Origin of the sequence: Yoonia sp. (assembly GCF_030731595.1) — a bacterium.
Classification (GTDB): Bacteria; Pseudomonadota; Alphaproteobacteria; order Rhodobacterales; family Rhodobacteraceae; genus Yoonia.
Map to the genome: position 1 here is coordinate 1 of NZ_JANQTS010000078.1, position 42425 is coordinate 42425.

The window sequence follows — 42425 nt, forward strand, 5'->3', positions numbered from 1 at the left end:
TGATCTTGAAATACCCGCCACCGGCCAGCTTCTTGAACTTCACCAGCGCAAAGTCAGGCTCGATCCCTGTGGTATCGCAATCCATGACCAGACCGATCGTGCCCGTTGGCGCGATGACGGACACTTGGGCGTTGCGATAGCCGTGCTTTTCACCAAGGGCCAGTGCTTCGTCCCAAGTAGAAACAGCCAAAGCGACCAACCGCTGGTCAGGACAGTTGGCATGGTCAAGAGGGACAGGCTTGACGTCCAGTTTGTCATAGCCGGTCTTCTTGCCCAATGCGGCCTGACGGTGGTTCTTGATCACACGCAGCATGTGCTTGCTGTTTTTCTTGTAGCCCGGGAAGGCCCCCAGTTCGCCCGCCATTTCGGCAGAGGTGGCGTAGGAGACACCGGTCATGATCGCGGTCAGGGCAGCGCCCATCGCGCGGCCTTCGTCGCTGTCGTAACCCAGACCCATGTTCATCAGCAGACCGCCAATATTGGCATAGCCAAGGCCCAGCGTGCGGAAGTCATAAGACCGTTGCGCGATTTCCTTGGACGGAAACTGTGCCATCATCACCGAAATTTCCAAGGTGATCGTCCAGAGACGGGTGGCATGCATATAGTCTTCGACCTGGAATTCACCGTTCTGGTAGAAGGTCAGCAGGTTCATCGATGCAAGGTTGCAGGCCGTATCATCAAGGAACATGTATTCGGAACAAGGGTTTGACCCACGGATGGCTCCGTCTTCGGGACAGGTGTGCCATGCGTTCACGGTGTCATGATACTGGATGCCCGGATCGGCACAGGCCCAAGCGGCATGCCCGACCTGCTCCCACAGATCGCGCGCCTTGATGATCTTGGCGACTTCGCCGTTGCGGCGGTTGATCAGTTTCCAGTCGGCGTCTTCTTCGACCGCCTTCAGGAAGGCATCGGTCACGCGGATCGAGTTGTTGGAGTTCTGGCCGGAGACGCTGGAATAGGCCTCGGAATCCCAATCGGTGTCGTAGGTCGGGAATTCGATGCTCGTATAGCCCTGTTTTGCATAGTCCAGCACACGCTTGATGTAAGTCTCTGGAATAGCAGAGCGTTTCGCGTCCTTGACGGCCGCGGCCAGCGTTTCGTTGGTCTTTGGGTCATAGGCAGAAGCCTCTGCCCCATCCCATGACTTGATCGCCGCAAAGATCGCATTCAGATAGCGCGAATGCATCTTGGAACCGGCGACGATAGACGCCACCTTTTGTTCCTCGATGACCTTCCAGTTGATGAATTCCTGAATATCGGGGTGGTCGGCATCGACGATAACCATCTTTGCCGCGCGGCGTGTCGTGCCGCCCGATTTGATCGCGCCTGCCGCGCGGTCACCGATTTTCAGGAAACCCATCAGGCCGGATGATTTACCGCCACCCGACAGCGCCTCGCCTTCGCCGCGCAAAGACGAGAAGTTGGTGCCGGTGCCAGAGCCGTACTTGAAAAGACGCGCTTCGCGGACCCAGAGGTCCATGATCCCGCCGTCATTGACCAGATCGTCCGCAACAGACTGGATAAAGCAGGCGTGCGGCTGGGGGTGTTCGTAGGATGAGGCCGATTTTGTCAGCTCACCTGTCTTGTAATCCACATAATAATGGCCTTGGGCCGGACCGTCGATGCCATAAGCCCAGTGCAGGCCGGTGTTGAACCACTGCGGGCTGTTTGGTGCCGCACGCTGGGTTGCCAGCATATAGCGCATTTCGTCAAAATAGGTGCGCGCGTCTTCTTCGGTTGTGAAATAGCCGCCCTTCCAACCCCAATAGGCCCAGGCGCCAGCCAGTCGGTCGAACACTTGCTTGGCGGATGTCTCACCGCCGAAGGTCGCGCCTTTTGCCGGCTCGGAGCGCCACAGGAACGCGGGCACGCCTTTCTCTTTTACTTTTTTCACTTCGGAAGGCACGCCTGCCTTGCGAAAATATTTCTGTGCGATCACGTCGGATGCGACCTGGCTCCATCCGGCAGGAATCTCGCAATCATCCAGCTTGAAAACAATGGTGCCATCCGGGTTACGGATTTCAGATGTCGTCGTCTTGAAGTCGAGCTCTGCGTAAGCGTCCTTGCCGGATTTCGTGAAATTACGATCAATTTTCATTGGATCTGCCCCATTTTTCTGCGCCGTCGTTGCGGCTTATTGTCAACCCCGCCGCTCAAGCGACGCAAACTACGTTTGGAACAAATCTTTTGATGGCGAATGCTTCCCGTACCGATCAAAGATCGGATTAAACAAAACGGTGCCTGTTTTGATGCACCCGCCGATAGAACTGTCCCCGAGCCGACACCACATCTTGTGCTGCGGTTGTCAGCCCGCACAACCTGACGCAACTAGCCCTAGTGGGTCAACGGATTTTTAACACAAAATGCAGATAAAATGAGTTGACGTGTCTTGATTGAAATGGGCGGCAAAGGGACCACCGATTCACCCACAGGCTTGTCCACATTTTGATCGCCGCGCCAATTCAACAGAAAGCGTTAGAGTCAGCAGGTTTAGGGCAAAAGCTTCAGGCAACCTGTGAACAAGGTTAATGGCTTTCGCCTGATTCTTAACCTTGATTAACGTAAGATGAATGACAAATTTGCCACCCGCAATCGGGCCACCAGACGTGTGTCTGATGGGGCGCTCGTCAAGAATGTTGTGAAGTGGTCGGGGCGGAGAGATTCGAACTCCCGACCCTCTGTTCCCAAAACAGATGCGCTACCAGGCTGCGCTACGCCCCGAACCATGGCGGTGTCTTTAGCCCCACCAAACTGATTTGAAAAGCCCTAACCGTCACTCTTTTCGACACAAGGCAAAATAGCATCCGCGCCAAAGCTGGGGTGTTGCATCACATCCCCCGCCGCGATGCCCAAACGGGCGGATAGTCCACCGTTGATCTCAAGGACCATTTGCACGCCATCGCCACCGGGTATCGGTGTCAGATCGCCGGGAACCGCATTCTCATGGATGCGCAGGATTTCACCCGTTGGGCTGGCGAACAGCATATCAAGCGGGATCAATGTATTCTTCATCCAGAAGCTGACAGTTTGCGGACGTTCGTAGACGAAAAGCATACCCGTCAAAGTCGGCATGGCCTCGACAAACATCAAACCGCGGGCACGTTCCGCAGCATCATCGGCAACATCGACAGTAAAGTTGGCCTGACCAAAATCACCGGTGATGGTCACTTTATCGTCGGCGCAAACGGCCCAGAGCGGCTGGGCGAACAAGGCCGCGCAGACCGAGAACACAAGCGCTCTCACTTTGCGGCGGCCTCCCAGCCGATGACCTCTATCGCCATGCGCCCGCGTTCGCCATCAACCATACGCAGCCCCACGGCTTCGCCCGATTGCAAATCAGAAAGACCCGAGCGGCGCAAAACCTCGACATGAATGAACACGTCATCATTGTTGCCAAAGACGTTGGCAAAACCAAAGCCCTTTGCCTTGTCGAACCACTTGACCCGCGCGGGTTCAATCGGTTTGCTTGCAATATCTTCGGGCGTAAATTCTACCATGTCCCGCAAAGGCAAAGTTTCGCTCGTTTCTGGCGGCTTGATGGATAACACTTCGATCGCCTGAAGACCGCGCTGCGTATCCTGCACGATAATCTTGATCGCCGATCCGTCCACGACAGACCCTTGTCCGTAATTACGTAAAACATTTGCATGCAATAAAATATCGGGCCCACCATCATCCGCGATGACAAAGCCAAAACCTTTTGTGGGGTCGAACCACTTTACCTGTCCATTCACCTGCCGTTGTGCGCCGGTGTCCTGCGTGTTCATCTATTCTTCCCTTCGGGCAACAGCCTCGTCCAAGCTGTAACCCCCTTTTTTTCGTTGTCTTTCAAACCGGCATGACTCGTCCAATAACACTCAATCATGACAAAATATGACACTCATGGAGAAAGCCGAATAACGTCCCACTCGGAATCGGCTTTTTTGCGTGACCACCGAAACCGGTCATGCAGTCGAAATGCACCATCTGACCAAAACTCGATTTCCAGAGGTACAATCCGAAAACCGCCCCAAAAGGGCGGACGTTCCGGATCCGAACCCTTTTGTAATGTTACCTTTGCCACGTCCGCAATCAATGACGCACGTGTGTCTAGCGGCTGAGATTGGGACGAAGCCCAAGCGCCAAGCCGGCTCTTGAGCGACCGCGACTTGTAATAGGCATCAGCCTTGGGCCCGTCCTCTTTGCTCACCAGCCCGCGCACCCTTATCTGCCGCGCAAGAGATTTCCAATGCATAACAAAAGCCGCTTTGCCAGATTGCGCAATTTCTTGACCTTTGGCGCTATTGTAATTGGTGTAAAAGACAAATGCGTCCATCTCGATGTCCTTGAGAAGTACCATCCGCACATTTGGCAAACCATCGGCATCCACTGTTGATAGCGCGATTGCATTGGGGTCACTGGGTTCAGTTTCGCACGCGGCATCCAGCCATTGCCGCGCAATGTCAAAGGGGTCTTTTCCCGCAAAAATGCCGTGTCGGTCAGACATTGCTGATCCTTAACAAAACCCCCAATCACAGACTTAGGCATAATTGTAGACAGTGGCAACCATTTTACGAGATTGTTCAGCTACTTGCTGCTTTACTTGCAATCGCCTAAACGGGATGCAAATCAAGAGAAGAACTGCAAAAGGATCAGGCAATGACATCACGGTTAATGGAAGGCAAACGCGGCCTGATCATGGGTCTTGCCAACGATAAGTCGATCGCATGGGGAATCGCCAAAGCCTGCGCCGATGCCGGTGCAGAGCTCGCTTTCTCCTATCAGGGTGACGCCTTGAAAAAACGTGTCGACCCTCTGGCTGCCTCTGTCGGATCAGATATCGTGCTGCCCTGTGATGTGGGCGACGAGGCCTCGATTGACGCGCTCTTTGCGGCACTCGAAACGCGCTGGGGCAAGTTGGACTTTATCGTGCATGCCATTGGTTATTCTGACAAAAATGAATTGCGTGGCCGCTATGTCGACACCACGCGCGGCAACTTTCTGACCTCGATGGATATTTCGGTCTACTCCTTCACCGCCGTCGTTCAGCGCGCGGAAAAGATGATGACCGATGGCGGGTCTTGCCTGACGCTCACCTATTACGGCGCCGAGAAAGTGATGCCACATTATAATGTGATGGGCGTGGCGAAGGCCGCACTCGAGGCCTCTGTGCGGTACCTCGCCGAAGACCTGGGCAAAGACAACATTCGCGTGAATGCGATCAGCGCCGGAACGATCAAGACGCTTGCGGCCTCCGGCATCGGAGATTTTCGTCTGATCATGAAATGGAATGAATATAACTCTCCGCTGCGCCGGACCGTCACACAAGAAGAGGTCGGCAAATCCGCTCTCTATCTTTTGTCTGACCTCGGGAGCGCCGTCACCGGCGAGGTCCTGCATGTGGATGCAGGCTATCATGTCGTCGGCATGAAGGCCGTTGACGCGCCAGATATCACCAAAGAATAGGACAATCCCATGACCGAGCGTCTGCCCCACGAAAAAGGCTTCCACATCAGCTGGGATCAAATCCATCGTGATAGCCGAGCGCTCGCGTGGCGTCTGGACGGACATGGCCCCGACAATGGCGCATGGCGGGCTGTGGTCGCGATCACCCGTGGCGGCATGGCTCCAGCCATGATCGCGGCGCGTGAATTGGACATTCGCACGGTCGATACGATCAGCGTGAAAAGCTACGACCATCAGGACCAGTCAGAGGCAAAGGTCCTCAAGGCGCCGGATGCGGCCCTGATGGGCGACGGCACCGGTATCTTGATTATTGATGATCTGGTCGATAGCGGCAAAACCCTTGAACTGGTGCGCAATCTTTATCCCAAGGCGCATTTTGCAACGGTCTATGCCAAGCCCAAAGGCCGCCCGCAGGTCGATACCTTCATCACCGAAGTGAGCCAGGACACGTGGATATTCTTTCCATGGGATATGGCGCTGCAATATGTAGAACCCTATCGCGGCAAGGATTGATCCGCCTGCTCAGGAAACCACGATGACAGTGCCACGCACCGCAACCACCTTCGCCCCCCCTGTCATGGAGGCCCGCCGCTGGTTGGATGGTGTGATCCTTCCCGACAATCAGCCCTTGCTGAACGTCAGTCAGGCAGCCCCGGTCGATCCGCCCCCTCTGGCCATGCGCGAAGCAATGGCGCAGATGATCCTCAATGACGACGCCGCCCATCTTTACGGGCCTGTGCTGGGTCTGCCAGAGCTGCGCGCAGAAGTGGCCAGGCAATGGACGCAAGGCTATGGCGGTCAGGTCAGTGCAGATCAGGTTGCGATCACGTCAGGGTGCAATCAGGCGTTTGCTGCGGTGATCACCACGCTTTGCACCGAAGGTGACGAGGTCATTGTACCGGTCCCCTACTACTTCAATCACCGCATGTGGCTGGATATGTCCGGCGTGAAAACCGTGCCGCTGACAGTGGGCCAAGGCATGATCCCTGACCCCGGTGAAGCGGCCAAGCTGATCACGCCCAAGACCCGCGCCATTGCCTTGGTCAGCCCCAACAACCCCTGCGGAGTGGAGTATCCCGCCACGGTCCTGCGGGCCTTCGTCGATCTTGCACGCGCCAGGGGCATCGCTTTGATCGTCGACGAGACCTACCGCGATTTTGACAGCCGCGCTGGCGCACCTCATGATCTTTTTTCAGACGCGCAGTGGGATGACACGCTGATCCAGTTGTATTCCTTTTCCAAAGCCTACCGGCTGACCGGTCATCGTGTCGGTGCCGTCATCGCCAGTGCCGCGCGGCTTGCCGAGATCGAAAAGTTTCTGGACACAGTCACGATCTGCCCCAACCAACTGGGGCAACGGGCCGCACTTTGGGGTATGCAGCATTTGGGTGACTGGCTCGCGGGTGAACGACTGGAAATCCTCGACCGGCGCGCGGCCATCAACGACTATTTCCCCGTGCTTGCCGCGCAAGGATGGGAGCTTTTGGGCTGCGGCGCCTATTTTGCCTACGTCAAACATCCTTTTGAGATGTCTTCTGCCGATCTGGCACCGCGCCTTGTCAAAGAAGTTGGCGTGCTTTTGCTGCCCGGCACGATGTTTATGCCCGACGATGTGGCAGGCGGCGAAAGCCAGTTGCGGATCGCCTTTGCCAACATTGACCGCGCTGGTGTCGAGACGCTTTTCAACAGGCTGTCATCACTGTCGCTCTGACCCTTGCGCCCCTGCGTCCAGCCCCTTATTCATGCGCCAATCAGCGGGCGGAGCAGTCGAAGACATGGCAGACAAAAAGAAACCTCGGTACGGCGCATGGATCATCGTGGGCGTTATCCTGCTTGGTCTTGCAGGGTTTGGCACAGGTGGCCTGAGCGGGAACATCCGCAACATCGGCACGGTGGGTGACAAGGAAGTCTCTGTGGCGTCCTATCAGCGCGCGCTGAATGAACAGATCCGCGCCTTGTCTGCCCAGTTTGGCCAGCAGATTACATTCCAGCAGGCCCAGCAATTCGGCCTTGATCAGCGCGCGCTCAGCCAGCTTGTCTTGCTGCGCACCCTCGACAACGAAGCCGCCGCGCTTGGTGTTTCGGTCGGGGATGAACGTGTCTTTGCGCGGCTGCAGGCCATTCCGTCGTTTCAGGGCGCTGGAGGCTTCAACCGCGAGACCTATCGGCTGGCATTGCAGCAATCCGGTCAGACCGCCGCCGAATTTGAAGCTGGCATTCGCGAAGAGGTTGCACGCAGCTTGCTGCAGGCGGCTGTGGTCAGCGGCATCCCGACGCCAGACCCCTATGCCGATGCACTCGTCCAATACCTGAGCGAAACGCGCAGCATTACATGGGCAGCCGTCGGGTCGGATGCGCTCACAGCACCGGTCCCCGGTGCCACGCCAGAGGCACAGCAGGCTTATTATGATGCAAACCCCGAGGCCTTCACCCTCCCCGAAGCGCGCGACATCACTTATGTCTGGCTGACACCGTCCATGATCCTTGACGACATGACAGTGACAGATGCGGCAGTCGAACAGCTTTACACGCAGCGCCTGAGCGACTTCGTCCAGCCGGAACGTCGTTTGGTGGAACGTCTGGTCTATCTGGATCAGGCCCGCGCCGAAGATGCACGCGCCCGTCTTGATGCAGGTGAGGTCACTTTCGAAGAACTGGTCGCCGAACGGGGCCTTGCGCTGACCGACATTGATCTGGGTGACGTCAGCCGCGAGGACCTGCGCGCCGCCGGTGATGCGGTCTTTGCCGCAGAGACGGGCGAAGTGGTTGGCCCCTTCAATTCGACCCTTGGCCCTGCCCTGTTTCGGATGAATGCGGTTCTTGCCGCGCAGGAAACCCCGCTGGAAGAGGCCGCCCCTGAATTGCGTGAAGAACTGGCAGCCGAGGCAGCACGGGAATTCATCAATGACAATACCGACCAGATCATTGATCTGTTGGCGGGCGGTGCGACGATGGCCGACCTTGCCGAACGGACCGACATGCAACTGGGCACAATCTCATGGACACCTGACAACAGCGAAGGAATCGCCTCTTATGATGCTTTCCGGCGCGAAGCTGCCCTTGTCCAAGAGGGCCAGTTTGCCGAGATTTTCGATCTCTCGGATGGCGGCATTTTCGCGCTGACGTTGAATGGAATCACGCCACCGCAGCTCCAACCGCTTGAGGATGTCCGCGAACAGGTCATCGCGGCATGGATGGCACAGGCAGAACAAGAGGCCGTCATCGCCAGAGCCGAAGAGATCGCCGCCGACATCCTGCCCTTGACGGGATTTGAAACACTGGGACTGGTTCCAGTCGTCGAAGAGGGCATGACGCGGCGCAGCTTTATCGAAGGCACCCCTCCGGGGTTCAATGCGCAGATCTTTGAGATGAGCATCGGCGAAGTGCGTGTGATTGATGCCTTGGAGGGTGCGTTGATTGTGCGGCTTGACGATATCGCGCAGCCGGATCTGGCCGATCCAACCGTCGTGGCACAGCGAGATGCCGTCGCAGATACGGCGGCATCGGGCATCGCACAGGATCTTTTTGACGCCTATGCCACGACCTTGCAGCAACAGACCGAACAGAACCTTAACCAAGCGACGATCAACGCGGTCAACGCGCAGTTCCAATAGGCGCACCCATGGCCCTTTTGCCAGACTATGACCACTTTGTCCGCGCCTACGAGGCCGGTGAAAATCAGGTTGTCTATACGCGCATCGCGGCAGATCTCGACACGCCTGTGTCGCTGATGCTGAAACTCTCGGGTGCGGGCAAGAATGCCTTTATGCTGGAAAGCGTGACGGGCGGCGAAGTGCGCGGGCGCTATTCGATCATCGGCATGAACCCCGATCTGGTCTGGGAATGCCGGGGAACCGCATCGCGCGTGAACCGCAATGCCCGTTTTGATGATGCGGGATTTGTCACATCCGAGGATGATCCGCTGACGGCCCTGCGCGGCCTGCTTGCGGAATCGCGCATTGATCTGCCCGCTGACCTGCCTGCGGCCTCTGCCGGTCTGTTTGGCTATCTGGGCTATGACATGATCCGCCTGATCGAGCATCTGCCCGATGTGAACCCCGACCCGCTGGGCCTGCCGGATGCGATGATGCTGCGTCCATCGGTGGTGGCGGTTCTGGATGGCGTCAAAGGTGACGTGATCCTTGTGGCACCTGCCTATGTGAACGCGGGCCTCTCCGCACGCGCGGCCTATGCCCAAGCCGCAGAGCGGGTGATGGATGCGCAACGCGCCCTCGAACGCCCCATGCCCAGTGAAGCGCGCAGTCTGGCAGAGCCCGCAGCAGTCGCCCCACCGCAGTCGAACTTTGCCCATGCCGCCTATCTTGCGGCGGTCGAGAAGGCCAAAGACTATATCCGCGCGGGCGATATTTTTCAGGTGGTTCCGTCGCAGCGCTGGACACAGGATTTTCGTGAACCCCCCTTTGCACTTTACCGCTCGCTGCGCCGCACGAACCCTTCGCCTTTCATGTTCTTCTTCAACTTTGGCGGTTTTCAGGTGATCGGGGCCAGCCCCGAAATCCTTGTGCGGGTGTTCGGTAAAGAGGTCACCATCCGCCCCATCGCAGGCACCCGCCCCCGCGGTGCGACCCCCGCCGAAGACAACGCCAACGAGGCCGATCTGATGGCAGACCAGAAAGAACTGGCCGAGCATCTGATGCTGCTTGATCTGGGCCGCAACGACACCGGCAAGGTCAGCAAGATCGGCACCGTGCGGCCGACCGAACAGTTCATCGTCGAGCGCTACAGCCACGTGATGCATATCGTCTCCAATGTCGTGGGTGAATTGGCCGATGATCAGGATGCGCTCAGCGCGTTCTTTGCGGGGATGCCGGCGGGCACCGTATCAGGTGCGCCCAAGGTCCGCGCAATGGAGATCATCGACGAGCTTGAACCCGAAAAACGCGGTGTTTACGGCGGTGGCTGCGGTTATTTCAGTGCCAACGGTGACATGGACATGTGCATCGCCCTGCGCACAGCCGTCTTGCAGGATGAAAAGCTTTATATTCAAGCGGGTGGCGGCGTTGTCTATGACAGCGACCCCGAGGCCGAGTATCAGGAAACCGTCCATAAATCGAATGCGATCCGCAAGGCCGCAGCAGATGCCACGATGTTTCGCGGCAGCGGCAACTGAGTTTCAAGCGGCGTCAGACGATTACTCGTCTTGCGCCAAGAGGATCGCAGAGGTTGGCGCAATCAAGAGCGTCTGGGTATCAATATCTGAAGACCAATCCGCCAATACGGCAAGCGTTTGCGGCGTCAGACGCCCCAGTAGTACCGCCGCACCGGTTTGACGGGCCCGAAATGCAGATTGATCCAGCGCCCGAGTCATCGCGCCCGCATCCTCGCCCGCACCATCGAAATCCCGCAGGATCGTTGCGACCGGAACGCTCTCTTGGCCAGCCACCCGCAGGGCGTTGCCCAATCCGCGTTGCACAGAGACAAAACCACGCCCCTCGGCCGCCAGTATCTGCATCACTTGCGTTGTGACACGGCGATCATCCTGAAGCGTACCGGTGCCATCGGAAAACAGCACTGTCGCTTCCGGCACGATGCCAAAGGCAGCCTCGAATGCGACTTCGACATCGGTCGGTTGCGCACCAGCGGGCAATGACAACTGCACGGCCACTTCCGCTGCCGCAGCACGATAGATCGCCGCGCGACTGCCCGCATTTTCAGCAAGCGCATCCACCACGATTGTTGGAGAAAAGGGCAAAGCGGCGATGGCTTGCGCCATGTCCGACATCGCCCCCTCGTCCAGCAGAATGACGGAAATCAGCGGCAGGTTTTCCGGATTCTCGAACGGGGCAGCAAAGCGCAGCAAAGCAGGTGCATCCGCTGGAACCGTATCCGCGTCAACGGCCTCTGCTGCATCATCCAGCGGGGCCGCGGGAACTGCGCCCGGTCTGTTGATCCGGACCGCAGGACCTGGCTGCGTCGCAGGCTCCGCCCCTGCGTCCTGCACTGTTTCAGTGACAACCGGCGCAGGCTCGGGCGTGAAGACTTCGGGCATCTGTGCAACCTCTGCAATCAGCGGCGCGGGCGTCTCGGCCACCGGCGCAGGCGCAGGCGCAGGCGCGGCCTGAGCTTGCGCAGGCACGTCAGCCACAGCATTACTTTCGCTGTCCACAGGGGTCTCGATCGGGGATGGTTCCGGTGCGGCCTCTGTGATGACAATCAGCGGGGCTTGTGTCTCTTCCGGCGTAGCTGCGGCAGTGGTCTGTGTTTCATTCTCTGCTTCGGGCGCGGCCTCGATGACCAGCGGGACCGGCGCATCGGCAATGCCCGCATCCAACAAAGGGGCTTGCGGCGCTGCATTTTGCACATCCAAGGTGGAGGGGGCCTGTGGCACAGCGCCGGCAATCGTCGCATCAGCGCGTGGCGCAAGCTCTGGCTCCGCCGTATCTGCGGGCAGATCAAGTGCCGTATCCACTTGTGCTGTTTGCGGTGGCGCAACGGGTGCTGTGGTGATTTCCGGCGTGGTCTCCTGGGCGACGGGCTCTGGAACTCGCGGGGAAATCGGGGCGAACTGCGGCGCTTGTTCCTCAGCCACAGTGACCGAAACCGACGGTGTCGGGCTGTCGACAGTCAACGATGGTGCAACCAGTTGCGGCGCAGGTGGCCCCTCGGCAAAAATGGGCTGTTCGTTGATCAATGAGACAAAGCTCAGGATGACACCGCCAAGTACGACTGCCCAAAGCGTGCCCTTTATGAAGCCTCGTATCAAATCTAAAACCCCGTAGTTCCGCCTTGACGCCGCGCTGCGCCCTGGCCCATGTATAAGCGGTCTTATACCGTCCTCTTGTCCACAGACGGTAGCCCCTTTTTCCACCTGCGCGGGATTTCACCATGCTGCTTTTGATCGATAACTACGACAGCTTTACCTACAACCTTGTTCATTACCTTGGTGAACTGGGCGCCAAAGTCGTGGTCAAACGCAATGATGCGCTGGATGTGCAAGAAGCTATGGCGATGCGTCCCGAAGCAATCCTGCTGTCGCCCGGGCCCTGTGATCCGGCGCAGGCCGGCATCTGTCTGGCTTTGGTCCATGCCGCCGCCGAGACGAAACTGCCGCTGATGGGCGTCTGTCTGGGTCATCAGGCCATTGGCGAGGCCTTTGGTGGAAATGTCGTGCGCTGTCACGAGATCGTCCACGGCAAAATGGGACAGATGCACCACGGTGGCAAAGGCCTGTTTGAAGGACTGCCCAGCCCGTTCGAGGCGACCCGCTATCATTCCCTGATCGTGGACCGCGCCACCCTGCCCGATTGTCTTGAGGTCACGGCAGAGTTGGAAGATGGCACCATCATGGGCCTGCAACACCGCACATTGCCGATCCATGGCGTCCAGTTTCACCCTGAAAGCATCCGCTCCGAACACGGTCACAAGCTCTTGAACAACTTTCTGAAAATGACAAAGGTTCCCGCATGAGCGACGCGATGAAGCCCCTGATCTACGCAGCCTCTGAAGGACCACTGTCCCGCTCGCAGGCCGAAGAGGCATTCGGCTATCTGTTCGAGGGGGCGGCCACGCCTGCGCAGGTTGGCGGGTTTTTGATGGCGCTGCGGGCGCGGGGCGAATCTGTTTCCGAATATGCCGCCGCTGCTGCCGTGATGCGCGCGCATTGCGTGCCTGTCAAAGCGCCCGCCGGTGCGATGGATATCGTGGGCACCGGTGGCGATGGCAAACACACGTTGAATATCTCGACCGCGACGGCCTTTGTCGTGGCCGGCGCAGGCGTGCCGGTCGCCAAACACGGCAACCGCAATCTGTCGTCCAAATCCGGCACCGCTGATGTGCAATCTGCCCTTGGTATCAATGTCATGGTCGGTCCAGAGGTGGTGGAACGCGCCATTGCCGAGGCCGGGATCGGCTTCATGATGGCGCCGATGCATCATCCTGCGATGAAACACGTGGGCCCCGTGCGGCTTGAACTTGGATGCAAAACGATCTTTAACATTTTGGGACCATTGACAAATCCGGCGGGAGTGACGCGGCAGTTGACGGGTGCTTTCGCCATCGACCTGATCCATCCCATGGCCGAAACCCTGCAACAGTTGGGGTCGGAAAAAGCGTGGCTCGTGCATGGCAGCGACGGCACGGACGAGATCACGATCTGCGGGACAACCGCTGTTGCCGTGCTTGAGGACGGCAAGGTCAGGTCGCGCGAAATCCACCCCGAGGATGCGGGCCTTCCGGTCCACCATTTCCGCGATATTCTGGGTGGCACACCGGAAGAAAACGCCGTCGCCCTGCAAGCCTTGCTGGACGGGGCCGATGGGGCATACCGCGACGCGGTTCTGTTCAATGCCGCCGCCGCCCTGGTCGTGGCCGATAAGGCCGACAGCCTGAAAACCGGCGTCGAGATCGCCCGCGAGAGCATTGACAGCGGCAAGGCCAAAACCGCGCTGGAAACCTTGGCCCGCATTACGTCTGCCGCCTGATGTTCGATCTGGGGGGGCTTGGCGCGTGGCGTGATCTGCCCTTCTTTGACACCGATCTCCCAAAGATTGCAGCCAAACTCGGTTCCGACATCCTTCCACCACCTGCCCTGACCTTTGCCGCACTCAGGCAGTGTCAGCCGGACCAAACGCGGGTCGTGATCCTCGGGCAAGACCCCTACCATACGCCCGGCAAGGCGGATGGACTGGCCTTTTCGATCCCGCAGGGGTTTGGCGGGCGCTTGGACAGTCTTGGCAATATCTTCAAGGAAATTCAAAGTGATATGGGGTTCAGGCGCAGCAGAACCGCGCTTGACGATTGGGCCGGTCAAGGCGTTTTGCTCTTGAACACCGCCCTCACCGTCCCGCAGGGCCAGCCCAAGGCGCACGCCAAACTGGGATGGGACATACTGGTCAAACAGGTTTTGCACCAGCTCGACACCCGCCCCCGGGCCTTCCTGCTCTGGGGTGGCCCCGCACAGGCCTATGCCACGCATCTTGGCCCCGATCACCTTGTGATCCGGTCCGCGCACCCGTCCCCGCTTTCGGCGCATCGCGGGTTTTTCGGGTCGCGCCCATTTTCAAAGGTGAACCAGTGGCTTATTGATCAAGGCCAAGAGCCAATCAACTGGGCGGACCCATGAGCGACATTCTGGACAAGATCAAAACCTACAAGTTGGAAGAGGTCGCCGCGCGCAAGGCCGCCGTACCTTTGGCAGAGGTCGAGGCCCGCGCCAAAGAGGCCCCGCCGACCCGTGGTTTCGCCGCACGTCTGGCTGACGCGACCCGCGAAGGTTATGGCCTGATCGCAGAGATCAAGAAAGCCAGCCCCTCCAAGGGCCTGATCCGCGCCGATTTCGACCCGCCCGCATTGGCGCAAGCCTATGCCGAAGGTGGCGCGACCTGCCTTTCTGTTCTGACCGACGCGCCTTCGTTCCAAGGTGATGACAGCTATCTGACTGCCGCGCGGTCGGCCGTGGACCTGCCTGCGCTGCGCAAGGACTTTATGTACGACACCTATCAGGTGGCCGAGGCCCGCGCCCTGCATGCGGACTGCATCCTGATCATCATGGCCAGCGTCAGCGATGCGCAGGCGCAAGAACTGGAAGAGGCGGCCTTTGCATGGGGCATGGATGTCCTGATCGAGGTCCATGACGCGCCAGAGCTGGAACGCGCCACAGCGCTCAAATCGCCTTTGATGGGGATCAACAACCGCAACCTCAAGACCTTCGAAGTCACGCTAGATACCACGCGCAGACTGTCCAAACTGGTCCCAGCGGACCGGATGATCGTCTGCGAAAGCGGGCTGACAACACCATCAGAACTCGCTGATATGGCCCGTTATGGCGCGCGCGCCTTTCTGATCGGCGAAAGCCTGATGCGTCAGGATGATGTGGCTGCGGCGACCCGCACGCTTCTCGCCAATCCTGCAACCGGAGGCATGTGATGTCGGGCCTTTCGCATTTCGACCAAGACGGCAAGGCCCATATGGTGGATGTCTCGGACAAGCCCGTGACCGCCCGTGTGGCGGTGGCCGAAGGACACATCACGATGACCGCCGAAACGCTGGCGCTGATCACCGAAGGCCGCGCCGACAAAGGCGATGTGCTGGGGATCGCGCGGATCGCGGGGATCATGGGGGCCAAGAAAACCGCCGAACTGATCCCGCTTTGCCATCCGCTCCCCATCACCAAAGTCGCTTTGGACCTCACCCCCGATCCGGCTCTGCCCGGTGTACGGATCACCGCCACGGTCAAGACCGGCGGGCAAACCGGAGTCGAGATGGAAGCCCTGACCGCCGTCAGCACCGCCGCCCTGACCGTCTATGACATGGTCAAGGCCGTGCAAAAAGATATGGAGATCGGAGGCATCCGCCTGACCTTCAAGGATGGCGGCAAATCGGGACGGTTTGAAAACCCATGATCACTGTGAATGAGGCCCTAGCGCAGCTTTTCGCGCTCGTCTCACCGCTGGAGGCCGAAACCGTGCCTTTGATCCACGCATGCGGGCGCGTGCTGGCCAAAGATGTGCAGGCCGCGCGCAACCAGCCCCCTTTTGCCGCCTCTGCGATGGATGGTTATGCGGTGGATGGTGCCATGGTCAGTGCAGGCCGGACATTCCGGGTGGTCGGCGAGGCCGCCGCTGGCCATGGCTGGCAAGGGCACGTCCTGCCCGGTGAGGCCGTGCGCATTTTTACCGGCGCTCCCCTGCCTGCAGGCACCAACCATGTCATCATTCAGGAAAACGTCACGCGCGATGGCGGCGTCATCACGCTGGATGACAGCGATAATGACGCGCCGAATGTGCGCCCTGCTGGTGCGGATTTCAAAACCGGCGATGCCATCAAGGCCCCCCGCATCCTGAGCCCCTCTGATATTGCCCTATTGGCCGCCATGAACATCGCAACGGTGCCCGTGACACGCAAACCGGTGGTCGCACTGATCGCCACGGGGGATGAGCTGGTCCAGCCGGGCGAAGTGCCCAGCGATGACCAGATCATCGCCTCGAACAGCTATGGTTTGGCGGCGCTGATCGGGACCCTCGGCGGCCATGCCCGTCTGTTGCCGATCGCTCGGGATACAGTTGCTTCTCTTGAATTGGCCTTTGATCTGGCGGCCGATGCCGATCTGATCGTCACCATCGGCGGGGCCTCTGTCGGCGACCACGATCTGGTCGGTGCTGTGGCGCAAACCAAAGGGTTGGAGCGGTCATTCTATAAAATCGCCATGCGCCCCGGCAAACCGCTGATGGCGGGCCGGATGGGGCGTGCCACGATGATCGGCCTGCCGGGCAATCCCGTGTCTGCGATGGTCTGCGGGCATGTCTTCCTTGCGCCTGTCATGCGCAAGATGCTGGGTCTGGGCGCAGACCCTGCCCCGCGTGTCACCGCGACCCTTGCCAAGGATGCCTCCGCAAACGGACCGCGCGAGCATTATATGCGCGCATCGGAGGGCCCCGACGGGGTGACCATCTTTGCGCGGCAGGACAGTGCGCTGCTCACCGTTCTTGCCGATGCCAACTGCCTTGCTGTGCGGCCTATCAACGACCCTGCCAAGCGTGCAGGTGACCGGATCGAGATTATCCGCCTGTGATCCTTGCTACCCCGGTTCGGGCCGCTTTGCACAGCAGCGTTGACACAAAACAAGAACATGACTAGAACATAAGCACAACGTGGCAACGGAGCAGCCTGATGCTAACCAAAAAACAGCTCGACCTTTTGGAGTTCATCCACAAGCGCGTCCAGCGCGACGGGGTCCCTCCCAGCTTTGACGAAATGAAGGAAGCGCTAGACCTGCGCTCCAAATCCGGCATTCACCGCCTGATCACGGCCCTGGAAGAACGCGGGTTCATCCGCCGTCTGGCGCACCGTGCCCGTGCGCTCGAGATCGTGAAGCTGCCAGATGCCATGCAGACGAAAACCGGCTTTACCCCAAGGGTGATCGAGGGCGACAAGCCCGACAGCCGCCCTGTGGCCGCGCGCCGGATTGAAAACGGGTCCATTGATCTGCCGATGATGGGCCGGATTGCCGCAGGTGTCCCGATCGAAGCCATCAGCGAAGCCTCGCGCTCGGTCTCTGTGCCGCAGTCGATGGTGGGGTCAGGCGAACATTATACCCTCGAAGTCAAAGGGGATTCGATGATCGAAGCCGGTATCAACGATGGTGATGTGGTCGTGATCCGCGAAACCAGTGTGGCCAATAACGGCGATATCGTCGTGGCCTTGGTTGAAGATCAGGAGGCAACGCTCAAGCGGTTCCGCCGCAACGGCAGCGCCATTGCACTGGAGGCTGCGAACCCCGCCTATGAAACCCGCGTTTACCGCGATGATCAGGTCAAGGTGCAAGGCCGTCTTGTCGGGTTGATCCGCACTTACTGATCGGGGATATTTCCGGAAAGAAGGGTCGCGTCTGCGGCCCTTTTTTGTTGCTCGAAGGGCAGACTGGCGATGGCATCGACCGCACCCTGGTTCGCATTCCACGGGCGCGCGCCAACGACACTCTGCGCCGAGGTGATTTCAAGATCGCCCGTTGCTGTCAGGTCAAAAGCCAAGGCCCCTGTCTGGCGCAAGCGCAGGATGTCAAACACCACGCAGGGGCGGCTGACCGCATCGACCTGATTGCTGATGAGAATATCCGCACCGCCGCAGCCTTCGATTTCGGCCAAGGCGGTCTTGCCGGAAACTTGCGAAATGCGCCAGCCTCCCAGATCTGCCTGCGCGATCCGTCCTTGCACCATCAGCCCGCCCCGCGCGGCCGCATCCGCCTGAGCGACGGGATTACCATCATTTTCAAGCCAGATCCCCGCGACAAATCCACTGCCAGAAGACTTGGACAAGGCCCGCCCCTCTGGCCCCATGTAGCCCAGCAATGACCCATCATCCGCGACAAGCAGCGCCGGACGCTCGGTTTGCTGCCACAGAACGCCGGCCACGACTACTGCCGCCAGACCGGCAAGCCGTACCCGCCCTTGCACCAGAAAGAACCACAGCAACCCGAGCGACAGCACCGGCAAGACCCGCCAGTCCGGGGCATGAATATGGCTGAGCGCGCCCTCTTGGACCGCCACGGTTTGCGCCACCCACAAGATCCAGCGCAGCCCCAGTTCCATGAACCAAAGGCCCACTTCCCACAGGCCAAGCGGCGCGAGGCATGCCGCCAGAACGGCCGCGGGCATCACCAGCAGACCCATTAACGGCACGCTCAGCAAATTGGCGATCAGCCCGTAGTGCGAGAACTGGTTGAAATGCGCCGCAGCGAAAGGGGCTGTGGCAAGCCCCGCCACGAAGGACGAAATCACCACCGACAAGATCGGCCGCGTCCATCGTGGAAGTCGCTGCAGGTCGAACCTGCGCAGGGTGCCGAAGACGACTACAAGTGCGGTTGTCGCCGCAAAGGACATCTGAAACCCCGGCCCGATCAGCGACGCAGGCTGCCAGACCAGCACAATGATCGCCGCAATCGCGACCGCCCGCAACGTCACTGCCCGCCGGTTCAGCAAAACCGCAACCAGCATCACGCCCACCATGATAAAGGCGCGTTCTGTGGCGACATTTCCCCCCGACAGGGCCAAATAGAAGGCCCCCACGATCAACCCGCAAAGCGCTGCGATCTTCTTGGTTTGCCAGCGCAATGCGACGCCCGGCACCAAGGCCAACCCATAGCGGACGACCGCAAAGACAAAGCCGGTCAAAAGCCCCATATGCAAACCGGAAATGGCCAGAAGATGCGCCAGATTAGAGGCGCGCAGGTTCGCCAATGTCTCTTGGCCCATGCCGGAACGGTCACCGGTCATGACTGCTGCGGCAAAGGCCCCTGCCTCGCCGGGCATGGCCTTTTGTACGGCGTTCGAAATGGACATGCGGATCGTAAATATCCGCGTAGCTGTATCGGTTGGTGACGGTGCTGCCAGCCGCAGGACCGGCGTGCGCGTATAGCCCACAGCCCCCAGTTGCAGGAACCACGCGTGGCGCTGGAAATCAAAGCCCCCCGGCTCTGCCGGACCAGAGGGCGGCGACAGATGGCCCGTAAGAATGACCACATCGCCCGGCGTGAAATGCGCGTAGACCTGTGTGCCATGCACAGAGACCCGCACCCGCTCGGGCGTCCGCTCCGGTGCCATACGGGCCAAGACGACCTGATCCAGCGTCAGCCGCGTTGCATCGCTGGCGGATCGGTCGATATTGACGATCCGCCCCTCAATCGGGCCATAATAGCGGAAACCAAGAACAGGCGCCGCAGCGGCATCGGTTTGCCATTTCGCGAGCCCCACACCCGCCAGGATCAGCAAAAGCGCCACGACCAAAGGCGCATAGGCCACATGCACCAGCCGCGCCAGAACCGCGAGGCAGATGATCGCAAGCCCCAGCCAAAGCATCACCAGAAGGTCAGGCTCTTGGCGCAGCCCGAAATAAAGTCCGATCCCGATGCCCAAACAGACCGGCACCCAGCCGATCAGCGCCCCCCGTTGGGCAAGAAGCACGTCTTCCAAGGCTGCACGCACTTGTCCTTCACCCCGCAGTTTCGTATCCCTCACCCGAGCCAGACCCTAGCGGAAAGCTGGTTAGCGAAAGGTTAATACTCCCATGACTGTCGTCACACGCTTTGCCCCATCGCCCACCGGCGCCTTGCATATCGGCGGGGCGCGCACGGCCTTGTTCAACTGGCTTTATGCCCGTGGGCGTGGCGGGAAATTCCTGTTGCGGATCGAAGACACCGACAAGGCCCGCTCGACCGAGGAAAACCGGCAGGCGATCCTCGACGGGCTGACTTGGCTGGGCCTTGACTGGGACGGGGAACCGATCAGTCAAGCTGCCAATGCCGCGCGCCACGCCGAAGTGGCCCATGAATTGCTGGCAACGGGCAAGGCCTATAAATGCTTCAGCACCCAGGACGAAATCGAGGCCTTCCGCGAAAAAGCCCGCGCAGAAAAGACATCAACCCTGTTCCGCTCGCCTTGGCGCGATGTGCAAGCGGCGGATCATCCGGACGCGCCCTTTGTCATCCGGATCAAGGCCCCGCGCGAAGGCCAGACCACGCTGCATGACGAGGTACAGGGCGATGTCACGTGGTCGAATGATCAACTGGACGACATGATCCTGCTGCGCTCGGATGGTACGCCCGTCTATATGCATGCGGTGGTGGTCGATGATCACGATATGGGTGTGACCCATGTGATCCGTGGCGATGACCATCTTGCCAACGCCTTCCGGCAAAACCTGATCTATGAGGCGATGGGCTGGCCCAAACCCACCCTTGCCCATATCCCGCTGATTTACGGCCCCGATGGCAAGAAACTGTCCAAGCGGCACGGCGCAACGGGTGCGGCCGAATATCAGGCTTTGGGCTATCCCGCCGCAGGCATGCGCAATTATCTGACCCGCCTTGGCTGGAGCCACGGGGACGATGAATTCTTTACCGATGAACAGGCACGTGAATGGTTCGATCTGGGTGGTATCGGCAAATCTCCAGCGCGGTTTGACGTCAAGAAACTCGAAAATATCTGTGGCCAGCATGTTGCTGTGGCCGACGATGCTGCACTGCTGCATGAATTGCAGGCATTTCTTGCTGCAACGCATACATCAGCCCTGACTGACGCACAGTCAATCGGGATGCTGAAGGCTATGTACTGCCTCAAAGAACGTGCCAAGACTTTCCCGGAACTGATTGAAAAAGCACATTTTCTGCTGACAGACAGACCGGTCGAACCAGATGAGAAAGCTGCTGCTCAGCTTACGGATGTATCCCGTCGTATACTGTCGGAATTGACGCCGCAGTTGCAAAATGCTAGCTGGGAGCGTGACGCCCTGGAAGGGATCGTTGCGTCTGTTGCCGAAGCTCATGACACGAAACTTGGCAAGCTGGCCGGACCGCTGCGCGCGGCTCTTGCAGGACGCGCGGTATCGCCTAGTGTGTTCGATATGATGTTGGTTCTGGGGCAAGATGAAACCGTCGCCCGCCTCCAGGATGCGAGCGCCTGAAACCAATCCGTTACGATTGGACGGTAGCCGGAAACGAACGATGCAAGACGCGCCTGTACTGCTGCACAGCGAACAGGGCCGATAGGGGAAGATAGATGGCAGAAAATACAGATACCGCGACGCTGACGATCAAGGGCAAGACCTATGAATTGCCCATTCACTCCCCCACTGGCGGCCCCGATGTGATCGACATCCGCAAGCTTTATGCCCAAGCGGACGTATTCACCTACGATCCGGGTTTCACGTCGACAGCAGCCTGTGACAGCACGATCACCTTTATCGACGGCGAAGAAGGCATCCTGTTGCACCGCGGCTACCCGATTGACCAATTGGCAGCCAAGTCGCACTACCTCGAAGTCTGCTATCTGTTGCTTTACGGTGAATTGCCTTCGGCGCAGGCACTGGAAGAGTTTGAATCCCTCGTGACCAATCACACGATGATTCACGAGCAGATGCACAACTTCTTCCGCGGGTTCCGCCGCGATGCGCACCCGATGGCCACGATGGTGGGTGTTGTGGGTGCGATGTCGGCGTTTTATCACGATTCCACCGATATCAACGACGAACACCAGCGCGAGGTCGCGACAATCCGTTTGATCGCGAAAATGCCCACCGTTGCGGCGATGGCTTACAAGTATTCGATCGGCCAGCCCTTCGTTTACCCGCGCAATGACCTCGATTATGCCGCGAATTTCCTGCATATGTGTTTTGCCGTACCCGCAGAGCCATATCATGTGAACCCGATCCTGAGCCGCGCGATGGACCGGATTTTCACGCTGCATGCGGACCATGAACAAAACGCATCGACCTCGACCGTGCGGTTGGCCTCTTCCTCCGGTGCAAATCCGTTTGCTTGCATCGCAGCCGGTATCGCCTGCCTTTGGGGCCCTGCCCATGGCGGCGCAAACCAAGCCTGCCTTGAGATGCTCAAGGAAATCGGTACCCCTGACCGCATTCCCGAATTTATCGCCCGCGCAAAGGACAAGAACGATCCCTACCGTCTGATGGGTTTTGGCCACCGCGTGTACAAGAACTTCGACCCGCGCGCGACGGTGATGAAGCAAAGCGCCGATGAAGTGCTGGAACTCTTGGGTGTGGAAAACAACCCGATCCTGCAAGTGGCCAAAGAGCTTGAAAAGCAAGCGCTGGCCGATCCGTATTTTGCCGAGAAGAAGCTGTTCCCGAACGTCGATTTCTATTCCGGTATCATTCTTGAGGCCATGGGTTTCCCGACATCGATGTTCACCCCGGTCTTTGCCGTGGCCCGTACTGTCGGCTGGATTTCACAATGGAAAGAGCAGCTTGCCGATCCACAGTTGAAAATCGGTCGCCCGCGCCAGCTTTATCTCGGAGAGATGGAGCGCGACTATACCGACATCGAAAAACGCTAGTCCGCGCAGTCGTGAAAATCAAAGGGCCGCATCTGGTGATGCGGCCTTTTGCTTTGGCTTCAACGCCCTTCGTAGATCGCCTTCCGTTTTTCCAGAAAGGCCACAACGCCTTCTTGGAAATCACGGGTCTTTCCGCAGCGCCCTTGCAGCTTTGCTTCCAGTGCCAGTTGCTCGTCCAGCGAGTTTTCAAACGAACCCCGGATGGCTTTTTTCAACTGACGATAGGCCACTGTCGGACCCTGCGCCAAATGTGCAGCCCGTTCCTGCACATGGTCTTGGAAGGTCGCGGCAGGTGCCGTTTCATAGATCATACCCCAGTCGCTGGCCTGTTGCGCCGATATCTTGTCGGCGAACAAGGCCGCACCCATCGCCTTGGCCGCACCCACTTGCCGTGGCAGCCAATAGGTGCCGCCGGCATCGGGGATCAGGCCTATGCGCGTGAAGGCCTGCACGAAATAGGCATCTTCTGACGCAATCACCACATCCGCTGCCAGCGCGAGGTTCGCCCCTGCCCCCGCTGCTGGTCCGTTCACCGCCGCAATGGTGGGAATACGGCAATCAAAGATCGCCTTGAGCATAGGCACATATTCATCCCGCAAGGTCCTTTCCAGATCAAGCGAGGCCGCATTGCCGCCATCCCCCAGATCCTGCCCTGAACAAAAGGCACGACCCGCACCCGTCATCACCAGCACGCGCGCGTCCTTCTCAGCGGCCTTCACGGCATGGGTGATTTCGGCCCGCATCTGCGTGTTCAGCGCATTCATCATGTCGGGGCGGTTCAATGTGATCATGGCAACCGAATTGCGGATCACGAAGGTAATAGCTTGATAGTCCATGCGCGGGGTCCTTATGCGTGGATCGCTTTGGCCCGGAAAGACCATTCGCTTTGCGCTCAATCTAGTGAACTGTTCGGTTCAGGAAACCCCTACGGTGCGTCACGACCGCAATATTTTTTCCAATTCCAGCTTTTCAGCATCGGTCAGAGCCACGGTGGTGGCCTTGCGGCTGCGGATGGTGGACCAGCCGATGCCAAGCGCGATCAGCAAAAGCGCAGGTGCGGAGAGCCACAAGATCAGGTTCGCCCCGCTGGTATCAGGCCGCAGCAGCACAAACTCGCCATAGCGGGCAACCATGAAATCAACGGCCTCTTGGTCGGTGTCACCCGCCGCGATCCGTTCCCGCAGCACAATGCGCAGTTCCTTTGCCAAGGCCGCATTGCTCGCGTCGATACTTTCGTTCCGGCACACAGGGCAGCGCAGCCCTTGCGACAGGTCCCGTGCCCGCTCTTCCAGGACAGGATCATCCAGCATCTCGCCGGGCTCGACCGCCCATAGTGGCGCGGCCCAGAGCATCAGGACAAGGACAAGGCGCTTCATTCCGCAGGCACCCCGACAGGGGGCACTTCTTTCTTGGCCGCAGCCGCCCCGACGCGCAAACGCCGGTCAGAGAGCGAGAACAGACCGCCCAAGGCCATCAGCATCGCGCCGCCCCAAATCCAGTTGGCAAAGGGCTTGAGGTAGATCCGGACAGCCCAGCCACCGCCCGCCTGCGGATCACCGACAACGACATAGATGTCGCGCAGTACCCCGTTCAGGATCGCGGCCTCTGTCGTAGGCATGTTGGCCACCGGATAGAACCGCTTTTCCGGGTGCAGATCACCCACCTGATCCGCGCCACGCCAGACCGAAATATCGGCCATCGTGGTGATGTAATTGGGGCCCTGCAACTGGGCGACGTTGTCCAGCCGGAACTCGAACTGCCCGACCTCCCACTGGTCGCCAATGTCTGCGATACGGATGTCTTCCTTTTGCCATGCCAGCATGGCGGCGATCCCGAAGATCGTGACACCCATCCCGATATGCGCTGTCGCCTTGCCCCAATCGGCGCGCGGCAAGCGGCTCATGCGGCGCAGCCTGACCATGAACCCTTCGCGGCCGCTGCGCATCCACAGATCGCCGATGGCACCGCCGACAACCCAGACACCCAAAGCCACGCCAATCGGACCAAGCGCGGAATTTCCGCTTTGGATCGCATAGGCGAGACCCGCCATCGCAACCGCCAGAACCAGCCAGCCAACAACAGCCTTGGAGGCCCGCGCCAAGGTACCGCGCTTCCACGCGAGGATGGACCCGAGCGGCAGGATGATCGCGAGCGCCACCATAAAGGGCGTAAAGGCCGCATCAAAGAAAGGCGGACCAACCGAAAGTGTGCGGTCAAACAGCATCTCTGCCACCAGCGGCCAGATGGTCCCGATAAAGACCACAAAGCAGCTCACCGACAGCAGGATATTGTTGAGGATCAGTGCGCTCTCGCGACTGACGGTCGAAAAGACGCCTTTCGATTCCATCGACCCTGCACGGAAGGCAAACAGGGTCAGCGCACCACCAAGAAACACCGCCAGAATGATCAGGATCAGCATCCCGCGATCGGGGTCATTGGCGAAAGCATGGACCGAAGTCAGCACCCCGGATCGGACGATAAACGCGCCCAGCAACGAGAAACCGAAAGCAAGGATTGCCAAAAGGATCGTCCAGCTTTTCAGCGCCTCGCGCTTTTCCACCACGATGGCAGAGTGCAGCAAGGCCGCGGAAATCAGCCATGGCATGAAAGAGGCGTTCTCGACCGGATCCCAGAACCAGAACCCACCCCAGCCAAGCTCATAATAGGCCCACCACGACCCCAGCGCGATCCCTACGGTCAGGAACATCCACGCAGCCAGCGTCCAAGGGCGTACCCAGCGACCCCAAGCGGCATCAACCTTGCCTTCGATCAGGGCGGCAATCGCAAAAGAGAACGACATGCTCAGCCCCACATAGCCCAGATAAAGAAACGGCGGATGGAACGCCAAACCGGGGTCTTGCAGCAGCGGGTTCAGGTCGCGCCCGTTCAGCGGCGGGACTTCAAGGCGCAGAAAAGGATTGGAGGTGAACAGGACGAAGGCAAAGAAAGCCACGGCAATCGACGCCTGCACCGCCAGCACACGGGCGCGCAGCCGCATCGGCAACCCATCTCCGAACCACGCAGCAAAGGCCCCGAACAGTGTCAGGATCAGCATCCACAGCAACATCGACCCTTCATGGTTCCCCCAGACGCCGGTGATCTTGTAGATCATCGGCTTATCGGTGTGGGAATTGAGGTAGACAAGCTGGAGCGAGAAATCAGAGGTCACAAAGGCCCAAGTCAGCACCGCAAAGGAAAAGGCCGTCAGCAAGAACTGCACGGTGGCCGCGGGTTCCGCCAGCGACATCCATGCTACATTGCCACGGTGCGCGCCGATCATCGGCACGATCATCTGCACAATGGCAACGCCAAACGCCAGGATGAGAGCGAAATGTCCAAGTTCTATCAACATGAGTCGGACCATAACGCAAAGCTTCGCCGTGCAACATAGCTGACAGGTCACAAGTGCGGTACAAATTGGCGCAGCCTGCCCGCAAGCTCAGATCGCTATGCCGCCCTGCACCAGATAGGTCAGCGCGGCCATCAAGAGCCCGCCGATAATCAACCGCACCAGCCACTTGAGCGTATCTTCGATAGCGCCAAGCCGTTGGGCGACATTGATCCGGTGTACCTCGTCCACCGCATTGCGTGTTTCCAACGCGACGATCCGCCGCTCGATGGTATCGGCCCAGTTATTGTCCATCTCTGGCCTGCCAGTCTTCAAGGGCCGGATTGTCCGGCACGGCAGGCGCTTGTTTGCGCGCCGGCTGCTGCATCAGCGCCACACCCGCCGCGACAGAGCGCTGGAATTCCTGCGCTTTTACCTGATGCCGCGCCCCGAAGTAAAAGCTGACAATCGCCCCCATCAGCCACCACAGCGGCTCTGGCACCAGCGCAAGCCCTTCCATTCCTTTGACAAACTGGTCAGGCTTCTGCATCGCCATCACAAAAAGCCAGATCGTCCCCAAGGCCAAGGCCGGACGCGGCAAGCGGTTCAACCCGTCGACAAGCCGGTCAAACATCCCCCGGCTTGGATGGACAAACTCGCCCGCAAACTGCGCCAGACTTTCCGCATGGCTGTCCGCCGCCCTCACGGCCCCTTTTTCGGTATTCTCGCGGAACACTTCGGCCGTCTCTGCCAGCACATTGCGGCCATCGCCAAAAAGGAAGGTCATAACCCCGGTGATCAAACCCATCGTGCTGTCCTTTCACGGTGTTGGGCATCTGTCAGATGATAGCGTGCGGCGATGAATTCCTCGGCACGGGTGATCCAGCCGCCTTTGCCACCATCGCGGCGGCGGGCAAATTTGCGGCTTTGCGGGCGGCGGTCGGCCAGATCGTAATAGTAATTCCGGCGCGCGATTCCGTAGGCATCCACCAGATGATCGGGCGCTGCATCCATCGCCTGCTTGCTCGCGCGGATCGTCTGTGGCCCGATCGCGCCATCGACAACAACGTCGATGCGCATGGCGTTCAGCAATTGCTGCAAGATTTTCACCGCATTTGCGCCGGCGTTCACATACATATCGAAAACGCTCGCTTGCAATGCCTGCGGCAACCGGTCGATGCGCGGGCCGCGATAGTAATGTTCGACAAAGATGGCCACCGCATGGTCACGGGTCAAAACCCGCACATCCTGCTCATCGACCTTCCCGTCATCCGTCAGATCCAGCCCCAAACGGCGCATCGTATGGATGGTGACACCAAAATTGGTGGCCCCACCCGGATCATCGGGATCATTCACAAAGCCGCCTTCGCGGGCGACAATCTCATTGGCAATTTGCGTAACCGTTTGCATCCCAGCCCCTCACATCAGTCAGGGGGCAAGGCTGCGCGCTATTGGTTAATTCGTGACGACAGCAGCGTCCGGTTCAACGTAGACACCTTGTTCTTTCAGTGCATCAATCACTTCGGACGGCATATAGGTCTCGTCATGTTTTGCAAGGATTTCAACAGCTTCAAAGCGACCGTCGACATAGTGACCTTGGGCGACCATGCCCTGACCTTCCTCGAAAAGATCAGGCAGAATGCCCGTATAGACGACAGGCACAACCGCGCCCCCATCGGTCACAGCAAAGCTGATTTGCTCGCCTTGGCCACGCACCAGTGATCCTTCGGCGACAAGTCCACCGATGCGGAACCGCTCGTAAGGTGGCGGTGGCGCTTCGGCAACTTCCGACGGCGAGCGGAAGAACTGGAAACTGTCATCCGGCAGGAACCACAACAACGCCAGCACGAGAGACAGGCTGACCCCGGCCATCCAGAGCACCTGAATGCGACGGCGCTTCTTGAGGCTTTTGAGCCCGCCCGTCATGGGAACACAGGAGCCAGCATCAGCCCCTCCGTCTCTGGCAGGCCCAGCATCAGGTTGGCGTTCTGCAAGGCCTGACCCGATGACCCTTTGGTCAGGTTATCCAAGGCGGCGATGACAACAGCGCGACCCGGCACGCGGTCAGCGACCACACCGATATGGCAGAAGTTCGATCCCCGGATATGTTTGATCGACGGATGTTGTCCCATCGGCAATACCTCTATGAATGGCTCGTCAGCATAGGCTGCGTTCAAGGTATCATATATGATCTGCGGATCGCCTTGAACATAGGTCGTGGCCAAAATGCCGCGGTTTGCCGGAATCAGGTGTGGTGTGAACTGGATATGCACAGGCCGTCCGGCCAGTGCCGTGAACTCCTGATCGAACTCGCCCAAGTGCCGATGCGTCCCGCCGACCGAATAGGCATGCGCCCCTTCGGACAATTCCGCGTGCAACAGATTTTCCTTGAGACTGCGCCCTGCCCCCGACACAGCAGCCATCAGGCTGATGATGATCTGGTCCAGATCAATCACGCCTGCGGCAATCAGCGGCCGCAGCGCATATTGGCCTGTGGCCGCGTTACAGCCTGTGCCGGCCACAAGCCGCGCGCCTTTGATCTCTTCGCGGTAGAACTCGGTCAGCCCGTAGACCGCCTCTTTTTGCATCTCCACCGCGGCATGGGGCTTGCCATACCATTTTTCATAGGCGGCAGGATCACGCAGCCGGAAATCAGCGGAAAGATCGACGATCTTGAGGGTCGTCGGCAGTTCAGAAATCACCGCCTGCGACGTTGCATGCGGCAAAGCGCAAAACACCAGATCAACGCCTTCGAGGTCCATGTCTTCGATGGTGGTCAGGCGTGGCAGGTCCAGATGGCGCAGATGGGGAAAGACATCCGCCATGGCCATTCCGGCCTTTGAATTGCCCGAAAGCCCGACGATGTTCAGGCTGGGATGGGTTGCGATCAGGCGCACAAGTTCGGCGCCCGTGTATCCAGAAGCGCCCAGAATGGCGACGTTATAGGTCATAGGTCTATCCCTTTGGGATGTTGGTCAGAAAGGTTCAAGCGGCTTCAAACGTAATCTGTCGTCGCAAGAACTGTGTGGCGCGGCTGGACACGCGCGCCGGATCACCTGTGGTCAGAAAAGCCGAGTCTGTGCCCGGCCCTACCATCTCTGGCCGCCGTGTCAGGTAATCGGCAAGGCTTTCAGCCACCAGATTCGCCTGACTGAAAACCTTGACATCAGGGCCAAGGGCCGCCTGAAAGGCTGCTTCCATCAACGGATAATGTGTGCATCCCAGAACCGCCGCGTCCGGTTCCGGCATCTTGCGCTTGAGCGCGTCGACATGGCTGCGCACCAAGGCTTCGGCCAGGATCATGTCGCCATCTTCGATGGCATCGACCACGCCGCCACAGGCCTGCGCCTCGACATCGACACCAATGGCGCGGAATGCCAATTCGCGCTGGAAGGCGCGGCTGGACACGGTGGCCGGTGTCGCGAACAGCGCCACATGCTTGACGTCAACCTCGCGCGGGGGCGAATTGTCCCCCCACTGCCGTTCTGTCAGGGCCTCGATCAACGGCACGAAAACGCCAAGCACACGCTTGCCTTCGGGCACCCAGCCTTCTTGCATGCGGCGCAAGGCGGCGGCAGAGGCCGTGTTGCAGGCCAAAATCACCAGATCGCAGCCCGCATCGAACAAACGCTGCGTGGATTTGGTGGTCAGGTTGTAAATATCATCGGGTGTGCGCACGCCATATGGGGCATGCGCGCTGTCGCCCAAGTAGACCAGCGGCAGATCAGGCAAGCGTTTTGCCACGGCGTCCAGCACCGTGAGACCACCAAGCCCGCTATCGAATATACCTACGGCCATTGCGCACCTTGTATTTCGCTTCAAACTCATGCCCCAGATGACTTGCGTCAAGGGGGCTTGGGCTCAACTCATACGTGGCTTTGCGCAGGAAATCCATGCATCCTTTGGGGTCTTTTTTAAAGGCCTCCAACTGGGCGGCAGGGATCGGTTCACCGATGACAACCCGCACCGGTTTGTTGATCTTGGTCTTGAATTCACGAATGAACATGCCGGTCCGCAGCGTGCTGTGAATATGGCTCGCCAATTGGAACAAGCGGCTATTGCAGCCTTCAAAGAACACCGGCACGACAGTCGCCTCTGATTTGGCGATCATTTTGGCGGTAAACGTCCGCCATCCGGGGTCCATAGGCTGCGAGAACGGGGTGGCCGAAGTTGAAACAGTGCCACCGGGGAAAATCCCGATTGCGCCGCCCGCTTGCAGATAGCGGACAGCCTCTGCACGGGTCTCGAGGTTCAGTTTCGCGGCTTCTTTGGTGTCATCAAAAGAGATCGGCAGAATGACCCGCTCCAGATCAGCGGCGCGGCGAAAAATACGGTGCGCAAGGACGCGAAAATCGCCCTGACGGCGTTCCGACAAGATCCGCCCCATCATCAACCCGTCGAGAATGCCATAAGGATGGTTCGAGACCACAATCAACGGGCCGGTTGTCGGGATCGTATCAAGCGTTCCGCCAATGACTTGCAATTCCAGCCCGTAACGCTCTGATATCACTTTCCAAAAATCATGACCTGCCGCCACATCAAGGTCGTATCCCTTGGCTTTGCGGATCAAACGCAGCCGCCCCGTCGCATTTTCCAGCACGCGGATCATGGCACGACCGCCACGTCCTTTGGCAGCGGAAGCATAGGTTATATCACGCGCGACTTGACGTTCGGTGGCGGGCATCGTCGGGGCCTGTCTCGATTTCGTTTGGGTGCTCGTACCACGTCTGTGCAACAAGCAAATGACAAAACGGCGTTACTCGGCCGCCTGCTGCATCGGTGTTGCGCGCAGAACAGCCAGCAGTTCCTCGCGCCGCTTTTCCGCCTTGCGCGCGTTGGCGTCCTTGACCGGGCCAAAGCCGCGAATATCCAGAGGCAGCTGCGCCAAAGCTATCGCCGCATCGCGCGTATCAGGCCGCAGGATTTTCAGCACTTCGGCCATATCGGCCTCGTATTGCTTGATCAGCGCGCGTTCCATCCGACGTTCGGCAGTGCGCCCAAACGGATCGAACGGCGTGCCGCGCAACCACTTGAATTTGGCAAGCCTGGGAAAGAATGCCGCCATGCGCGCGCCGAATTCCTTTTTGGCGGGGCGCCCGTCGGGGCCTGTCTTGGTCAGCATCGGCGGTGCCAGATGATAGGTCAGCTTCAGATCACCATCAAACTCGGCTTCGGCCTTGGCCCGTGTTTCGGCCAAAAGCCGCGCGACCTCGTATTCGTCCTTATATGTCAGCAGCTTATGATAGCCTTTCGCCACAGCCTCTTGCAGGGGGACATCCTGAAACTGGTCGACCAAACGCCGGTAGCGCTTGACCAGACGTGGCCCTTGATAGGCGGCCAAATGGTTCTCGCGAAAGGCGATCTTGTCTTCGACAGACTTTGGCAAAGCGATCACATTCGGCGTCAGCAACCCCTGCGCATCCTGCGGATTGAGATAGGCCCACCGCCCCAGTTCAAAGGCGCGGATATTGCGGTTCACGGCCGCCCCGTTCAACTCGATCGCCCCAAGGATCGCCTCGTAACTTACCGGAATCGCGCCCATCTGCCATGCCGCGCCAAAGATCATCATGTTTGAGTAGATGCTGTCACCCAAAAGCGCCTTGGCCAGATCAGAGGCATCAAACATCATCAGATTGTCGGACAGGCGCGCCTCAAGCGACAGGCGCAACTGGTCTGTGGGGAGCTTGAATTCCGTATCACGGGTAAAATCGCCGGTGATGATCTCGTGGCTGTTCACCACGCCTTTGGTGCGTCCGGTCTTCATCAGGCCCAGCGTCTTGGACCCCGCAGAGACCACCAGATCGCCCCCGATCAGCGCATCGCATTCACCCGTTGCCACGCGGATCGCGTTGATATCGCTCGGGCTTTCGCCAATCCGGCAATGGATATGCACCGCACCGCCCTTTTGCGCGAGCCCCGCCATCTCCATCATGCCCGCACCCTTGCCATCAATATGCGCGGCCATGGCAAGAACGGCCCCGATGGTCACAACACCTGTGCCGCCGACGCCCGTGATGACGGTATTGTAGGTGCCGTTGATGACCGGCAATTCAGGCTCGGGCATGTCCGGAAGATCGACCTCTGCTGTGGCCTCCTTGCGGATTTTTGCGCCCTCGATCGTCACGAAGGACGGACAAAAGCCTTTGACACAGGAGAAATCCTTGTTGCAGGAGGATTGGTCAATTGCACGCTTGCGGCCCAGTTCGGTTTCGACAGGCACAATCGAGACGCAATTGGACTGCACACCGCAATCGCCGCAGCCTTCGCAGATATCGGTGTTGATGAACACGCGCTTGTCAGGGTCCGGGAATTGACCGCGCTTGCGTCTGCGCCGTTTCTCGGCCGCGCAGGTCTGCACATAAACAATGGCGGACACGCCTTTGTATTTGCTGAATTTCTCTTGTACGAGCGGCAAATTGGCACGCTCGTTCACGTCCAGCCCCTTGGGGAAGAGCGACAGATCAAGGTCTTCTTTCTCGTCATGGACCAGCGCGATATGACGCACACCCATCGCCTGCAATTCGCGGCAAATCTGGTCTGCGGTCAACCCGCCGTCATTCCCCTGCCCACCGGTCATCGCGACCGCGTCGTTATAGAGGATTTTATAGGTGATATTGGTGCCCGCCATCACGGCAAAACGGATCGCCTGAATGCCGGAGTGGTTATAGGTTCCGTCACCGATGTTCTGGAACACATGGTCGCGCGTGGAAAAAGGGGCCTCGCCGACCCAATTGGCACCTTCGCCCCCCATCTGGGTAAAGCCCACGGTTTCGCGGTCCATCCACTGCACCATGTAATGGCAGCCGATCCCCGCATAGGCGCGAGACCCCTCCGGCACTTTGGTCGAGGAGTTATGCGGACAGCCTGAACAGAAATAGGGCAAGCGCGCCGCCAGTTCGGGCGCATTATCGGCCCTGCGCGCTTCGGCCAAAGCGGCCAAGCCTGCCGCGATCCCCGACGACCCGCAGCCTTCTTCCGTCAAGATGCCGCCCAGTTTTTCGGCGACGACAATGGGGTTCAGGTCAGCCTTGGTCTGGAAAATCTCTTCGCGGCGGCCAGCAGAGTGTTCATCGCCCTTGTGCCAGCCATAAACGCGGCGGCCCTGCCGATCATCAAAAAGCGCCTCTTTGACCTGCACTTCGATCAACTTGCGCTTTTCCTCGACGACGACGATCAGATCAAGGCCCTCGGCCCAGTCGTGGAAGGACGCCATATCCAGCGGCCAGACCTGCCCGATCTTATAGGTCGTGATCCCCAAGCGTTCAGCCTCGGCCGCGTCAATATTCAGCAGCGACAGCGCATGCTGCAAATCCAGCCAGTTCTTGCCCGCCGCGACAAAGCCTATCTTCGCGCCCGGCTTGCCCCATTTGCGCTGGTCCATCTTGTTGGCGCGGGCAAAGGCCTCGGCGGCAAAGCGTTTGTGGTCGATCATCCGCGCCTCTTGCAGTTGCGGCGTGTCGATCAGGCGGATGTTCAGCCCGCCCTCGGGCAGGTCCAGATCAGGCTGGACGAACGACATCCGGTCAGGGCTGCCATCGACGACAGAGGTCACCTCGATCGTGTCCTTCATCGTCTTGAGGCCCACCCAGACGCCCGCAAACCGCGACAGCGCATAGGCATAAAGCCCGTAATCCAGCACCTCTTGCACGCCTGCGGGCGACACGATCGGCATATAGGCATCAATCATCGCCCAATCGGACTGGTGCAAGGTGGTCGAGCTTTCGCCGGTATGGTCATCCCCCATCGCCATGATGACGCCGCCATGAGGCGAGGTGCCTGCCATATTGGCATGGCGCATCACATCGCCAGAACGGTCCACGCCGGGGCCTTTGCCGTACCAAAGGCCAAAGACGCCATCATATTTGCCCTCGCCCCGCAGTTCCGCCTGCTGCGCGCCCCAAAGGGCTGTCGCGGCAAGGTCTTCGTTCAATCCGGGTTGAAAAGTGATATGGGCAGGGTCCAGCACATTCTTGGCGCGGGTCATCTGCATATCGACAGCGCCCAAAGGTGACCCGCGATAGCCCGTCACATAGCCTGCGGTGTTCAAGCCTGCCTTTTCATCGCGCGCGCGCTGCATCAGCATCAGGCGCACAAGGGCTTGGGTTCCGTTCAAAAGAACACGCGATTTCGTCAGGTCATACCGGTCGTTAAGGGATACATCCTGATGTGTCATGTCGCACCTCCCAATGCGTCAAAGCGCTCTTGTTCAGCATAGGTCAAAAAGGCTGACCTACAAAGCAGAAAATAATTTCTCGCTGCGTTTGCATAAAAGGGGGTATTCCGCGTACTAATGTGTCAACGATAGCGGTAACAAAGGTGGCGGCTCGGCAGAATGGACTGGGATAAACTAAGAATCTTTCACGCTGTTGCGGATGCGGGATCTCTGACCCACGCAGGCGACACGCTGCATTTGTCGCAATCTGCGGTCAGTCGGCAAATTCGCGCCTTGGAAGAATCGCTCAATACCACGCTGTTTCACCGCCATGCGCGCGGGCTGATCCTGACCGAACAGGGCGAGCTTCTGTTTGACGCGACCAAATCCATGAACAAGCGGCTCGAAGCCGCCTCTGCGCGCATCCGCGACAGTGAAGAAGAAGTGTTCGGCGAGTTACGCGTGACCACAACCACAGGGTTCGGCACGCTGTGGCTGGCCCCGCGCCTGCCCAAACTCTATGAACTTTACCCCGACCTCAAGATCGACCTGATGCTAGAAGAGCGCGTGCTCGACCTGCCGATGCGCGAAGCTGATGTGGCGATCCGCATGAAAGAACCCAGCCAGGCCGATCTGATCCGCAAACGCCTGATGTCTGTGCGGATGCGGCTTTATGCATCGCCCTCCTATCTGGAAAAGAACGGCACGCCGACAGAATTGGAGCATATGCGCGATCACAGGCTGATCTGCCAAAGCCTCAACTCTATTCAGGTGGCCGCAGGTGCCACGCTTGTGCAGCATCTCATGACCTATGACATCCAGAACCTTTTCACAGTGAACAACTATTTCGGTGTGCTGCAAGGTGTCTTGAACAACATCGGAATCGGGATGCTGCCCGACTATGTCACCGAAGATTTTCCCGAACTTGTCCGCGTCCTGCCAGATCTGGAAAGCGGCGAGGTCCCCGTTTTTCTGGCCTACCCCGAAGAGTTGCGCCAATCCAAACGGATCGCCGCATTCCGCGATTTCGTACAAGAGGAAATCTTTGCTCACAGGCGAAAAATGCGCGAAGCAACAGAGCTTTGATCAACACCCATAAATTGTATTGAGGTCCGTTCCTTCGCACCGGTTGGATGTGAGCCATGCGCGCAACACATAGCGGGTTTGCGCACGCTTCATTCTATTTTTTCTTGAATGGTCAAAAAACGCGCACTATCTCCTCCCTTGAAGGCGATGATGCCGAAACGCTCATCATCTTCACCTCCCTGTTGGACTTCGCCGGGCCTTGTGCCCGGCTTTTTTCTTGGCAAATGGTGCTTTCCCATTGGCGCTTGCCTCGGTAAAAGGCGGCAACTGCCAAAGGGGTTATTATGCAAGAGCCAGCCATCACCGAAGACCTGATCGCATCCCACGGGCTCAAGCCTGATGAATATCAGCGCATTCTCGACATCATCGGGCGCACGCCGACCTTTACAGAGTTGGGCATTTTCTCGGCCATGTGGAACGAGCATTGCTCTTACAAATCCTCCAAGAAATGGCTGCGCACCCTGCCGACGACAGGCCCGCAGGTGATCTGCGGCCCCGGCGAGAACGCGGGCGTTGTCGATATTGGCGATGGTCAGGCGGTTGTCTTCAAGATGGAAAGCCACAACCACCCCAGCTATATCGAGCCCTATCAGGGTGCGGCCACTGGCGTGGGCGGTATTCTGCGGGATGTCTTTACAATGGGTGCACGTCCGATTGCGGCGATGAATTCGCTCTCTTTCGGCGCACCATCCCACCCCAAGACCAAACAACTGGTCAACGGCGTGGTTGCGGGTGTGGGCGGCTATGGCAATTGTTTTGGTGTGCCCACTGTCGGTGGTGAAGTCCGCTTTGACCCCGCCTATAACGGCAACTGCCTTGTGAACGCCTTTGCCGCCGGCCTTGCCGATGCAGACAAGATTTTCTATTCCGCCGCTTCCGGCGTCGGCATGCCTGTCGTCTATCTTGGCGCAAAGACAGGGCGCGATGGCGTCGGCGGCGCAACCATGGCCTCGGCCGAATTTGATGACACCATCGAGGAAAAGCGCCCCACTGTCCAAGTGGGTGACCCCTTCACCGAAAAGCGCCTGATGGAAGCGACGCTGGAATTGATGGCAACAGGTGCGGTGATTTCGATTCAGGACATGGGTGCCGCTGGCCTGACCTGTTCTGCGGTCGAAATGGGCGACAAAGGCGGCTTGGGTGTCCGCCTGAACCTGAACGCCGTGCCACAACGCGAAACAAATATGACCGCCTACGAGATGATGCTGTCCGAAAGCCAAGAGCGGATGCTGATGGTGCTCAAGCCGGAACTGGAGGCCGAAGCCCGTGCGGTTTTCGAAAAATGGGACCTCGATTTTGCTATCGTTGGGGAAACAATCGCCGAAGATCGTTTCATTGTTGAACACAATGGCGAGGTCAAGGCCGACCTGCCTTTGGCAACACTGTCTGGCTCTGCCCCCGAATACGACCGCCCTTGGGTGCCCACACCCGCCGCCGCCCCGCTGGGCGAGGTCACGGGCGTGCATCCGCTCGACGGGCTGAAGGCGCTGATCAGCAGCCCCAATTATGCAGGCAAGCAGTGGGTCTATGAACAATATGACCAGCAGGTTATGGGCGATACGGCCCGCACGCCCGGTCAGGGCTCTGGCATCGTGCGCGTACATGGTACCGATAAGTCACTGGCCTTCACAAGCGATGTGACCCCCCGCTATGTCAAAGCCAACCCCGTCGAAGGTGGCAAACAAGCGGTGGCCGAAGCCTACCGCAACCTGATTGCTGTCGGCGCGCGCCCCTTGGCGACCACTGACAATATGAACTTCGGAAACCCCGAAAAGCCTGAAATCATGGGGCAATTCGTGGGTGCGATTCAAGGGATCGGCGAAGCGGTCAAAGCGCTCGACATGCCGATCGTGTCTGGCAACGTCTCGCTTTACAATGAAACCGACGGCAAGGGCATTCTGCCGACCCCCACAATCGGGGCTGTCGGGATTATCAACCACCCTGACGAGATGATCATCGGTGACATCCGCGAGGGGCACCTGCTGCTGCTCTTGGGCGAAACGACCGGACATCTTGGGCAATCGGCCCTTTTGGCCGAAGTCTATGGGCGGGCCGAAGGCGACGCGCCCGCCGTCGATCTGACGGCAGAAAAGGCCCACGGCGATTTCATCCGCGCCAACCACAGCTATATCAAAGCCTGCACAGACCTCAGCGATGGCGGGCTTGCATTGGCCGCCTTCGAGATGGCAGAGGCCGCAGGCGTGGGGATCACTCTGGACGTCGAAGACACGCCCACGCTTTTTGGCGAAGATCAGGCGCGCTATCTGATCGCCTGCAACTTTGATCAGGCAGAGGGCTTGATGGTCGCGGCCAATCAGGCAGGCGTCACGCTGACGACTGTCGGGAAAGCAGGCGGCGATCAAGTGACCTTTGGGCGCCACAGCGCAGCTCTTGCGGATCTCGCCCAGATATTCCGCACGTCATTCGAGAAAGCGGTCGCCTGATCCGTCCCGCGATGGCGACACCACTTGCCCACCCGACGCGACGCACCTAGATTAAGACCAACCGATCAAAGGACGACCCATGGCCATCACCGCCCACGACATCGAAGAACTGCTGCGCGCCCATTTCCCCAATGCGACAATCGAGATCCAAGGGGACGATGGCGTGCACTTCCAAGGGATGGTGATCGACGAAAGCTTTCGCGGCATGAACCGGATCCAGCAACAACGGGCGGTCATGGCAGTAATCAAACCCAAGGTGGACAGCGGCGAAATTCACGCCCTTGGCCTTACCACCAAAGCCCCGGAGTAAACGGATATGTCAGCCCAAGACAAAATCAAAGAAACCGTCACGACCAATGACGTGGTCCTGTTCATGAAGGGCACAAAATCCATGCCGCAATGCGGGTTTTCGTCCCGTGTCGCCGGGGTTCTGAACTTCATGGGCGTTGATTTCGCCGATGTGAATGTGCTGGCAGATGACGACATCCGCCAAGGGATCAAAGATTACTCTGACTGGCCAACCATCCCGCAGCTTTATGTCAAAGGCGAATTTGTAGGTGGCTGTGACATCATCACAGAAATGACCCTGTCAGGCGAACTGGATACGCTGTTCTCGGAAAATGGCGTGACCTTCGACAAGGACGCCGCCGATAAAATCCGCGAAGCTAACGCCTAAACTGACCGGGAGGGCACCGCGCCCTCCCTCCCCTTAACGCGCTTCGACCTGATCGGCCAAAGCTTCGGCGCGGGCTGCAATTTCTGCAAGCGTATCAGTGATTTCAGCCGGAATAACCGGCACTTCAACGCGCATGGGTTCTGGCCGTGGCTGCGCCTGCATCATCTCGATCTGGGCGCGGGTCTTGGCCGCTTCCGCTTCAAGCTGGCGCACCTTGTCCTCAAGTCCTGCGGTTTTGTCAGCCAGCATCAGGCCCGCCATCAACAACATGCGCGATTCCGGCATCCGGCCGATCTGATCGGCCAAATGCGCCGCCTCGGCGTCCAGCATCGCGGCGGCGGAATGGAGGAAATGCTCTTCCCCGTCCTGACAGGCGACTTCGAATGTCCGTCCACCAATGGCGATCTCAACCTGCGGCATAGGGTGTCTCCTCGATAAGGGGCTTGAGTTCGGCAAGGATGGCGTCAACCTCTGCGGCGTCTGCGGAACGCTGTGCGTGCAGCGCTTCAATCTCGGCAGCGACGGCGGCATCGTGCAAAGCGGGTGCGAGACCGGTCGTCACCGCCTCGCGCAGCTTTGTATTCATATCCCGCAACTGCACGTTGGACGCCCGCAGTTGCTGTAGCTCTTCGTCCAGCTGCATCAGTTGATTGCGCTGGGTCTCGACCCGTGCAGTCAGGCTGGCAACCTGCGTATCCTGCCGTTCTTTCAGAAGACGGACGCGTTCAACCAATTCCGCGTTGCTTGCACGCTCTTCATCCAAGGCCACCTGCAAGGCCGCATCGGCAGCCCCGTCACCGACAGGCCGATCCAACCCGCGCCTGATACGATCCAGCGCCGCAGTAATGCGGCCCTCCAATGCACTGATATCACTCATCCGCTCGTCCTTTCGTGGCCTTTGGGTTTCCCCGGGCACGCGCCATTATTCTTTCGGCTATTCGCAATTTTGTCACTTCCGCAGAACGTAAACGACCGAATCGCGCCTCCATATGTCGAGGGTAAGCTATCGCCTGCCCCCTCGCAAACTGACAGGTGCCAAGAAAAAGAGCAACTTAGCTGTCATGCTTGATCTTGGGTAAGGGCCTGCTATGAGGCTGTCAGCCTCGACGTTCATCTTTGTAAATAGGACCTGACCACCTTGGATATTGCAGCCCTGCGCACCGCCCACCCCGACCATTGGATGAAAGCCACAGCCATCCGCACATTGACACTGGATGCAGTTGCCGCTGCGAACTCTGGCCACTCTGGTATGCCGATGGGCATGGCCGACGTGGCGACGGTGCTTTTTGAAAAGCACCTGAAGTTCGATCCCAAGGCCCCCGCATGGCCGGATCGTGACCGGTTTATCCTGTCGGCAGGCCACGGCTCGATGCTGCTGTATTCCCTGATGTACCTCACCGGCTATGAAGATATGCCGCTGGAAGAAATCAAGAACTTCCGTCAGTGGGGCGCAAAGACGGCAGGCCACCCCGAATACGGCCACGCCCGCGGCATCGAAACCACCACCGGTCCCCTGGGCCAAGGCATCGCCAACTCTGTCGGCTTTGCGATTGCCGAAGAAATCCAGCGCGCCACATGGGGCAAGAAGATCATCAACCACCACACTTACGTGATGGCCGGTGACGGTTGCCTGATGGAAGGCATCAGCCAGGAAGCCATCGCGCTGGCGGGTATGCAAAAGCTGTCCAATCTGATCGTGTTCTGGGACAACAACAACATCACCATCGACGGCACCGTCGATATCGCCGATATTACCAACCAGCAGATGCGCTTCGATGCCTCCGGCTGGCATGTCCAATCCATCGACGGTCATGACCCAGAGGCGATTGACGCCGCGATCACCATCGCCAAGCAAGACCCGCGCCCGTCGATGATTGCCTGCAAGACCCACATCGCATTGGGCCATGCGGCACAGGACACCTCCAAAGGCCACGGCGCATTGACCAACGCCGACCAGTTGAAAGCCGCGAAAGAGGCTTATGGCGCACCGATGGGTGACTTCGAAGTCGCACCGGATGTGCTCAAGCAGTGGGCCGCCATTGGCGCACGCGGCGCTGAAACGCGCAAAGCCTGGGAGGCGCGCTTTGCCGCCCTCTCCGCCAACAAACAGGCCGAGTTCAACCGCACCTATGCAGGCGAAGCCCCCAAAAAGCTGTCGGCCACCATCCGCGCCCTCAAAAAGCAGATCAGCGAAGGCGCGCCTTCGGTCGCGACCCGCAAGTCCTCGGAAATGACGCTGGAAGTCATCAATCCGATCATGCCCGAAACCATTGGCGGATCGGCTGACCTGACAGGCTCCAACAACACGTTGACCAAGGACATGGGCGTATTCCACCCCGACAACCGCAAGGGCCGCTATATCTACTACGGCGTGCGCGAACACGGGATGGCGGCTGCGATGAACGGCATGGCGCTGCATGGCGGTGCGCGGCCTTATGGCGGTACATTCATGTGTTTCACCGATTATGCGCGCGGCGCGATGCGTCTGTCTGCATTGATGGGTATTCCGACCACTTACGTCATGACCCACGACAGCATCGGGCTTGGCGAAGACGGCCCCACACACCAGCCGGTCGAGCATCTGGCCATGCTGCGTGCGACACCCAACATGAATGTCTTCCGCCCTGCCGATACAGTTGAAACGGCGGAAGCTTGGGAAATCGCGCTGACCGCGCAGAAAACACCCAGCGTACTGTCACTGACACGGCAAAACCTGCCCACCGTGCGGACCGAGCATAAGGCCAAGAACCTGACTGCCCAAGGCGCCTATGTGCTGGCCGACGCGATAGCCAAGCGGCAGGCGATCCTGCTGGCCACCGGTTCCGAGGTGTCCATTGCGATGGAAGCCCGCGATCTGTTGGAAGCCGAAGGGATCGGCACACGCGTGGTTTCCATGCCATGCTGGGAGCTGTTCGAGGAACAGGACGAAGCCTACCGCAAACGCGTCCTGCCCGGCGGCCCTGTGCGCGTCGCCATCGAGGCAGGCATCCGCTTTGGCTGGGACCGCTGGCTCTTTGGCGAGCGCGGCAAGCGCGAGAAGTCAGGGTTTATCGGGATGCACGGCTTCGGGGCTTCTGCGCCCGCCGAGGACCTGTTCGAGAAGTTCGGCATCACCGCCAAGGACACGGCGGAGAAGGTGAAATCGCTGTTGAAGTAAGACAAACAGGGCCATCGCAATGCGGTGGCCCTTCTTATTTGACAGACGCAATTTTGCTACCTTCGGAGATAGGTCTGCTTAGCGGACTTTGCTGCCGTCCACCACTTGAGCAAGAAGGGCTGCTTTCTGGCGATTTCGACGGTTTATTGATGCATGAAATTTATCATGGGGGTGTCGTGTAGCTAATATAACAGAAGCACTAGCTGCATGGTATCACTCGACGGAACCAATTGTTCCCTTCTCTTGTCACAATAAAACATTTTTGCGATTGTTCTCGGTCTCTTTCGGCAACTTCACAGGGCTCTTCTGCATAGAGAGCATCCTCATCATCGCCCCTATAGATAAAGCATTTTTTGACCGATTCTGGTGAATCTGAATTCTCGTTGCCAAAGAGATCAATGACAAAAACATCTTCAGCAACTAGGATAGCCGGCGTAATGCAAAGGAACCCTGCACTCAGGACCAGTATTATAGATGAGAAGCGCTGCATATCTCCATTTCCGTTAATCAGAGATGACATGAAATCGTGTCAGTGTTGGTAGGACAGTGTCCAACCGGAGTATACTAGAATTTCGGCTTTGCTGCCATTTGTGCTGTTCGCAGCACCGGTTATTCTGGGCTCTAACCTGCCATTCGCTGCATTCTGCGCGACGGTCTGCTGTTTCCTTCGGAACATTCCGCACAGCATACCCGTTATTGCTTGCACCCGTCAGCCGTGCCACTTTCGCTCCATGTGCAACCTTTATTCCATGACCTCTTCCCAGGCTGCGATCACGGATCTCGTCAAGCTTTGGCGCGATGATACGGGCAATCTACCGGCGATGCCTG

General features: G+C 58.9%; 40 protein-coding genes and 1 tRNA gene. 19 read left to right on the top strand and 22 right to left on the bottom strand.

The features are described from left to right. The 5 genes from NWQ23_RS08555 to pdxH form a co-directional block, all read right to left on the bottom strand. Positions 1 to 2101 (bottom strand): adenosylcobalamin-dependent ribonucleoside-diphosphate reductase (locus NWQ23_RS08555; RefSeq protein ID WP_306165865.1); only part of this gene is annotated, 2101 nt, incomplete at its 3' end. A 546-nt stretch (positions 2102 to 2647) separates the two neighbouring features. Then, a tRNA-Pro gene (locus NWQ23_RS08560) sits at positions 2648 to 2724 on the bottom strand. Positions 2725 to 2769: 45 nt separating this feature from the next. Beyond that, positions 2770 to 3246, bottom strand: coding sequence for a DUF192 domain-containing protein (locus tag NWQ23_RS08565; RefSeq protein ID WP_306165866.1), 477 nt, complete (start codon positions 3244 to 3246; stop codon positions 2770 to 2772). Continuing rightward, positions 3243 to 3770, bottom strand: a complete 528-nt coding sequence (locus NWQ23_RS08570; RefSeq protein ID WP_306165867.1) for a cold-shock protein — start codon at positions 3768 to 3770, stop codon at positions 3243 to 3245. The genes NWQ23_RS08565 and NWQ23_RS08570 overlap by 4 nt, the downstream gene beginning before the upstream one ends. Positions 3771 to 3883: 113 nt before the next feature. Beyond that, entirely contained in the window at positions 3884 to 4489 is a 606-nt protein-coding gene (gene pdxH / locus NWQ23_RS08575; RefSeq protein WP_306165868.1) for a pyridoxamine 5'-phosphate oxidase, read from the bottom strand. 152 nt (positions 4490 to 4641) lie between these two features. Here pdxH and fabI point away from each other — a divergent pair, with 152 nt between their 5' ends. Genes fabI through trpE form a run of 5 tightly spaced genes read left to right on the top strand, consistent with a single transcriptional unit; the run spans position 4642 to position 10579 of the window. Further along, positions 4642 to 5448 carry an enoyl-ACP reductase FabI gene (gene fabI, locus NWQ23_RS08580; RefSeq protein ID WP_306165869.1) on the top strand — a complete coding sequence of 269 codons (807 nt, stop codon included), beginning with the start codon at positions 4642 to 4644 and terminating at the stop codon, positions 5446 to 5448. Between the two features lie 9 nt (positions 5449 to 5457). After that, on the top strand, positions 5458 to 5961 hold the full coding sequence (gene gpt, locus NWQ23_RS08585; RefSeq protein ID WP_306165870.1) for a xanthine phosphoribosyltransferase: 504 nt from the start codon (positions 5458 to 5460) through the stop codon (positions 5959 to 5961). Between the two features lie 22 nt (positions 5962 to 5983). Next, positions 5984 to 7159, top strand: a complete 1176-nt coding sequence (locus NWQ23_RS08590) for an aminotransferase (protein WP_306165871.1) — start codon at positions 5984 to 5986, stop codon at positions 7157 to 7159. A 31-nt stretch (positions 7160 to 7190) separates the two neighbouring features. Next, positions 7191 to 9062: a peptidylprolyl isomerase gene (locus tag NWQ23_RS08595; protein WP_306165872.1), complete on the top strand. Its 1872-nt coding sequence runs from the start codon at positions 7191 to 7193 to the stop codon at positions 9060 to 9062. 8 nt (positions 9063 to 9070) lie between these two features. Next, the gene (gene trpE, locus NWQ23_RS08600) at positions 9071 to 10579 is read left to right on the top strand and encodes an anthranilate synthase component I (protein ID WP_306165873.1); all 1509 of its coding nucleotides are present in this window, start codon (positions 9071 to 9073) and stop codon (positions 10577 to 10579) included. A gap of 21 nt (positions 10580 to 10600) precedes the next feature. Here the strand turns inward: trpE and NWQ23_RS08605 are convergent, their stop codons facing one another. Beyond that, entirely contained in the window at positions 10601 to 12172 is a 1572-nt protein-coding gene (locus NWQ23_RS08605; RefSeq protein WP_306165874.1) for a divergent polysaccharide deacetylase family protein, read from the bottom strand. Positions 12173 to 12294: 122 nt separating this feature from the next. On the opposite strand from NWQ23_RS08605, the gene NWQ23_RS08610 reads away from it, so the two are divergent. The 7 genes from NWQ23_RS08610 (at position 12295) to lexA (ending at position 17763) form a co-directional block, all read left to right on the top strand. Then, the gene (locus NWQ23_RS08610) at positions 12295 to 12876 is read left to right on the top strand and encodes an aminodeoxychorismate/anthranilate synthase component II (RefSeq protein ID WP_306165875.1); all 582 of its coding nucleotides are present in this window, start codon (positions 12295 to 12297) and stop codon (positions 12874 to 12876) included. Continuing rightward, positions 12873 to 13889 (top strand): anthranilate phosphoribosyltransferase, encoded by a 1017-nt coding sequence (gene trpD / locus NWQ23_RS08615; protein ID WP_306165876.1) that lies wholly within the window; start codon positions 12873 to 12875, stop codon positions 13887 to 13889. Before NWQ23_RS08610 ends, trpD begins: the two co-directional genes overlap by 4 nt. After that, positions 13889 to 14530: a uracil-DNA glycosylase gene (locus tag NWQ23_RS08620; protein ID WP_306165877.1), complete on the top strand. Its 642-nt coding sequence runs from the start codon at positions 13889 to 13891 to the stop codon at positions 14528 to 14530. The genes trpD and NWQ23_RS08620 overlap by 1 nt, the downstream gene beginning before the upstream one ends. After that, complete coding sequence (trpC, locus tag NWQ23_RS08625) at positions 14527 to 15333, top strand: indole-3-glycerol phosphate synthase TrpC (RefSeq protein ID WP_306165878.1); 807 nt, start codon at positions 14527 to 14529, stop codon at positions 15331 to 15333. Before NWQ23_RS08620 ends, trpC begins: the two co-directional genes overlap by 4 nt. Beyond that, entirely contained in the window at positions 15333 to 15809 is a 477-nt protein-coding gene (gene moaC, locus NWQ23_RS08630) for a cyclic pyranopterin monophosphate synthase MoaC (protein ID WP_306165879.1), read from the top strand. Before trpC ends, moaC begins: the two co-directional genes overlap by 1 nt. After that, positions 15806 to 16978: a gephyrin-like molybdotransferase Glp gene (gene glp, locus NWQ23_RS08635; RefSeq protein ID WP_306165880.1), complete on the top strand. Its 1173-nt coding sequence runs from the start codon at positions 15806 to 15808 to the stop codon at positions 16976 to 16978. The genes moaC and glp overlap by 4 nt, the downstream gene beginning before the upstream one ends. Positions 16979 to 17076: 98 nt before the next feature. After that, positions 17077 to 17763 carry a transcriptional repressor LexA gene (gene lexA / locus NWQ23_RS08640; protein WP_306165881.1) on the top strand — a complete coding sequence of 229 codons (687 nt, stop codon included), beginning with the start codon at positions 17077 to 17079 and terminating at the stop codon, positions 17761 to 17763. Here lexA and NWQ23_RS08645 read toward each other — a convergent pair. Next, entirely contained in the window at positions 17757 to 19919 is a 2163-nt protein-coding gene (locus NWQ23_RS08645; RefSeq protein ID WP_306165882.1) for a ComEC/Rec2 family competence protein, read from the bottom strand. The two genes, lexA and NWQ23_RS08645, sit on opposite strands and share 7 nt — an antisense overlap. Before the next feature lie 49 nt (positions 19920 to 19968). Here NWQ23_RS08645 and gltX point away from each other — a divergent pair, with 49 nt between their 5' ends. After that, on the top strand, positions 19969 to 21363 hold the full coding sequence (gltX, locus tag NWQ23_RS08650) for a glutamate--tRNA ligase (protein ID WP_306165883.1): 1395 nt from the start codon (positions 19969 to 19971) through the stop codon (positions 21361 to 21363). 95 nt (positions 21364 to 21458) lie between these two features. Beyond that, positions 21459 to 22754 carry a citrate synthase gene (locus tag NWQ23_RS08655; protein ID WP_306165884.1) on the top strand — a complete coding sequence of 432 codons (1296 nt, stop codon included), beginning with the start codon at positions 21459 to 21461 and terminating at the stop codon, positions 22752 to 22754. Between the two features lie 59 nt (positions 22755 to 22813). Here NWQ23_RS08655 and NWQ23_RS08660 read toward each other — a convergent pair whose 3' ends face one another. The 11 genes from NWQ23_RS08660 to NWQ23_RS08710 form a co-directional block, all read right to left on the bottom strand. Next, a complete protein-coding gene (locus tag NWQ23_RS08660; RefSeq protein ID WP_306165885.1) occupies positions 22814 to 23590 on the bottom strand; it encodes an enoyl-CoA hydratase-related protein in 777 nt (258 codons plus the stop codon). A 99-nt stretch (positions 23591 to 23689) separates the two neighbouring features. Beyond that, positions 23690 to 24130 carry a cytochrome c-type biogenesis protein gene (locus NWQ23_RS08665; protein WP_306165886.1) on the bottom strand — a complete coding sequence of 147 codons (441 nt, stop codon included), beginning with the start codon at positions 24128 to 24130 and terminating at the stop codon, positions 23690 to 23692. Beyond that, a complete protein-coding gene (locus tag NWQ23_RS08670; RefSeq protein ID WP_306165887.1) occupies positions 24127 to 26106 on the bottom strand; it encodes a heme lyase CcmF/NrfE family subunit in 1980 nt (659 codons plus the stop codon). The genes NWQ23_RS08665 and NWQ23_RS08670 overlap by 4 nt, the downstream gene beginning before the upstream one ends. A gap of 87 nt (positions 26107 to 26193) precedes the next feature. Then, a complete protein-coding gene (locus NWQ23_RS08675; protein ID WP_306165888.1) occupies positions 26194 to 26397 on the bottom strand; it encodes a hemolysin XhlA family protein in 204 nt (67 codons plus the stop codon). Then, the gene (locus NWQ23_RS08680; RefSeq protein WP_306165889.1) at positions 26387 to 26890 is read right to left on the bottom strand and encodes a holin family protein; all 504 of its coding nucleotides are present in this window, start codon (positions 26888 to 26890) and stop codon (positions 26387 to 26389) included. Before NWQ23_RS08680 ends, NWQ23_RS08675 begins: the two co-directional genes overlap by 11 nt. Further along, entirely contained in the window at positions 26881 to 27492 is a 612-nt protein-coding gene (locus NWQ23_RS08685) for a holin-associated N-acetylmuramidase (RefSeq protein WP_306165890.1), read from the bottom strand. The genes NWQ23_RS08680 and NWQ23_RS08685 overlap by 10 nt, the downstream gene beginning before the upstream one ends. A 45-nt stretch (positions 27493 to 27537) precedes the next feature. Beyond that, the gene (gene ccmE / locus NWQ23_RS08690) at positions 27538 to 28008 is read right to left on the bottom strand and encodes a cytochrome c maturation protein CcmE (RefSeq protein ID WP_306165891.1); all 471 of its coding nucleotides are present in this window, start codon (positions 28006 to 28008) and stop codon (positions 27538 to 27540) included. Continuing rightward, positions 28005 to 29033, bottom strand: a complete 1029-nt coding sequence (gene argC, locus NWQ23_RS08695) for an N-acetyl-gamma-glutamyl-phosphate reductase (RefSeq protein WP_306165892.1) — start codon at positions 29031 to 29033, stop codon at positions 28005 to 28007. The genes ccmE and argC overlap by 4 nt, the downstream gene beginning before the upstream one ends. A gap of 34 nt (positions 29034 to 29067) precedes the next feature. After that, positions 29068 to 29880 (bottom strand): glutamate racemase, encoded by an 813-nt coding sequence (locus NWQ23_RS08700; protein WP_306165893.1) that lies wholly within the window; start codon positions 29878 to 29880, stop codon positions 29068 to 29070. After that, positions 29858 to 30766, bottom strand: coding sequence for a lysophospholipid acyltransferase family protein (locus NWQ23_RS08705; RefSeq protein ID WP_306165894.1), 909 nt, complete (start codon positions 30764 to 30766; stop codon positions 29858 to 29860). The genes NWQ23_RS08700 and NWQ23_RS08705 overlap by 23 nt, the downstream gene beginning before the upstream one ends. Positions 30767 to 30838: 72 nt before the next feature. Continuing rightward, positions 30839 to 34255 carry an indolepyruvate ferredoxin oxidoreductase family protein gene (locus NWQ23_RS08710; protein WP_306165896.1) on the bottom strand — a complete coding sequence of 1139 codons (3417 nt, stop codon included), beginning with the start codon at positions 34253 to 34255 and terminating at the stop codon, positions 30839 to 30841. A gap of 159 nt (positions 34256 to 34414) precedes the next feature. On the opposite strand from NWQ23_RS08710, the gene NWQ23_RS08715 reads away from it, so the two are divergent. Then, on the top strand, positions 34415 to 35320 hold the full coding sequence (locus tag NWQ23_RS08715) for a LysR family transcriptional regulator (RefSeq protein WP_306165897.1): 906 nt from the start codon (positions 34415 to 34417) through the stop codon (positions 35318 to 35320). A gap of 89 nt (positions 35321 to 35409) precedes the next feature. On the opposite strand, the gene NWQ23_RS08720 is transcribed toward NWQ23_RS08715, so the two are convergent. Then, positions 35410 to 35559: a hypothetical protein gene (locus NWQ23_RS08720; RefSeq protein WP_306165898.1), complete on the bottom strand. Its 150-nt coding sequence runs from the start codon at positions 35557 to 35559 to the stop codon at positions 35410 to 35412. 45 nt (positions 35560 to 35604) lie between these two features. Here NWQ23_RS08720 and purL point away from each other — a divergent pair, with 45 nt between their 5' ends. The 3 genes from purL (at position 35605) to grxD (ending at position 38440) form a co-directional block, all read left to right on the top strand. Continuing rightward, positions 35605 to 37764 (top strand): phosphoribosylformylglycinamidine synthase subunit PurL, encoded by a 2160-nt coding sequence (gene purL, locus NWQ23_RS08725; protein WP_306165899.1) that lies wholly within the window; start codon positions 35605 to 35607, stop codon positions 37762 to 37764. Between the two features lie 79 nt (positions 37765 to 37843). Further along, a complete protein-coding gene (locus NWQ23_RS08730) occupies positions 37844 to 38074 on the top strand; it encodes a BolA/IbaG family iron-sulfur metabolism protein (protein WP_306165900.1) in 231 nt (76 codons plus the stop codon). Between the two features lie 6 nt (positions 38075 to 38080). Beyond that, the gene (gene grxD, locus NWQ23_RS08735) at positions 38081 to 38440 is read left to right on the top strand and encodes a Grx4 family monothiol glutaredoxin (RefSeq protein ID WP_306165901.1); all 360 of its coding nucleotides are present in this window, start codon (positions 38081 to 38083) and stop codon (positions 38438 to 38440) included. A gap of 33 nt (positions 38441 to 38473) precedes the next feature. Here the strand turns inward: grxD and NWQ23_RS08740 are convergent, their stop codons facing one another. Continuing rightward, the gene (locus NWQ23_RS08740; RefSeq protein ID WP_306165902.1) at positions 38474 to 38860 is read right to left on the bottom strand and encodes a cell division protein ZapA; all 387 of its coding nucleotides are present in this window, start codon (positions 38858 to 38860) and stop codon (positions 38474 to 38476) included. After that, a complete protein-coding gene (locus tag NWQ23_RS08745) occupies positions 38847 to 39317 on the bottom strand; it encodes a hypothetical protein (protein WP_306165903.1) in 471 nt (156 codons plus the stop codon). Before NWQ23_RS08745 ends, NWQ23_RS08740 begins: the two co-directional genes overlap by 14 nt. Positions 39318 to 39578: 261 nt before the next feature. Between NWQ23_RS08745 and tkt the strand changes: the two genes are divergently transcribed. Continuing rightward, entirely contained in the window at positions 39579 to 41597 is a 2019-nt protein-coding gene (tkt, locus tag NWQ23_RS08750) for a transketolase (protein ID WP_306165904.1), read from the top strand. Positions 41598 to 41796: 199 nt separating this feature from the next. On the opposite strand, the gene NWQ23_RS08755 is transcribed toward tkt, so the two are convergent. Continuing rightward, entirely contained in the window at positions 41797 to 42117 is a 321-nt protein-coding gene (locus NWQ23_RS08755; protein WP_306165905.1) for a hypothetical protein, read from the bottom strand. Positions 42118 to 42425: the final 308 nt, after the last annotated feature.

Excerpts from the sequence above, each read along its gene's own strand:
- NWQ23_RS08570 (WP_306165867.1), bottom strand. The coding sequence starts at position 3,770 with ATGAACACGCAGGACACCGGCGCACAACGGCAGGTGAATGGACAGGTA.
- pdxH (WP_306165868.1), bottom strand. The coding sequence starts at position 4,489 with ATGTCTGACCGACACGGCATTTTTGCGGGAAAAGACCCCTTTGACATT.
- fabI (WP_306165869.1), top strand. The coding sequence starts at position 4,642 with ATGACATCACGGTTAATGGAAGGCAAACGCGGCCTGATCATGGGTCTT.
- gpt (WP_306165870.1), top strand. The coding sequence starts at position 5,458 with ATGACCGAGCGTCTGCCCCACGAAAAAGGCTTCCACATCAGCTGGGAT.
- NWQ23_RS08590 (WP_306165871.1), top strand. The coding sequence starts at position 5,984 with ATGACAGTGCCACGCACCGCAACCACCTTCGCCCCCCCTGTCATGGAG.
- NWQ23_RS08595 (WP_306165872.1), top strand. The coding sequence starts at position 7,191 with ATGCGCCAATCAGCGGGCGGAGCAGTCGAAGACATGGCAGACAAAAAG.
- trpE (WP_306165873.1), top strand. The coding sequence starts at position 9,071 with ATGGCCCTTTTGCCAGACTATGACCACTTTGTCCGCGCCTACGAGGCC.
- NWQ23_RS08610 (WP_306165875.1), top strand. The coding sequence starts at position 12,295 with ATGCTGCTTTTGATCGATAACTACGACAGCTTTACCTACAACCTTGTT.
- trpD (WP_306165876.1), top strand. The coding sequence starts at position 12,873 with ATGAGCGACGCGATGAAGCCCCTGATCTACGCAGCCTCTGAAGGACCA.
- NWQ23_RS08620 (WP_306165877.1), top strand. The coding sequence starts at position 13,889 with ATGTTCGATCTGGGGGGGCTTGGCGCGTGGCGTGATCTGCCCTTCTTT.
- trpC (WP_306165878.1), top strand. The coding sequence starts at position 14,527 with ATGAGCGACATTCTGGACAAGATCAAAACCTACAAGTTGGAAGAGGTC.
- moaC (WP_306165879.1), top strand. The coding sequence starts at position 15,333 with ATGTCGGGCCTTTCGCATTTCGACCAAGACGGCAAGGCCCATATGGTG.
- glp (WP_306165880.1), top strand. The coding sequence starts at position 15,806 with ATGATCACTGTGAATGAGGCCCTAGCGCAGCTTTTCGCGCTCGTCTCA.
- lexA (WP_306165881.1), top strand. The coding sequence starts at position 17,077 with ATGCTAACCAAAAAACAGCTCGACCTTTTGGAGTTCATCCACAAGCGC.
- gltX (WP_306165883.1), top strand. The coding sequence starts at position 19,969 with ATGACTGTCGTCACACGCTTTGCCCCATCGCCCACCGGCGCCTTGCAT.
- NWQ23_RS08655 (WP_306165884.1), top strand. The coding sequence starts at position 21,459 with ATGGCAGAAAATACAGATACCGCGACGCTGACGATCAAGGGCAAGACC.
- NWQ23_RS08660 (WP_306165885.1), bottom strand. The coding sequence starts at position 23,590 with ATGGACTATCAAGCTATTACCTTCGTGATCCGCAATTCGGTTGCCATG.
- NWQ23_RS08665 (WP_306165886.1), bottom strand. The coding sequence starts at position 24,130 with ATGAAGCGCCTTGTCCTTGTCCTGATGCTCTGGGCCGCGCCACTATGG.
- NWQ23_RS08670 (WP_306165887.1), bottom strand. The coding sequence starts at position 26,106 with ATGTTGATAGAACTTGGACATTTCGCTCTCATCCTGGCGTTTGGCGTT.
- NWQ23_RS08675 (WP_306165888.1), bottom strand. The coding sequence starts at position 26,397 with ATGGACAATAACTGGGCCGATACCATCGAGCGGCGGATCGTCGCGTTG.
- NWQ23_RS08680 (WP_306165889.1), bottom strand. The coding sequence starts at position 26,890 with ATGGGTTTGATCACCGGGGTTATGACCTTCCTTTTTGGCGATGGCCGC.
- NWQ23_RS08685 (WP_306165890.1), bottom strand. The coding sequence starts at position 27,492 with ATGCAAACGGTTACGCAAATTGCCAATGAGATTGTCGCCCGCGAAGGC.
- ccmE (WP_306165891.1), bottom strand. The coding sequence starts at position 28,008 with ATGACGGGCGGGCTCAAAAGCCTCAAGAAGCGCCGTCGCATTCAGGTG.
- argC (WP_306165892.1), bottom strand. The coding sequence starts at position 29,033 with ATGACCTATAACGTCGCCATTCTGGGCGCTTCTGGATACACGGGCGCC.
- NWQ23_RS08700 (WP_306165893.1), bottom strand. The coding sequence starts at position 29,880 with ATGGCCGTAGGTATATTCGATAGCGGGCTTGGTGGTCTCACGGTGCTG.
- NWQ23_RS08705 (WP_306165894.1), bottom strand. The coding sequence starts at position 30,766 with ATGCCCGCCACCGAACGTCAAGTCGCGCGTGATATAACCTATGCTTCC.
- NWQ23_RS08710 (WP_306165896.1), bottom strand. The coding sequence starts at position 34,255 with ATGACACATCAGGATGTATCCCTTAACGACCGGTATGACCTGACGAAA.
- NWQ23_RS08715 (WP_306165897.1), top strand. The coding sequence starts at position 34,415 with ATGGACTGGGATAAACTAAGAATCTTTCACGCTGTTGCGGATGCGGGA.
- NWQ23_RS08720 (WP_306165898.1), bottom strand. The coding sequence starts at position 35,559 with ATGGGAAAGCACCATTTGCCAAGAAAAAAGCCGGGCACAAGGCCCGGC.
- purL (WP_306165899.1), top strand. The coding sequence starts at position 35,605 with ATGCAAGAGCCAGCCATCACCGAAGACCTGATCGCATCCCACGGGCTC.
- NWQ23_RS08730 (WP_306165900.1), top strand. The coding sequence starts at position 37,844 with ATGGCCATCACCGCCCACGACATCGAAGAACTGCTGCGCGCCCATTTC.
- grxD (WP_306165901.1), top strand. The coding sequence starts at position 38,081 with ATGTCAGCCCAAGACAAAATCAAAGAAACCGTCACGACCAATGACGTG.
- NWQ23_RS08740 (WP_306165902.1), bottom strand. The coding sequence starts at position 38,860 with ATGCCGCAGGTTGAGATCGCCATTGGTGGACGGACATTCGAAGTCGCC.
- NWQ23_RS08745 (WP_306165903.1), bottom strand. The coding sequence starts at position 39,317 with ATGAGTGATATCAGTGCATTGGAGGGCCGCATTACTGCGGCGCTGGAT.
- NWQ23_RS08755 (WP_306165905.1), bottom strand. The coding sequence starts at position 42,117 with ATGTCATCTCTGATTAACGGAAATGGAGATATGCAGCGCTTCTCATCT.